Annotated in this window: 46 protein-coding genes and 1 pseudogene; 7 read left to right on the forward strand and 40 right to left on the reverse strand. The window is 49.7% G+C overall.

Going from position 1 to position 45,314, the window contains the following annotated elements; all coding sequences use genetic code 11:
* Positions 1–873: pseudogene (istA, locus tag PG887_RS09425) on the forward strand (IS21-like element ISAs29 family transposase); the annotation flags it as partial.
* A gap of 14 nt (positions 874–887) precedes the next feature.
* A complete protein-coding gene (gene istB, locus PG887_RS09430; protein WP_000194037.1) occupies positions 888–1,643 on the forward strand; it encodes an IS21-like element ISAs29 family helper ATPase IstB in 756 nt (251 codons plus the stop codon).
* A gap of 37 nt (positions 1,644–1,680) precedes the next feature.
* Here the strand turns inward: istB and PG887_RS09435 are convergent, their stop codons facing one another.
* The 9 genes from PG887_RS09435 to PG887_RS09475 form a co-directional block, all read right to left on the reverse strand.
* A complete protein-coding gene (locus PG887_RS09435; RefSeq protein ID WP_270821565.1) occupies positions 1,681–4,203 on the reverse strand; it encodes a phosphoadenosine phosphosulfate reductase in 2,523 nt (840 codons plus the stop codon).
* Positions 4,204–4,312: 109 nt separating this feature from the next.
* Positions 4,313–4,846: a hypothetical protein gene (locus PG887_RS09440; protein WP_210537750.1), complete on the reverse strand. Its 534-nt coding sequence runs from the start codon at positions 4,844–4,846 to the stop codon at positions 4,313–4,315.
* A gap of 295 nt (positions 4,847–5,141) precedes the next feature.
* Complete coding sequence (locus PG887_RS09445) at positions 5,142–5,828, reverse strand: zinc-finger-containing protein (RefSeq protein ID WP_210537752.1); 687 nt, start codon at positions 5,826–5,828, stop codon at positions 5,142–5,144.
* 492 nt (positions 5,829–6,320) lie between these two features.
* The gene (locus PG887_RS09450) at positions 6,321–6,677 is read right to left on the reverse strand and encodes an H-NS family histone-like protein (protein ID WP_216945364.1); all 357 of its coding nucleotides are present in this window, start codon (positions 6,675–6,677) and stop codon (positions 6,321–6,323) included.
* Between the two features lie 125 nt (positions 6,678–6,802).
* Complete coding sequence (locus PG887_RS09455; protein WP_210537756.1) at positions 6,803–7,354, reverse strand: hypothetical protein; 552 nt, start codon at positions 7,352–7,354, stop codon at positions 6,803–6,805.
* A gap of 391 nt (positions 7,355–7,745) precedes the next feature.
* Positions 7,746–8,387 (reverse strand): hypothetical protein, encoded by a 642-nt coding sequence (locus PG887_RS09460; RefSeq protein ID WP_210537758.1) that lies wholly within the window; start codon positions 8,385–8,387, stop codon positions 7,746–7,748.
* Between the two features lie 252 nt (positions 8,388–8,639).
* A complete protein-coding gene (locus PG887_RS09465) occupies positions 8,640–9,626 on the reverse strand; it encodes a hypothetical protein (RefSeq protein WP_270682314.1) in 987 nt (328 codons plus the stop codon).
* 67 nt (positions 9,627–9,693) lie between these two features.
* The gene (locus PG887_RS09470; RefSeq protein WP_210537760.1) at positions 9,694–10,233 is read right to left on the reverse strand and encodes a single-stranded DNA-binding protein; all 540 of its coding nucleotides are present in this window, start codon (positions 10,231–10,233) and stop codon (positions 9,694–9,696) included.
* Between the two features lie 169 nt (positions 10,234–10,402).
* On the reverse strand, positions 10,403–10,861 hold the full coding sequence (locus tag PG887_RS09475) for a hypothetical protein (RefSeq protein ID WP_210537762.1): 459 nt from the start codon (positions 10,859–10,861) through the stop codon (positions 10,403–10,405).
* Between the two features lie 762 nt (positions 10,862–11,623).
* Between PG887_RS09475 and PG887_RS09480 the strand changes: the two genes are divergently transcribed.
* From PG887_RS09480 to PG887_RS09490, 3 genes are read left to right on the forward strand one after another with little or no spacing between them, the layout of a single operon-like run.
* Positions 11,624–12,043: a CFI-box-CTERM domain-containing protein gene (locus tag PG887_RS09480; RefSeq protein ID WP_210537770.1), complete on the forward strand. Its 420-nt coding sequence runs from the start codon at positions 11,624–11,626 to the stop codon at positions 12,041–12,043.
* A 2-nt stretch (positions 12,044–12,045) separates the two neighbouring features.
* Complete coding sequence (locus PG887_RS09485) at positions 12,046–12,540, forward strand: CRISPR-associated protein Cas4 (RefSeq protein ID WP_210537776.1); 495 nt, start codon at positions 12,046–12,048, stop codon at positions 12,538–12,540.
* Positions 12,541–12,549: 9 nt separating this feature from the next.
* Positions 12,550–13,155, forward strand: a complete 606-nt coding sequence (locus tag PG887_RS09490) for a hypothetical protein (RefSeq protein ID WP_210537778.1) — start codon at positions 12,550–12,552, stop codon at positions 13,153–13,155.
* Positions 13,156–13,230: 75 nt separating this feature from the next.
* Here PG887_RS09490 and PG887_RS09495 read toward each other — a convergent pair whose 3' ends face one another.
* Genes PG887_RS09495 through PG887_RS09510 form a run of 4 tightly spaced genes read right to left on the reverse strand, consistent with a single transcriptional unit; the run spans position 13,231 to position 17,908 of the window.
* Positions 13,231–14,700 (reverse strand): conjugal transfer protein TraG N-terminal domain-containing protein, encoded by a 1,470-nt coding sequence (locus tag PG887_RS09495; protein ID WP_210537780.1) that lies wholly within the window; start codon positions 14,698–14,700, stop codon positions 13,231–13,233.
* The gene (locus PG887_RS09500; protein ID WP_210537782.1) at positions 14,697–16,220 is read right to left on the reverse strand and encodes a conjugal transfer protein TraG N-terminal domain-containing protein; all 1,524 of its coding nucleotides are present in this window, start codon (positions 16,218–16,220) and stop codon (positions 14,697–14,699) included. Before PG887_RS09500 ends, PG887_RS09495 begins: the two co-directional genes overlap by 4 nt.
* Entirely contained in the window at positions 16,220–16,507 is a 288-nt protein-coding gene (locus PG887_RS09505; RefSeq protein ID WP_210537784.1) for a hypothetical protein, read from the reverse strand. The genes PG887_RS09500 and PG887_RS09505 overlap by 1 nt, the downstream gene beginning before the upstream one ends.
* A 60-nt stretch (positions 16,508–16,567) precedes the next feature.
* Entirely contained in the window at positions 16,568–17,908 is a 1,341-nt protein-coding gene (locus PG887_RS09510; RefSeq protein WP_210537786.1) for a hypothetical protein, read from the reverse strand.
* Between the two features lie 146 nt (positions 17,909–18,054).
* Between PG887_RS09510 and PG887_RS09515 the strand changes: the two genes are divergently transcribed.
* Together PG887_RS09515 and PG887_RS09520 are read left to right on the forward strand one after the other, a co-directional pair.
* The gene (locus PG887_RS09515; RefSeq protein ID WP_210537788.1) at positions 18,055–18,372 is read left to right on the forward strand and encodes a hypothetical protein; all 318 of its coding nucleotides are present in this window, start codon (positions 18,055–18,057) and stop codon (positions 18,370–18,372) included.
* Positions 18,369–18,653, forward strand: a complete 285-nt coding sequence (locus PG887_RS09520; protein ID WP_216945321.1) for a hypothetical protein — start codon at positions 18,369–18,371, stop codon at positions 18,651–18,653. The genes PG887_RS09515 and PG887_RS09520 overlap by 4 nt, the downstream gene beginning before the upstream one ends.
* A 28-nt stretch (positions 18,654–18,681) precedes the next feature.
* Here the strand turns inward: PG887_RS09520 and PG887_RS09525 are convergent, their stop codons facing one another.
* The 27 genes from PG887_RS09525 to PG887_RS09650 form a co-directional block, all read right to left on the reverse strand.
* Positions 18,682–19,686, reverse strand: coding sequence for a TraU family protein (locus PG887_RS09525; protein ID WP_210537792.1), 1,005 nt, complete (start codon positions 19,684–19,686; stop codon positions 18,682–18,684).
* Between the two features lie 64 nt (positions 19,687–19,750).
* On the reverse strand, positions 19,751–20,404 hold the full coding sequence (locus PG887_RS09530) for a DUF1525 domain-containing protein (protein WP_210537794.1): 654 nt from the start codon (positions 20,402–20,404) through the stop codon (positions 19,751–19,753).
* Positions 20,404–23,373: a conjugative transfer ATPase gene (locus PG887_RS09535; RefSeq protein ID WP_210537796.1), complete on the reverse strand. Its 2,970-nt coding sequence runs from the start codon at positions 23,371–23,373 to the stop codon at positions 20,404–20,406. The genes PG887_RS09530 and PG887_RS09535 overlap by 1 nt, the downstream gene beginning before the upstream one ends.
* Before the next feature lie 9 nt (positions 23,374–23,382).
* Positions 23,383–23,829, reverse strand: a complete 447-nt coding sequence (locus PG887_RS09540) for a hypothetical protein (protein WP_210537804.1) — start codon at positions 23,827–23,829, stop codon at positions 23,383–23,385.
* Entirely contained in the window at positions 23,783–25,303 is a 1,521-nt protein-coding gene (locus PG887_RS09545) for a TIGR03752 family integrating conjugative element protein (RefSeq protein WP_210537806.1), read from the reverse strand. The genes PG887_RS09540 and PG887_RS09545 overlap by 47 nt, the downstream gene beginning before the upstream one ends.
* Positions 25,300–26,232: a TIGR03749 family integrating conjugative element protein gene (locus PG887_RS09550; protein ID WP_210537808.1), complete on the reverse strand. Its 933-nt coding sequence runs from the start codon at positions 26,230–26,232 to the stop codon at positions 25,300–25,302. The genes PG887_RS09545 and PG887_RS09550 overlap by 4 nt, the downstream gene beginning before the upstream one ends.
* Positions 26,232–26,885 carry a DUF2895 family protein gene (locus PG887_RS09555; protein ID WP_210537810.1) on the reverse strand — a complete coding sequence of 218 codons (654 nt, stop codon included), beginning with the start codon at positions 26,883–26,885 and terminating at the stop codon, positions 26,232–26,234. The genes PG887_RS09550 and PG887_RS09555 overlap by 1 nt, the downstream gene beginning before the upstream one ends.
* A gap of 2 nt (positions 26,886–26,887) precedes the next feature.
* Complete coding sequence (locus PG887_RS22720; RefSeq protein WP_210537813.1) at positions 26,888–27,286, reverse strand: DUF3487 family protein; 399 nt, start codon at positions 27,284–27,286, stop codon at positions 26,888–26,890.
* Positions 27,287–27,296: 10 nt separating this feature from the next.
* The gene (locus PG887_RS09560) at positions 27,297–27,638 is read right to left on the reverse strand and encodes a DUF2976 domain-containing protein (RefSeq protein ID WP_216945323.1); all 342 of its coding nucleotides are present in this window, start codon (positions 27,636–27,638) and stop codon (positions 27,297–27,299) included.
* 54 nt (positions 27,639–27,692) lie between these two features.
* On the reverse strand, positions 27,693–28,067 hold the full coding sequence (locus PG887_RS09565; protein WP_210538633.1) for a DUF2976 domain-containing protein: 375 nt from the start codon (positions 28,065–28,067) through the stop codon (positions 27,693–27,695).
* 281 nt (positions 28,068–28,348) lie between these two features.
* The gene (locus PG887_RS09570; RefSeq protein ID WP_210538634.1) at positions 28,349–28,726 is read right to left on the reverse strand and encodes an RAQPRD family integrative conjugative element protein; all 378 of its coding nucleotides are present in this window, start codon (positions 28,724–28,726) and stop codon (positions 28,349–28,351) included.
* Positions 28,727–28,993: 267 nt separating this feature from the next.
* A complete protein-coding gene (locus tag PG887_RS09575) occupies positions 28,994–30,013 on the reverse strand; it encodes a trypsin-like serine protease (RefSeq protein WP_210538635.1) in 1,020 nt (339 codons plus the stop codon).
* Between the two features lies 1 nt (position 30,014).
* Positions 30,015–30,269: a hypothetical protein gene (locus PG887_RS09580; RefSeq protein ID WP_210538636.1), complete on the reverse strand. Its 255-nt coding sequence runs from the start codon at positions 30,267–30,269 to the stop codon at positions 30,015–30,017.
* A gap of 1,560 nt (positions 30,270–31,829) precedes the next feature.
* Complete coding sequence (locus PG887_RS09585) at positions 31,830–32,318, reverse strand: hypothetical protein (RefSeq protein ID WP_210538352.1); 489 nt, start codon at positions 32,316–32,318, stop codon at positions 31,830–31,832.
* A gap of 33 nt (positions 32,319–32,351) precedes the next feature.
* On the reverse strand, positions 32,352–33,272 hold the full coding sequence (locus PG887_RS09590) for a type II secretion system protein (protein ID WP_210538353.1): 921 nt from the start codon (positions 33,270–33,272) through the stop codon (positions 32,352–32,354).
* A complete protein-coding gene (locus tag PG887_RS09595; protein ID WP_210538354.1) occupies positions 33,272–33,778 on the reverse strand; it encodes a prepilin-type N-terminal cleavage/methylation domain-containing protein in 507 nt (168 codons plus the stop codon). Before PG887_RS09595 ends, PG887_RS09590 begins: the two co-directional genes overlap by 1 nt.
* 63 nt (positions 33,779–33,841) lie before the next feature.
* Positions 33,842–34,357, reverse strand: a complete 516-nt coding sequence (locus PG887_RS09600; RefSeq protein WP_210538355.1) for a prepilin-type N-terminal cleavage/methylation domain-containing protein — start codon at positions 34,355–34,357, stop codon at positions 33,842–33,844.
* A gap of 17 nt (positions 34,358–34,374) precedes the next feature.
* On the reverse strand, positions 34,375–35,412 hold the full coding sequence (locus PG887_RS09605; RefSeq protein ID WP_210538356.1) for a type II secretion system F family protein: 1,038 nt from the start codon (positions 35,410–35,412) through the stop codon (positions 34,375–34,377).
* Positions 35,409–37,007 (reverse strand): GspE/PulE family protein, encoded by a 1,599-nt coding sequence (locus tag PG887_RS09610; RefSeq protein ID WP_210538357.1) that lies wholly within the window; start codon positions 37,005–37,007, stop codon positions 35,409–35,411. The genes PG887_RS09605 and PG887_RS09610 overlap by 4 nt, the downstream gene beginning before the upstream one ends.
* The gene (locus PG887_RS09615; protein ID WP_210538358.1) at positions 36,946–37,674 is read right to left on the reverse strand and encodes a hypothetical protein; all 729 of its coding nucleotides are present in this window, start codon (positions 37,672–37,674) and stop codon (positions 36,946–36,948) included. The genes PG887_RS09610 and PG887_RS09615 overlap by 62 nt, the downstream gene beginning before the upstream one ends.
* Positions 37,671–38,795, reverse strand: coding sequence for a hypothetical protein (locus PG887_RS09620; protein ID WP_210538359.1), 1,125 nt, complete (start codon positions 38,793–38,795; stop codon positions 37,671–37,673). The genes PG887_RS09615 and PG887_RS09620 overlap by 4 nt, the downstream gene beginning before the upstream one ends.
* Positions 38,796–38,799: 4 nt before the next feature.
* Positions 38,800–40,305: a hypothetical protein gene (locus tag PG887_RS09625; RefSeq protein ID WP_210538360.1), complete on the reverse strand. Its 1,506-nt coding sequence runs from the start codon at positions 40,303–40,305 to the stop codon at positions 38,800–38,802.
* 2 nt (positions 40,306–40,307) lie between these two features.
* Positions 40,308–41,213, reverse strand: a complete 906-nt coding sequence (locus PG887_RS09630; RefSeq protein ID WP_210538361.1) for a hypothetical protein — start codon at positions 41,211–41,213, stop codon at positions 40,308–40,310.
* Positions 41,204–41,773, reverse strand: a complete 570-nt coding sequence (locus PG887_RS09635; RefSeq protein WP_210538362.1) for a hypothetical protein — start codon at positions 41,771–41,773, stop codon at positions 41,204–41,206. Before PG887_RS09635 ends, PG887_RS09630 begins: the two co-directional genes overlap by 10 nt.
* Before the next feature lie 145 nt (positions 41,774–41,918).
* Positions 41,919–42,245 (reverse strand): hypothetical protein, encoded by a 327-nt coding sequence (locus PG887_RS09640; RefSeq protein ID WP_210538363.1) that lies wholly within the window; start codon positions 42,243–42,245, stop codon positions 41,919–41,921.
* Positions 42,246–42,558: 313 nt separating this feature from the next.
* Positions 42,559–42,828 (reverse strand): hypothetical protein, encoded by a 270-nt coding sequence (locus tag PG887_RS09645; protein ID WP_216945329.1) that lies wholly within the window; start codon positions 42,826–42,828, stop codon positions 42,559–42,561.
* Positions 42,829–43,181: 353 nt separating this feature from the next.
* Positions 43,182–43,583: an H-NS family histone-like protein gene (locus PG887_RS09650; RefSeq protein WP_210538364.1), complete on the reverse strand. Its 402-nt coding sequence runs from the start codon at positions 43,581–43,583 to the stop codon at positions 43,182–43,184.
* Positions 43,584–45,314: the final 1,731 nt, after the last annotated feature.

Raw genomic sequence — 45,314 nt, forward strand, 5'->3', positions numbered from 1 at the left:
TGCCGATACGATCCCGAGCTCAACCCCAGCTACCAGCAGTTGGCCGAGCACTATCAGGTGGCGGTGATGCCAGCTCGCCCTTACAAGCCTAAGGACAAAGCCAAGGCCGAGGTGGGTGTGCAGATCGTCGAGCGCTGGATCCTGGCTCGTCTACGCCATCAGACCTTCTTCTCGCTTGCCGAGCTAAACCAGTGCATCCGGGCTTTGTTGAATGAGCTCAACGAGCGCCCGTTCAAGCAGCTGCCCGGTAACCGACGCGAGGCGTTTGAGCAGTTGGACCGCCCGGCACTGGGGTCACTACCGGTGCATCCCTATCGCTATGTCGCCATCAAAACGGTCAAGGTCAACATCGACTATCACGTCAGTTATGAGCAGCACCATTACTCGGTGCCGCACCAGTATGTGGGTCAGCAACTGGAGCTCCATGCGGGCGATACCCTGCTTCAGGTCTATCACCAGCAACAGCTGGTCGCGAGCCATCCGCGTAAAACCATCCCGGGGATGAGCACACTCCCTGAGCACATGCCGGAACGTCACAGCAAGCAGCAACGCTGGACGCCAGGGCGTCTTAAGCAGTGGGCTGCCGACATCGGACCGGGCACCTTGTGCTGGGTTAGCGAACGGCTGGCAGAGAAAGCCCATGCCGAGCAGGCATACCGACTCTGCCTGGGACTGCTGAGTCTTAGCCGGGAGTATCCGCCATCACGAGTCGAAGGCTGTTGCCAGCTGGCCAACCGGGAAGGACTGGTGCGGCTCAAGCAGCTCAAGTCGGTGCTGACCAGTGGCCGCGACCAACTGCCCGCAAGTCCGCTCAGTTATCCAGAACTGCCGCAAGAGCACGAGAACATCCGCGGCCCCCAGAGCTTCCACTAACGAGGAAAAAACCCATGACCCAACAAACGCTGACCCGCTTGAGACACCTGAAACTGACTGGCATGGCGGATGCCGTGCAACAACAACTGGAACAGGCAAGTACCTACGAAGGGCTGCCCTTCATCGAGCGGCTAAGCCTGCTGGTCGAACACGAACAACTGAGCCGGGAGCAGCGTAAACAAGCTCGGCTGGTCAAGCAGGCGAGGCTCAAACTCCAGGCCACGGTGCAAGAGGTGGACTACCAGTCTGCACGCAACCTGGAGCGGTCACAGGTGGCAAACCTGGCCCAAGGAGAGTGGCTGCGCCGGGGCCAGAACCTGCTCATTACCGGCCCCTGTGGCTGCGGAAAAACCTACCTAGCCTGTGCGCTGGGCTACCAAGCCTGTCAGCAGGGGCACAGCACTCGTTACTACCGGCTGCCGCGTCTGCTACTTGAGCTGAGCCAGGCCAAGGTAGATGGCAGTTACGCCAGACTGCTGGGTCAACTGGCAAGGATAGAGCTGCTGATCCTGGATGACTGGGGACTGGAAGCGGTGAATGCCGAGCAGCGCAACGCCCTGCTGGAGATCATGGATGATCGGTACGGGAAATACTCGACGGTCGTGGTCAGTCAGCTGCCAACGGAAGAGTGGTACGCGAGCTTGGGGGACAACACTCTGGCAGATGCGATCCTGGACCGGCTGATGCACAACGCTCACCGGCTGTCACTGAAGGGAGAATCGATGAGAAAGAGGAGAAGTGAGTTGACCCAATCTGAACACTCGAGTTAGAAACGGGGTGACGTGAGCGCGTTAAGGATCAGGGTGTTCACGTTGGCCGGAATGGCTGTTCAACTTCGCCGGAATACGCAACTAATCGCCGCCCTGTTTTGACCATCCGAACGAAGCTGAGATAAGTCACGTTAGGGTAGGCTACGTCACTAAAAACTGATGAGGGAGAAACCCCCTCCCCTGTCTCCAACTGACGTTGCAACCGGACTAGCTCGGTATCAAGATGCTTGCGCACCAATGAACCGACTTTGCCGCGGAGTTGCGATAAGCTGGCTGCAATCTGCCTTTTCCATCGCTTTTCCAGTTGCAGCGATGCTGCGTTGATCCCGCCGTTTGTTAACCGAGCGACCCTCACAGCAATCACAGAGGAAATCCTGCACTCCAGATCGAACCCTATACGTTTGGCTTGCTCTTGTGCCTCAACCTCCTGCTCAGCAAACAGAACATGCTCAACATCGGCCCAGAAGGCGGTGTTGTTCTGACGATGGTAGTCCAGCGTGAAGCTGATCCAACATAGCCTGCGCATTTGTCTCGCCCTGGCCAGATGTTTGATCTCGTGACGACGGTATTCCGCCTGGACGATTTGCCGGTACTCAGGGGTACTCAGAATTTCCAAGTCACTTCGGCAGTAGATGCCCATTAACGACTGGTCACCAGATAACCCCATTTGCCGCATACGTTGGCCACGTTGGGCCATCATATGCATATCTGCAACCTTGCTTGGTGTGATCTGCACCACACCAAAGCGCAGCAGATATAGAACTGCAGCAGTGTTCGTCATCTCACCAGCCTGGGCGGATTCTCTCATCCGGTCATACTCTTCCCAGATGATCCAGCTAGCAACATCACCATCAATGGTCAGTTGCTTTGCTGTCTCTACCGGCCCGATTGTGCGATTTCCATCATGAGTGCGAACCTTGGTGGCAGCCCTCCGATCGTCTTGGCCATCAAAGTAGGTGGCCGACAACATCGGATCGGACAGCCCATCGGTCAGCTCATCAGACCCCCATTTAAGATTTGGGATCTTCAGCCAAAACTCTTGCGGAATCTTGGTCGCCGGTACCGCTGTTGTTAACTCAACTTCTGTGAGCAGCTCTATGTTTCCATCCTCCCAGACACTGCGATAAATCTCTATCGCTTGGAATGGCGTTGAATGAAAGCAGTGGAAATCCCACAGCCAACTCACGTGTAACAACTGCTCAGGTGACACAATCCGGAACTGGGGTTTAGACATGCGCTGGTTATAGTCGTTGTCCTCAATTTCACCAAGGAGTAGTTTCATCTCCAGCTCCTCTGCCCTTTGCTGCTCCACATAGTCTGCAGAACAGCATAAACGCAGCAGTCGAGCTAAGAAACTAGGCGAAAACACGTCAGGCTGTACCTTAATGAATCCACCAGCGTAGATTGTCCTTCCAACAGGATGACGATCTTCCCAAGACCATTGCTTGACACCTAAAAGCCGTTGGATGTTGTTAAGGTTCACCATGTAGGCGTAACGGTCAACCAGGGTTTTAACCCCATTGACCTCATGATAAAGCATGTTTTCCATGCTTTTATCTGTACCACCTCGAAGGCAAGTCCAGCATCCAGTTCTAGCGCCGCAGGCATCAGAGACCTTCCTTTCGCTTGCACTCCAGATACATTCACCTGTTGCATCACGGTACAGCTCAGCCAGTTCTCTGTTATTGGCTTGGTAGCTTGGTAATGGCAAATGCGCTGATGCGTCGTTACCGCAGCTCATTAGCAGTTCCCACACATCCCCTTGCGACCAGTGCCGAATGGGGTATAGCTCCCACCCTGCACTTGTTTTGACCGGCGCTGTGGCGTGTCCTCCGCGCTTGGCGATATTACCAGCTCGGGTAGCGCCCTCTGCATCACGAGAACCCAGCACTAGACAAACCTTCTCACGCATATCTTTCGGCATGCGCTTGATCATCTGTGCCTTCACTCTGTTGCCTGTTGTTACCTTCAGGTCAATGCTGCATTGTGGCGAGGAGCTAGTGACATACGTGGGAAGGCCTCGGCCAGTCAAAACACGCCCTGTCCAAGACGATGCAAGACTTGGCTTGCCAACTACGATAGCCAGTGGCAATCGCTCCTTGTCGATGAGCTCCTGTATCGCGGCAAGCTGCCGGTCAGCGAGATTGCGCACTTCAGGATTCTCGACCTGTGTATCAGTGTGACTGATCCAGTGGTAGGCAGAGATCTCGTTGCCGCGGCCCTCACGAACTAGCCCTATCATCGCGAACAGCAGCAGATGTAGAGTACCCGTCGAATCCTTCCCCCCACTGAGCGCAAGAGAGATGGTAAACCCATCGAGTAAGGTGGCTCGGATGGCAAGTACAGCTTCAGTGATCATGCTGGACAGTGGCTGCCCGGTCGTATCACTGATCGCAGCCATCAGTTCCTCGTTGTTCAGCAAAGTTTCCCTCAGCTGATCCCACTTGTCGCCACGGTAAATTGTGGCCTGAGGCTGCGCCAAGGAGGGCTCCGCAATGCTGATTGCACAAGCTTGCTCATCAAGAAAATCGATGTGTTCGAAGAGATCGAAGTTGTCCATGTGTTGTCCTTAATTGGTTGCCCGGGTAGGGCGGGTTGGGGTTGGTCACTGGTGGCGCGTTACAGACCAAGCGCCATGAATGACCCGAGCGCAAAGCCCGGGGATTAGTTCAACTATCGAGATAGTCAGGGTGGTCTAGCAAAAACTGGTACGGATTCCCGTGGTATCGCAATAGCAGCGAAGCCCATTTCACACCACGCCTCCACGAACGAAGGTCAGTTAATTGATCAAGTCGCCCAGGAGCGTGATTGCGATATCCGAGTTTGATGGCATGAAGTACGCATTCATTAACAGAACTGAACAGTTCATGCGTGATGGGGCCATTGACATCGTAGAAGCTCACACGATACCCCCCCCGAGCAGAAGGCTCGGGGAAGACTACGGCTAGAGCCCCTTTCTCATCACTTAGCTCCAGAGAGAGCCCAGAGCCGCCGTTGGCTTCAATCAAGCTCAGACCGATCTGCACCCTAATCGAGTGCAAATAGTCTTGCATGACCTCCATGAGCCGGCCGAAGCAGATCTCTTGATCTTCAGGCTCACTGAATTTCGCCAGAAACTCGATCATCGAGGCGCTGGGTTCTTGACCTAACAGATCGTCATTAAAATGCGGACACTTCCGCACATGTGCTTTGGTTAAGAGCATCGGTTGTTCCTTAGAATTGCCTAGAGGCGGATTGGTATTGGTCGCGAGTGGCACGTTGCAGACCGAGTGCCATAGAGACAGCCAGGGCTGTTTCTGCATGTGCGCTGACGCCGGAGATATGCCGGTGAACGGACATGCAGAATCAACCTCGAGGGCTTGGGTGAAAGATCACGGGTAGGGCTCAGGGGGATGATGTGTGCCTGGCCAGCAGTCAATCGGACGATAGCCTGAACACGAAAAACCCCCAGCTTGGCCAGGGGTTTGTCTTGAGAGTATTGCTCCCGGGTTGATCGAATCACGGTACCAGGGACAGCTGTTGGGATACCCCGCCAACTCCTTGCCCCTCTCTTTGAATACGGTCAATTTCCTCAAGCATGATGTTGCGGATTTCCATTGCTCGATTGACCTCGACCACCAAACTGAAATGGCACTGGTGCAGAGGAACGCCCAACAACGCAGCAAGCTTCACATAGCCGCGTTTATTGTCTATGCGCCATTGTTCACACAGTTGGTCATAAGCTTGATGCAATATGCCACGCCAGCGGCGAGCGTCGCGGTCGGCCATCAAACCCAATGGCCATCCATCACCTTTGTGATAGCCACAGCTGCGGCCACAGGTGCAACGGTACATTGGGTAGCGATGGGCTTCCTGCCCTTTCCGGCTCACCTGCCGACCACAATCACAGGTGATCGTGAAAATAGGGCAATGCGCAGACTTGCGGCCGGCATGGTAGTCACAGATGAGCCTGGCAATGTAAGTTGCCTTCACTCGCTGGTCCTCTTTAAAGCCCGACTCTGCCGCAAGCCATGTCACGGCCTCTTCGGGCAGGCTCCAATCATCAGTCGATCCGTACCGGCGGCAAAGCCACTCACCGATCACTGCATACAGAAGCACATCAACACCATCGATGCCGCTTTGCTGGCATTGTTCTGCCAGTAGGCGGCGCAGTGCTTTGGGGGGGAGATAGTTCACATTGGACATATCAAGTTCCTTAATGGGGATTGCCTAGTTGGGCGGGTTGGGGTTGGTCGCGAGTGGCACATTGCAGACCGAGTACCATGAGACAGCCTTGGGCTGTTTCTGCATGTAAGCTGGCGCCGGAGAAATACCGGCGAACGGACATGCAGAATCAGCCTGCGAGGGCTTGGGTGATAGATCACGGGTGAGGAAGTCGGCAGAAGACCGGAGGATTGGAAGTTGGTGCCGAGCCAAGCGGCTCGTCCACTAATAGGCACCGAGGACTCAGACAGATTAACCTACGGGCCCGGTAATTGGCAACTAAGTGACCGTCCGGTTAGTTCAAAAAATGCCAGTCATGTCGGCGGGGTTGAAAAGTAACGATTTTATTTCTTGCATGAGCAGCTGCTATTCAGCGGGCTGGAGTAACACTTAATGCCAGTGGATAAGCTGCACAGTGGCAGTTTATCCACTTGGCCATCACATCAGGAGCCAGTAGCCGCTCCGGGTGAATCATCAGCTACCGGGGGTATCGGTGGTTGAGGTTTGAGGAGTTTGAGCCGGTTGCTCTGGTTCTTGCTGCTTCTGCCGTTTCTTATAAGGCCGGCGCTTGCCTGTGCTTGGTCGCCCTTGCGATGCCGCGACTAGATCCTGAATATCAATCCCGGAATCTGCCATTCTCTCGAATAGTTCGGTGATTTTGGCGGCCTTTTGATTTTGCTCCTCTTCCAGTCTCAGCAGCTCAAGCTCTTCATTCTCGATGTAGGTAGTCAGCAAGGCCTGCAGTTCTTTACGCTGCTCAAGCGTTCCAAGCTTCTTGGCTAGTGTCATAATGTTGCGCGGGGTATAGTCACGCTTGTTTTCTTGTTGCATCAGGCGTCCTTTAAGAAACCGTTATCCATTCCTCAGCCCAGAGGTGACTTCCGGGCCAGCAATCAAAACGCCTACATAATAGATGGACTGACCGCGGTATGCTAGCCAGCCAGCCCTGCACCTAATTAGGTGATTGACCCCAGGCGCACTTCTATCATCTCGAGATGCTTTCCTGAGGGGGCCAGCAAGTCTCGATTAAAACGAAATCTGTGTTTGACTGCCATGACAAGGTTTTTCTCACTCCCCCCCAATGCCGTACCGGTGCGATCAACGACCAACACAGTCTGACTCTCGCGATCAACCAAGCACAGCCATGGAGCTGGAGGCGGATTCATGATGTCCGATATGCTGAAATGAATCTCCTCTACGAAATTTAATTTCTGCATAATGCGGAGACGAACTTCTGTTGCCATAATGCGCAACCATGCATCATTGAACTCCCTTACATTTTCGGCGCAAAAATAAGGGAAATCCGGTGATAATATGGTCCCATACTTTCTGAAGTCCGGGGTCCAGCTTGGCGCCTGCATTGTGCCAAGTAATGTTTGCGCATATGCCGCATGGGTTTCCGACGCGAACAATGAAACGCGGTTCTCTAGCCAAGTTTCAACATCTTCTGGTTGAACCTCTTGGACCATAAATAAATCATTGTTAAATGACTTTTGAAGAAGGTACATATCTCATCTCTTAGCTCAGATGCCGTTACACAGGTCTAATTACAACGAAGACCTAGCCTTACGCGCATTGGCCATCACAGGTGCAGTAAAGCCACCGGGCTTGTGCGCGGCATAAAAATATTCCTGAGACAGGCTGATATAGCTGCAATCCTTATAATTAAAAATCAAATATCAGCATTCCTCTGCACACAGTTTAAGGCTGCAGCGGATAATGCAACCCGACCTTCCTGAGCCATAGGAAATGGCTCAGGAAGGGCTGGTTTGCCCTCTGACGAAAGAAAATAATATTTTATCTCCCCGGGATGTAGCTGACCGGAAGTATTTATACGTGAATGTTCTTGGTGTGTTCAGTGAAATAAGGGGGCCGTAAGCCCCCTAGTTTACAGGTTAATTAATATAGGTAATTGTCTGGCCGGTTAAGTTGCCGCTCATAATGGGCGTAGGTGGCTGTTGGGTTGAAATCCCAACCGTCATCTTCGTCCGTCATGGCCATCGAGATAACCTCATCCAGCCAGCCCTGCATTTCAAGCCACAGGAGCAGTTCATGTTCCTTGTGGCTCAGTTTTGAGCACCGTCGTAGATAGTTCCGCCTAGTGACTACCTGCCGGAAAATCCCAGCAAGCATGCGTTCGGGGTTGACATCTAACATGATGCAGCAATGCCTAAAGCTGAAGGGTGCAAGCTCTTGTTTGAACAACCATTCGATCCCCAACTCCCTCGATTCAGTGCCGCACTTTGGTGAAATCAGGCCATAAATGGCATCATTCAGTACAACACCGCATAGAGTTGCTATACCGTCATCGGACCAAACAAGCGAGCCCTCTTCAGGCCTGTCTTGCAGATCCGGTTGGTCTTCCTGGAACAGTTCCGGGAACAGCAACGGTAATGGCATTGCACTGTTATTGGTCAGTGAAACAGGCTCACTGACAACAGCCTTAGATTTCGTTGAGCCTTTTGGCTTTATTGCCCGTTCTGAGGGGATGAATAGCACATCCTTATCAGAATCAAACATGTCTCGTTGCCAAAGTATCATGGTGCCCTCCATAGAGAAGGAGGGCGGCCCGTAGGGCAGCCTCTCCCCTACGGTTCTTGGTTATGGGCTTTCGCCCGGGTTGGTGTTGGCCGCTAGCGCGATTTGCAGGCCTATTCGCGTGATCACCCGAGAGTAATTCGTCGTTTTCATCTATCTACGAATAACTCTTTCGAGAATGAGAAAGAGGACCAAAGGCCCTCATTCTGTTGTTACAAAGGTCTTAAACCGCGGCGAACCACGAGATCTTCATCCTTACCCATGAGTGACAGCCTCCATCTGGTCGAGAGCGGCTAGCACCCATGCGCGATCATCATCGCTCATTCTGGTTGACTTGAAGTACCCACGAAGAGCACCCCATTGCTTTGTCTGAACTGTCCGGCCAAAACCGATCCGGACATCCCCACGCAACCGATCTGAAGGTAAGTAACCACCCCATGGGAATTTGATAATTTCCTCTAGTGTGGTTGGTTTTGCATCGTCATGAGCCACCGGCGTTTCCGCTGGCTTCGCTTCGACCTGGGCGGCCGGCGTTTCTGCTGGCTTCGCTTCGACCTGGGCGGCCGGCGTTTCTGCTGGCTTCGCTTCGACCTGGGCGGCCGGCGCTTCTGCTGGCTTCGCTTCGACCTGGGCGGCCGGCGCTTCTGCTGGCTTCGCTTCGACCTGGGCGGCCGGTCCACTATCTACGAGGACAGTAAGCCCCCCATCTTTAGGACTGATACTCGCTTGGCTTTCATCTGCTGCGTAAACGCCAGTTAATAACCGGATCGTTTGAGCAGTCGATTTGTGGCCCAACGACCTATTGGGCATATGGCACCAGGCTTCTGTATTGAAGAAGTTCTCAGCCAGATACTCCCGGTGCACAAACCGCCCGCCATCAGCAGCTACCAATGTAGTCTCAATCCACTCATGCCCACGAACATCTTTAGCCATCTCAGCGAAGGTAAGGATGTTTTCGGAGTAGGTATGGATGATCTCTCTGACGCCAGCCTGTTTTGCAAGCTGCAGCCATCCATCTACACGCAGCCCGATCTCAATCCCCAGGTTGGTGCGACGAGCAAACAACGTCCCATCGAAAGGGTTGAGCTGGGTGCGCTCGATGAACCGAATGGTCTTCTTGAAATCCAACGTAGTCGGACTGTAGCCAGCGCAGATCACTTCTAAGAACAACAGGTCTCGAAGCGTGTCATTAACTTCGTCGATCTGGACACCAAGAATTTTATCTACGGTTTGAATAGCCATGTTTTTCTCCAAAAAAAAAGCCTCGTCAATGCGAGGCTGGTTGGTGTTGCCATTTCAGGCTGATTGGTTAGGCGCGGCGACGGTGGTCATATTCCTGTTGCCGGGGTCCCTGCTGTTGCTGGGGGCTGGCCTGGTGTTGCTGGGGATGCCCCCAGTTTTGCTGAGGTTGTTGCGAGCGTGAGGCTTGTTGAGGTCTTTGAGACTGCTGACTCTGCTGACTCTGCTGACTCTGCTGAGGCCGCCCTTGCGAGTTTTTGGCAAAGCCGGACTGCTTCAAACAAGCTATTGCCTCGACCGGAATGTGTACGTTGATACACGCCACCTTAACCTTTAGCCCAGAACGGGTTACCCCACCCTGTTCCCAAGATTCAAAGGCGAGCCGCCCAGAAATTTCAAGATAGTCACCCTTCTTGATGGCTGGGGTTTTTTCCCCAGAAAGCTCCACCCGAATGAACTGGGTACGATCTACCCACTGTCCTGATTTGGGGTCCCGATAACCATCATCGATTGCGATGGTTGCCGGGCCATACGGTCCATATTGACCCATCCGGATGTCGGCATGGCTCACGTAACCGCCAAGCCTCACCTCGTTTGTCTTGTTGCTCATTCTCATAGTCGTAATCCTATGTGGTTGATGTTGGGTGGCTGTACGCCTGCGACTTAAAACCCCTATCGCTCTTTGCCACTTGGCAAATCATCTCAGGAAAAAGCGTGCTTTCCTGAGCCGATTCACATAACTGCATGCGATAAGAGGCTGCCCTGGGGCAGCCTCTTTGTCACATTGGACGTGCTTGAGGGAAATCTTGTTCCCGTGAGTATTCAGCAGGCTGGTACGCCTGCTGTTCGACTTCATTTTCATCTGAGCTTTGGGGATGAAGGTTCATCCCTGCAGCCTGGGCGCGCCAACTAGCCTCTGCCTGAGCAGGTCTAGCAGGTCTAGCGGGCCTCGCGGCCGCGGGATTGACGGTAGCGCCGACGACCCCTGCTGCACGAAGACGTTCCTCAACAGCGCTCTCTACTGCTGCTTTAAAACGTACCTCCGACAACTCATTACTAAACTCTTGTTTGATGATGTCTGCAGCCATTGTGGCGGCTTCTGCCATCATGGCTTTTTTGCGATGGCCATCCAGTTCGCGCTGGTCAGCCTCAGTGCTTTTGAGCAGTTGTTCCCTCATTCCGCCGGCAAAGGCAAAAACGAGAATAGCGAAGAACCCCAAGACTATGATGGTTTCCATATTGCCTACCTTAAAATCTGGCGTGAGCCTAGTTAAGAGTTAACCTGTTGGTTGGGTTTGATGTGCGTGGTGCCGAATGGCTGCTAGATGGTTACACGGACTAGCTATTCAGGCATGTTGCCCGAAATTCATCATGCCGATACAACCAAGTATGGGTATGTAGAATCAAGGGAAACTGCATGATGCTGACGTATGATGGAATTGAGTGTGCAAGCCCCTGAAAAGGGGACTTGCAAATCACCAGGAACGAAATTTGGCTTTCGTGGGGTGGGATAAAGTGAGGGATCGCCATACGGCAATCACAGGTTTTGAAATCTGCCACCCGGCGATGCAGCAGGCAGAGAAAACGGCGAGTTCACCAGCGAAGGTTATGTCCATGAAATTTCCTATCGTGTCGTGGGTACATCAAACCACTCAGAAAGCAGTTTGATGTACCCACGACAAGGAAATTGGACGCTGGGATCTGTCAACAGACAGGGCGACTTGCTTAACCCCTTGGTCGCCTACTACTGCATAGCAGTAATTACTTTATAATCTCGCACGTTGATGGAAAATTTACAACCCCCAGCTTGCTCACTACTAGCCACGGGAGTCTTCGGCATGCGATCCAGGTGTTGTTCGCTGTAACCCTGCCCAGTGAAGCTCCCCCCCCCGCCGACCATCAATCTCTCAACAATCGCTCACCTCGTGCTTGCACCCTGTCAGGTTGCGATAATATGGAGCGGTAAGTCCTTCCGCTGAAATGAGACGAGGGTAGCCGGAATGAACGACAGGAAACTGGTGAGTGCCAGCAAAATCGGCAAGATGGCATGGTGTCCGCATGGCAGCAGCCTACAAGAACAAGGGGTGATTGCGAGTGCTCAGAGCCAGGCAAAGGCTGACTATGGCACAGCAAGTCATGAGAGCGTGACCGCGGCGGTGTTCGAACAACAAACACAGGACCAGCGCTGCTTCGTAGCGAGTTATGCACTAGGGTCGAACCATCCAGCAACACAGCGACTACGGGATTGGCGAGATAGCTATCTGAGCCATCATTACCTTGGCCGCATATTGATCAAGGCTTACTATGCATTGTCCCCCTTCGCCATCAAGTTGCTATCTCCCCTCCCGGGTGCACAGACTGCAGTTGCCTCACTGGTCCTGGCTTTCGCCCGGATGGTGGCAGGAAATAAGGATGCATAATTATGGCATTTCTCATTGCCTTCGTGGTTTTTGTCGCACTGTTGTACCTGGCTCGGCGCAGGTCACATCGGCCTGGCTCACCTTTAGGGATTGAGGGCAAGATAGTTTATGCCGACCAAGGGCGAAAATCGAAGCTGTTCATCAACAAAAAGTACGGAATAACAGCGAAACCTGACTTCATCATTGCCACCCAGAACGGTCAAAACGTGATGGTTGAATACAAGAGCCGTGCGGGCCGAGTGTACCAATCTGACATTGTTCAACTGTTGGCATCCGTCCTCGCTGCACGTTCAGAAATGCCGATCCATCGAGCAGTAGTCGTAACCAAGGGGACCCGGCGTGAGGTGGTGCTGGGGAGCGACGAGCAGATATTCAAGGAAATATCAAAATTTGTTTTGTTGGCTCGACGAGCTCAAGAGGGAGAAATTATCAAGATATTCTCATCTCATCCAGGAGTGTGCCGAAGCTGCTCGGTTGCACACAGCTGCCAACGTTGATAGGGGGTGATGAAAGTGATCAATCAGATATGCACCAATGCCTTGATTTGGGTTGAAAGAAAATCAGGAAATCTGATGCCTGTAAATGGACCTCTTGCATTTTCATATGTGGTCTACCAACTTACAAAGTCCACAGAAGCTGACTATGCAATCAATCAAATTCAATTAGTCTCAGGGTTGTTCACAGTAAAGGCTCATCATGGTGGATTGTCATTCAGTATCTTGGCTGGATGCATAATGCTACTTAGTGTCGTGGCTATTGCAAAAATTTGCCATAGGTTACGTTGGCCAATGCTCGGTGGTAGGGTGTCCATAGCTGCAGTTCTCCTGCCTGCTCTGGTTGCCTGGTGGATGTACTCCTTGTTCTATTGGCAAACAACTAGCGGGGATCTGTTCCTGCTGTACCCTGCCATGTTTGGCATCTGTTTTACGGTTCTGTTTTTGGCATTCAAGGTGCCATTCATTACGATTGTGGTTGGAATTTTCTCGGCCATTTACTTGAGAAACTCAAGCGCATTCTCCGCTGACCATGATTCGGGTAGGTCTGAATCTGACAGGGCAGAGGCTGAACTTGAAAACCAATACGATTGGCATCGTAATGGGGTTGATGACTGAACCACTATCCATCAGAATCGAAAGTGGGGCCAAAGGCCCCATTTTCATATCGTGAACATTTGTGGTCTATCAACGTCATTTCATGAATGAGGCTCCCATTTTTGTGGCTAGTCCGGCCCCCCCCTTGGCCATTGAGAGCAGTTTCCCGACGTTCCCAGATGAACCACCAAAGTCGGCGCCATGCGACCCAATTCCCGGCATGACAACCTGTATGCCGACCAGCCCCAGGATGAAGAACCAGACCCATGGCAAATAGGTGTAGAGCTGAAGAGCTGCGGCACGAGCATATGTTCCATTCGTGGAAACGGTAGCAAATATAACATCAACCAAACTTCCTACCCAGGTTGCCAACGCCACGATCGCAGCAGTGAACTCAACCCCGAAATAGAGACCCGCAAGCAGCAGGGTAACTTTGATGTCGAAGCCTCTAAATACCAAGATGATGGGTATAACCAACAGAAGAATCATTTGCGCAACAGCCATCTGAATCGGGATAGACTGGCGGAACACAATTGCGTCTGGAGCGTTGACAGCATTCGCAACCGATGTTGTGAATGCGGCGATCATCTGAGCAATTTCACTATCCTCATTGTTGGATCTGGTACCCACACTATCTTCAACGACTATCTTACCGCCTGGTAATTGGAAGGCATCACCAATAGCTCTTTTGGTACTACCAATCATCTCACCAGCAAGCCGATACGCGATCTCTTGCTCTGAGAGATTATGTTTTTCGGCCATCTGCTTCAGCATGACAGGAAAGCCATCGGTTTGATTTAGGCGCTGCAAGCTACTATCCATCAAATGAACAAAGGCTTGATTGCACCCCAGTATTGTTTGTCCGCCAGAACTATCACCGGTCATACCCAGGCCGGCGGCAACCTCACTATTAACGAGAACAACACTCCCTTCCTTCTTGTACTGAGCGATGAAATCAGGATGGCCTATCCACCAGGCACCATCAAACTTCGAACCCTGGGACACTTTGCCGGAAGCGGGTGCGAGACAACTCTTGCCCCATTGTTGGGCTAGTTCTCGATCTTGTGGGTTAGTGAAATTTGCGGTATTTACGTTTGAATTTATTGCTGCGATGTCCTCAGCGCATGGTGTTGTCGAGATAACCACGTTTGTGGTGATACTTGAGAAGTCATGCACGGCAGCCCAAAACAATGGCGCCTTGGTACTCGAGCTATTGAAATTTCCGACCATACTGATAACAGAGTTTGTTGGATTTGGTGCACCAGGATCAACACACGAATTTGCAGGCCGTGTTGTGATATTGCTTGTCACATCCACCACAGGAATAAAGGCCAGAATAAATACAGTAAATATGCCGAGTAAGCGCTTCCTCAGGAATTTAACGGCTAGCTCTCCGGCATTCCCTTCATCATCCCCCTGGGTCATGGCCTCAACTATAGACTGAACTATAGCCACAAAGAATGGAGCATAGACTAGGCCGCTTACACACAATGCTTCAACTACAACATCCATCATGTGTACCCCCATCAAGAGGGTGTACGGATCAATCCAATGGTTCGCGATCATGATGATTTTCCGCCCGACTTCATGAATGACTTGCCGGCGGAGTTCGCCATGCTTCCCGCTTGTTGCTGGATGCGAGCGCCTGTATTGAGCCCAGAGCTTACGTTCTGCTCCACTCCTTGAGAGGCACTTCCTATCATCTGGCTACCACCCTTAATGCCGACATATGCCATAAGGGCCATCCACAACTTTGGTAGCAAGTCATATGAGGTGTAACCAACTCTGGTCAAGATGCTTTCTTGCAGCCCAGACACGAATGTTGCAGAGCCCGCCCCAACCCCACCGTTTATACTTGAGTAGAAGAATAGATTGAGGGTGTTATCCATCCAGGTGGCCAGATTTACAAAGACCAACGTGAATTCAAGCCCAAAGTATGTAGCACTGATAGCAAGAGCGGTTTTTATATTGAAACCAGAGAATACCAGCAAAATTGGCGTGGCCATAATAAGAGCCATCTGCATAACACAGATTTGGATCGGTGTTGTATTCTTCAACACAATCGTGCCCGGCGCCTTTAGCAAATTTCCCACCGCAGTTCCTAGCCACCCAATCATCTCCTTCATGTAACCAGAAGCGCTGTCTGGTGCAACAGTGTGGTCTGTTTCGCCTGCGAATAGATTAGTGAGTTGGGCGCTTGCTTGTGGTTGCACTTTGGCTACCTTCGACATCGCCAACTTCTTCTCTGTCTCTGAGTCTTGTGAAGCGTTTATCAATATTTCCAGTGACCCTTGCGACTGGCTTCTTGCAGCCGAAACTGCTGCAGCCTCTATATGCTGGTATGCGACATCGCAATTTAGCCTCACCTCACCGCCTTCAGATAGCCCAACCGGCAAGCCAGCTGCGATAGCGGACTCCCTGCTTATTAAAACCGTATTTTGTTCCTTCTTATAAAATTCACGCAGTGACTGGGAGCCAGCCCAGGTAGAGTCGTCAAGACTTCCTCTACGGGTTGCATCACCAACTGCCGGACTGAGGCATGCTCGTTGCCAACTATCAGCGATCGTCTGGTCATAGCTATTTTCGAGATTTGCTGCCTGAATATTCACAGAAGCCATCTGCAAGTCAGCTGCACAAGGTGTATTGGCAATAACTGTGTTTGTAAATGTCGAAGAATAGTCATGAACCGCGAGCCACCAAACCGGCACTTTGGTGTAACCCCCTTGAAAATTCCCCATCATCATTTGCTGGTTAGTTGTTGGAGGTGCCTGGATTCGCTGATCTCCATCACAAGAATAGTTGCTAATGTTGACATCAAATCTCATCTGGCTGTTCGCCATTGGAACGAAGGCTAGAATAAACACTGGAAAAATGATCAATAGCTCTTTGCGAAGAAATTTCACCGCTAATTCACCGGCATTACCCTCATCCACGCCCTGAGTCATTGCCTCAACAATTGATTTAACGATCGCAACAAAAAATGGTGCATAAACCAATCCACTGGAGCAAAGAATTTCTGTGATCACACCCATTGAGTGCACACCCATCATAAGCGTGTACGGTTCAATCCACTCATTTACAATCATCAGAGTGCCCCATGCATTATTTCAACCGCAGTGAATGCCACAGCCATAAGGATTTGGCTTTGCCACAATAATTTCCTCCCATCTTTGGTTAATTCCTTTTTTGTTGCACGCTCTATTATTTTCGGGAGTGCAATTATTAGAATTGGCACAATGATCCATTTTGCCACTGTGGCACAACGGGCAAATTGCTGCCAAGCCTCACTATCAGTGTCGACAAGAAGTATCAACAATATCGAACAAAATAACACCGCAAGTATATAAATAACAAAAAGGAGGTATTTTCTCATTTCAGCTCCAGGGGTTTATAGAGAAAGCAATGGATAACCATTGCTTTCTACTGAAAGATATTAATTTGCAGTGCCAACAGGTAATTCATTAGTTGGTGTTCTGAACGAGCCCGGTTTGTTCTCCAGATTTGCTCTGCGCAAAATGTCTATCTGTGCGCTGCCGGCGAGCTCCTTCTTGAAGCGAAGTTCACGCTCAAGTAGGTCCATCTCCTGGATGAGCAGGGCTCTTTTGTGGAGTGCTTCAGACCGAACCGCTTCGTTGTTAGTCACGCTTTCATCCCTCAAACCAGCATCCATGATCCGTACAGAGTGAAGAAGTTTTTCGTAAGTGTTGGCCATTGAGATATCGGTCGCCAGTGCCGATACATAGGCCGCCTGTTCTGTTGGATGAATTTGCTTAATCGCAAGCAACAGGTCCCGGGTCACCTTAATACTCGATGTCGATGCGCTCTCGAGATCCTTGGTGGTGATGTTAGAACTAGGTCGCCTTGCAAGATCGAGAAGCTTGGCATTGGTTGCTTCAAACTCCTTGGCATATGCCGCTTTCGCACCTATGCCTCTATCCTCTTCACGAGGGGAAGCGTCACTGTCGGTATACATCCTGGTTTCACCCACAACATCCGAGATGAAGCTGTTGGCCTCCCGGGGTGACTTGAATACGGCCCCCATCCCCATAGCGTTAGTGGCTGATGTAGGTAAGGGTGAGCTATCGGTCGCAGCACGGCCTGCTAACGCATTGAACCCAGCATATGACGTGTGTTCGGTTACCTTGATAGGTTTACCAATCATTCCTCTCTTCTCAACACCGAACTCAACGCCTTTCTTGCCATCGTCATAACTCCGCCCGGCCGAACCATCCTTAAAGACGAGATCCTTTAACTGATAGTTTCCGTTCGCGTGCTTCTTGATGGCCTCCGCATATTCCTCACTCACTGTTAGATTCTTGAGAGCCCCAGCCGGCAATGCATCGAAAACCCCCTGCTGCATCTCCTGGCAGGTCATTACGTTGGTATTGAAAGCATCTGTAGCCGTCATACTCCCTGACATCAAACTGTCATAGAGATCAGGATTCGCTCTCTGAATTGCCATCCCGATGAGGCTAGTGGGATTCACTGCAGCCATCAGTTGACCAACCAGTGATGATTGCAGCTGTTTGAAGGAGCCGGAGTTAAAGCTGCCAAGCAATTCACTGTTCAAGCTCATAGCAGAACACGATAGATCTGCATTCCAACCGGCGGATGCTTTGCTGAATGGTTCGGTCGATGATGGTGCATCGATGGGTCGGCCACCACCAATCCGCTGATTTATTACAGCTCGCTCATCAAACTGAGCAGCCCAAGTTGCCCCACTAACCAAGGCTAGTAGACAAGCCACTGATAAAATTCGTTTTTGCATCGTCATCCCCAAGTTCATGAAACAGCCTACTTTAACTTGCTTGACTCAGAGAAATGGGGTGCATAAATGGACGTGGATTATCCTTCTTGCCAGAAGTTGCATTGCTTCAAGACCGTGATAACGTGGCCCCTGGTAATTGAAGGAGTTGTTTTATGGGTCAAGTCAAGCTTCCAAAGCCTGTCTACTACGATGATCTGAAGCATGCAGACACCGGGCACGAAATGTTCAGCTACCTTGTATTGGCGGCAGATCATTACCAAGTGCCGATGAATTGGGACATGAGCTACCCAGAGATGGCGAAAGCGATTCAAGGGCAATTGCAGGCACTAGATCTTGATTCAGCCGAAGCATCTGCACAGGTTGAAGGGTTGTATTGCATGATGGAGCTGATCGCGCTCATCAATCAAAAGCAACCAGGGGATAACCAGGCTAAGCAGCGGCATGTTCAGAGAGGTGCATTCAAAAAGTGAAAAAACCTGAACCCAGATTGGATCGTGAGGCTGTCATCTCCACAATTGGTACATATATCAAGTTACGAGAGAGCAACGAGGTGCTTGCATCGAGTAATCTTGAAATGATTGTTGCTCGTGTTACCCCCTTTATTGATGAACCAGATGCCGTTGCCCTGATCGAAAAATTCATGTCGGCTCGGCACACTTCATCTACGCGCATGCTGACCGATATTTACGATCTTTTGTCTACAACAGGTTGGCAAGTATCGATAGGCCCCTTGATATCAGGTTCCCGATAATATAAGGGCCCATTATGGGCCCTCTTCATTAAATACGATATAGGAAAGTTCCTCTCCTGGCACAGCACTCATACCGTCGCCAAAGTGTGTAGAGGTAATTATGGGTTGGAGAAAAGTCATCCTCGCTGTACTTGTACTCCTCGCTCGAATCTGCAGGGAATGCCTTACATCCAGTCTTACCGCGTGGATAGTTTCTTTGCCATTTGGCCGTTTCATCATCTCCTTCACGGGGAGGGACTGGAGCCCATACTTTGGCAGAACCAGCAGTGTCTGGTAATTTCTGATATATGTGTGCATTCAATGATGTGACAATATCAGCGGCCCGCTGGGCAATTACTGTTGAACCGGTATATCTGTTCGGATTAACGATGGAACCAATTCTGGGGAATATGTGCCCGAAGCGTTCACTCGACTGAACTATGTCGCCATACCCGCCGAGTGCGCTTCCTACAGCCCCGCTAAGTGCATCTCCGCTCTTTGCAAAGATCTTGCGATTGAAGTTGGATGGAAGTACCAATAATGGGGCTTCCAGAAGTCCCATCCGCCACTCCGGATCAAGAGTCGAAACGAAGTAAGGGTTGAACGGCATGACATCACTATTACAAAATCCAGACAAACTCAACATGCTTCCCACGAGATCCCTGAAACCGAGTAAGGCAGGGTTTCCATAGACATTCGTATCGAAGAAGTTCTTATTCGTTGCAGTACCAGTAGGCGATCCGCGGACGCCAGTCCCGACATCGAACCCATGATTCAGACCCCTTGCTAGTGGATCTGTTACTTGTGACATTGGTTTCGTCAACCAGGTGAGTGGGTAGGCCTCCCTATTTGATACTGTCTCGACTATGACATCTGGGTTGTAATGACTGACCACACTAGATGTTCTGACCCTACAATATGGGCCGGCACAGTGAAGCCAGAAGCATACTCCTTTGATTTTGTAGTCGACACATGAAAGGTCCATTGTGTCCGTTATTAGATCGAATATTTCGACCTTCTTATCACCATGAGGAAGAGTGTTATTGGCGTCCATGGCCATCGCCTTTCCACTTATGACCATGAGGCACAAAATTGCAATCCGCGCGCCTAGAGATAGTTTATTCACCATTCCCCCTTGTCGAGCCGTTCAACTCTCCACGGCTTCGCATCATTTCAAAGACCGAGTAGGCCTGTAGCGGATCGAGGCCATACACAATCCATTTTTTATTAAACACAACTGCAGGTACCTTCTCAACATTTAGAGACCGAGCCATCGTCAATGACTCTGCTGTAGTAGCATATTTATCAAGGACACTCTTTTTACTCAGCTTTGCGAACCGTTTGGTGGCGATTGCTGCAGCCTCCGCTTCAGAGGCGGGAAGTCCGGCACTCAATTCCATCTCAAGCTTGTAGATTTCATCTATCTGCCGGATGTGCACTGGTACGATCAACTTTTTAGCTAGTTGAGCACCTTCCACGTCATATCGAAGGCCATCCACGGTAAACACATCTACTTGAGTAACCTGCACTTCAGTAGCTTTAACTTGCGAGCTCAAGAGCGGGATCAGGATGACGAAAACCGTCAAGCTATGTCTAATCATCTGCCGTTCAACCATGCCATTCCGGCCATCCCCGAACAGGACCATTGCGTTAAGCTCAAGTGCTGCAGGCTGCTGATATGGGATATCAGTATCAGGCCCTCGGTTCAGAGTGTTTGTGCGCTTCATCCAGGCTTTCTTCCATGCGGTCCAGGGCCATCTTGCCAGCATCATCAGGAAGCCTCCTGTAGGCGTTGAGAGCGGCTCACGGCGTCCGAGCTGCGAGCCCTGATCTTTAGCCCCCGCTTGCGGTTCAGTTCTTGAGCCATCATCTCTGCGGCTTGGTACTGGGAAGACAACCCATACTGTTCCATCAGGGCACGCCGTTCGCTCTTTTCGTTCGGGTCTGTCATGGCGAGAGTCAAGAATATTGATGGTGGCACCTGACGAACCAACATTTCGCCAACAGTCTTGGGGTTACCCATCACAACTCCCTCTGTGTAGGCCCGTTGCTGCTTAGAGCAGCTCAAGATCATGACTTTCTGTTCAGGGGTCAAATTTCGGTACTTGCTAAGATCCTCCACCTCCTTGAATTCCATATTCAGCAAGAACCACCACTCGAATAGACCAAGCACCTTCTTGATGTCGTCACCTTTGGAGAAGTCTTCTACGTTCTGAGTGGCCAACAACATCCAAAGGCCTATCTTACGGGCAACTTTTACAGCAAATGCTATTTGGTACCCAAGAAGGGGGTTACCGGTGTAGAGGTGAGCTTCATCCACAATATTCACGACATCACGACGTTGGTTCTGTGTTTCTTCCGCCTTGTTAATTACTCTCTGCATGTAGCCAATGTAAGCAAGAGCAAGCTGAGCTGGATATCGGTCCGAACCGTAGACGCCAACATCAAGCACTGTTACATCCGCATCAGGCCAGGGTTCACCAACAGTATTGAACATTCGAGCATCCAGCTCGCCAGTGCAGTACATTTCGAGCGAGGCCGCTAGCTCTTTTAACCGGGTACGCTGGTCAGGTTCCAGCTTGGCCTCCCGTTCCGCGATCTCGAGCATTGCTTCTCGAACATCCTGGGTCAGTGTTTTCTTTCCATCACGGTAACTCTTAATCCCTGCAGCTAAAATGGCTGCACGCATAAGTGCTTTATCCAGCTGAGTGATCCGGGCGTATGCTTCCATATTGCCGCCTGTCACCATGATATAGAGGGACTGCTCCATTTCACCCAAGGGATCCCGTGGTGCATCATCTTCATCTTCATCTTCATCCTCATCATCAGCCGGCGTCTCATGCTGTGCTGTCATGGCTGCCGCCTTAGCTTTCGCCTTGGCTTCTTCGATTTGCTTCACAACTTCGCCGGCATCGAGGAATGGGCATAGCGAAAACTTGGCAGACTTGTTGATCCGCATGTAGTTAACCGTCAGGCCATGCTGGGCGAAATATTCACTCAACAGCTCAAACGACCCACCTTTATCCAGGATGAAAAGCCGTGGCCTATGCACAGCCATCACCGAGGCGGCCATATAGTTCAACGAGGCTGACTTACCTGAGCCTTGGGGTCCGATAACCACCCCATGAGCAGCCCGAACCCGGTCTTTGCCAAACATGTCAAACGTAAGGGGCTCACCCCCTCGATTCCATACCACAAGCCCTGGATTCCCTGTTCCCTGTTCGCGACCAAAGATCGGACACATGTTGGCCAAATGCTGGGAGTAGTAGAGCTGCATGTACTGGCGCTTCGTATCCAACTCTGGCTGGAAACAACCAGGTAGGTGCAGCGGGTAAGATTCAGTGATCAAGGGGTCTGTGGATGCGTCGAGCGCCATGACTCCGTTAGAGAGGAGGTTGTTTTTGAGTGACTTGCACCGGTCCTGCAGATCAACCAAATTTTCGCCGCGCACGTATACGCCCTGCGAAGCATAGAAAACGTCCTGATCATTCTGACGTTGGAGTTCAACTTCATTGAGTGCCTGCTGGGCCCGCTGCGCCTCCTGGGTCTCCCCCTTTTGGGCCGAACTCAAGCTCATGAGGTGCGAATCAATTTTCGTTGGGCTGACAAAAATAATAGTCTGAACAAGCATTGCACCGGCTGGTACAGAATCCATGAGGCAACTCGATCGTTGATTTTTCCCTGTACCTTTAGAAACCTCACCAGTCAATTGCCCCATATCCGGAGCCTGAGTTAATCCCTTAAAACGCATGAATGTATGTGGCATATCATCAAACCACCAACATCCATTGTCAGGGTCAGATATAGGCTCGGAAAACAAAACACTCTCAGCCAGATTAAATCCAAAAGGCTTATCCTTTTTCCGCTTAGGGTAGCCTACCAGTCGATAAAGTGCCTCACGATCACCATTAGTAATCGGTGGGTTGGGATTAAACCAATCCGTTAACCACCGAAATACAGTCTCGCCATCTAAGCGGCGAATCTTTACGCCAGAAGATGACAATAGATGAGAAAAACGATCCGCAACCTCATTAATATCATTTATCGGGTCAAAACTTGCCGACTCCATTTCTATCTTCGTGCAGCGCCTGTAGATTACACAATAAGTTCTCCGCATTTGGCCACGCCATTGTTTGCCAGTGACCTGAACATCCTTAAAAATACCTTCGGCCTGGTTAATGCCACGAAAATGATCCTCAAGAACATCAAGGAACTGTTCTGTGAATTCAGTATCACGAACTTCCTCATGAATAGATGCATATATATCATCAACATATCTATAAAGGTCATCATCCTTCCATGAATATATCTGAAGAACCCAATCAGATCCTCCATGAGCTATTCCGAATGCTTGCTTAAATGCAGCTTGAAGAGTATTCCTAAGTTCAGCAATTTGGTCTTTGGAGCGCCCCTCTGTTGCGATTGGAGATGCAGCGAACACTACTGCTTGAGAATAACAGTCCTCAAGCATAAAGGTTTTACTTTCTTCTAGGTATTCGGTGATTGAAAGCCTATCGGCAAAGCTATTAGGGTTGCGTCGATAATGTGACTGGACCAGTTTTTGTGTAACCGGCCCAAGCTTTCTTGCAAATGATGGCTTACGGGACTCATCAACATAAGATACTTCTTTGGTTTCATGATCCACTTCTGTTTGTACACTGCAGTGTTTCAGGTTTTGCTGAGCAGATGATTTTTTTGCTTGCGGAATAAATATATCTTTAATTTCCTGAAATAAGCTCACGAGTTCACCTTAGTCTTGATATTGCTGATTATCTGCCGCAACTTTACTCTGATCATACCGAGCATCCATTAACGGATAGAGTTCACCAGGAAGAGCATACTCGTCACGTTCAAACATTTTTGTTTCAGTGATGTACGCCGGGATCGGGGATCGCCCCTTTCCCGTGAGATGTGCAGGTACAAAAATATAAAGCGTTGGATTCGGGAGCACCTGATAACGTGGTTTTGGTGAGTTATGCAACTCATACACATCAATGTCAGGTTGGACGCCAACCATTTGAGGGGTTGTCATAATGCGATAATCACGCGCACTTGCGCCACCCCCCATGGTCTGATCAAAAACCATTTCAGCGGTGATGTCAGATTTTGGAATTACATCGTCCTTACTAGCACAACCAGCAAGGACGGCGTTAATCAAAACCACGATTGTTGCTGTAGTGATTCGTTTGTTGAACATGGGATACCTTGCGTCCTTTTTTATCATAATCAATGTCTATTTGGCTGGTAAGGTGAATTTCTACTCTGGTTCCAGGAGGTACGTAAACAGCGTCATATGCCCCTTGCTGACGTTCAGCAAGTGCTTCAGACCCTGATTGGACCCCCTTTCCAATTCCTTTCCCAAGCATGTAATTTATGCTGTTACTTTCGCCGACTATTGACGAACTTGAACTACCATCAGTATTCTTTGTAATCTCCGCTTGCCCATTCGCAAATGCTTCAGCCGCCCCGGCGAATGTATTAATGCCCATTGTCTGAGCTAGATAGGAGGGTAAGTTAGTAATGTACTTACCAGATATGCAAGGTACACCTTGGTAATCAGCTAAATATCCTATCCCTCCTTCTTCCTTACCTTTGCTAGAAACAGTGCGAATGGTCCCATCAGTAAAGGTGTAGGTGACGCTGTTAATCTGTCCATATAAACACTTTAAGGTATAGTCTCCTCTTGCTAAGCCGGATACTACCATCCCTTGAAGGTTTGGGATTTTGATACCGTTGGTAGCCAGGTTTTTTTGGCCTACTACAACTTTGAATGGGAATGGATCAGTTACTTGATTATTAAGTGGAACTCGACCTATCAATGCTGTAGCGCCTACAGAACCGAGAAAACTGGAGTTTTCTGGAATTGTATAAATTGGTATCAAGCTATCCTTTTTCTCATCATCAGAGAGTGTCATAAGGTTTGAGTTGGTACCCTTTGATGTGTGCAGATTCCGATAACCGGAGCCTTTGAACTTAGGGTATTTGAGTACGTCTTTCCCAGTCTGTTCATCAACGACTCGCTGAGCATCTGATGGTACAATCCACTCCAAACTCTCGTCTCCATCAGCAGGCAGTGATATAGGGCCAACAGATTGTGATCCGCTCCCATTTGGGTTAAATAGGTTTGGCACCGTAGGCAAGTCAATGGTTTTTCTTCCATTACCTGCAGGCGTTTCATCTTGTTCCAACCCGAAATCTTTCCCTGGTTGGGTTCGCTCTGGATAAGGGTCCACGACCGTTTCAGTCGCCGCCGGCTGCTGTGGTTCTGAATTCTCTTTGGTCGACAGCTTCATCTCCAGCTCTTCGATCTTTTGCTTCAGCGCTAAAACAGTCGGGCTATCGGCCTCCATGGGCGGTGCAACTGGAGGCGGTGAATTCCTTGAAGTATTCTTCCCTTCTTCAACCTGTACTAAGCGAGAGCTCAAGTCTGTTACTGCTTTAGCTAGTGCTTCAACAGATGTTTCTGGCGTATCCGCGTCAGCACCAAGGCGTGTGTGCCTGCGGTCAATGGTAACCTTTCCCTCCCCCTCCCCCTGCTCCGCTTTAATAGTGTCAGCATGGTTATTCTCTGGAGCGGTGAAGGCCGCGTATCCAGCTACGATGGCGCCCACTAACACCGCTCCAGCGCCAATCTTGAGCATTGGGTTTTCCCCTACCATTACACCACTCATTTATTGCTCCCCTGGCGGTGATACTGATTCACAGCTGGTTGTGATGACGCCACAGGAGCCCATGGAGCAGGGCTTTCATACCGGGAGTCACTAAAGGGGCGGTCGGAGATTACATAAAGCATGGTAGTGTCTCCAGGTACGTTATTCTGATTCAGCTGGATATGTTGTGCGGCAGCATAGGAATATTGCATATTCAAATGAAAGGGATTTACTTTGACCGGGGACGATTTACGGTTAACCAATTTTATAGCAGTCAAATACTGACCGGAAGTGCTTTGCCAAGCTGCTATTGGAGTTGCATCGAAAATACCATATGAGGTATCGATAAATAGATCTCTCATATCTTCCGCACTATTAAGTGCTGTTCGATTTAATCTTTGGTCGTTGGTTCGTAAACGAGGTGGGGCATAAAACTCCCTAGCTGCAAACTGGATCATTTCCTCTGGAGAAATTGCGGCATCTCCAGATGTGTCGAATGGTGTACCTGCAAGGGGATTGTCATCAACAGGTGCCGACTTCTGAGAGCCGGTACCTGTCCCCGAGATGGCCTCCGCAGCCGCACCGGTACCGGCCTCGGACCCTGGCACGGAGATCAGCACTTCATCGAGCGGAGCACCAGCCTTTGGCACTGCAACGAGCTCGAGCAATACAATGTCTCCTGAGTCATTCAACTTCACCTTCACCTGGGTCGGAGCAAACTCATCCTGGGCTGTTAAGTAGAGGGTTCCCTGCATACTGTCCGCATCGAGTTTGTCTGCTAGCGATCGAGGTCGTCCAAATACAACGTGGTCCGGGAAATGTATGAGGCGTTGTTCTCCAACTTGCAGTGGGATCTTGATCGGCTTGCTACGCCATTCAATTGGCTCTACTGCAAATACGGAGCAGGACATAACTAGCGCTAAGCTTGACGCAAGGATACTTATTTTCATCACTGCGCTCCCCCCTCAAACTCAATTCGAAGAGGTTGATTAATGGCAGTGATTCGCATGTTGAATGGGTTGCACACAGATCCAGAGTTGTCAGCAGCAACACGGACACGGTAACGAAGAGCGTGATCCTTTACTGGGGTTCCCTCTAACGATTCGATCAGACGCAAGTCCAAATCAACATCCCAAATTCCCGCGCCAACAAAAGACACTGATCCTTCAACATCCTTTAGATCTGTAATTTCGCTTAATCGTCGAGTTCTATTTGCAGACTGACCATCGCTAACACGGAGAGCGTGCAAAGCGAGTTGTTCGCTTTTCACGCTCTCAGAAATATAGCAAGCATAACGGTTCAGATTCTCTGGCATTTCCTTGTCGCCATTTTTTTTCCAATAGTTTATAGACCTCACAACTTCACTTGCGAAAAGGTATACATTGGGCTTGGGGATGGTGTTGCTATCAAACTGTGCGCCGGCCGATAAATCAGGGGGAATGTGCACAGTAATATCATTCTGGCGGAGTGCACTTAAGACTATCTGAGCTATCAGGATCAATAGTAAAACTCCTGATATGAGCTGCCAGTCCTTAACCCTAGCATCGCTTCTATCCAATGCATTTCTCGCCCTACCTTTATTACGACCAAACACATTGTTCATTATTACTTCCTTACCGGGCCAATGTAGTTAATATTTTTACTCTTTGACAGACGAGTGTCCCACTTGATTTTATCTGTCATCATCCCGTCAAATTTCATCCAGCCACGTTTTTGGGTGTATCGTTTTAACTTGAGCCACATCAAGGGACCATGCCTCTTTTTGGCTGATTCTATCTTCCCTGCTACAAGGGGGATTACGCCAAGGCTTACAATCATCCCAATAACAAATCCTATTAGCCCTTCGCTAATTAACAGTGAAAAAACAATTGCACTTGTACTACAACAGATCACAATTGCTGTGCATGTAACAATTAGCAACTCATCTATTGTTAACCCTTTCCATAGAGCTGGCTTTTTATCAAGCCGCTCTAAGGTAGTCTGTATAGTGTGCTCTCGCCCCATTTTCACAGCCCTATAATATATTAAGTGCCATCACGCCCAGTGATATCCCGAGCGCAACCAAAAGTGCACCAGCCACGATATTGCTTACCAGATCACGCCATGTAACCTTGCTACCTTGCTCGCCGATCTGGTGATACTTTTGCCATGCGTTCTTCGCAACAGTTAACAGAAGAGCTACGATGAGCAGCATGACTAAAAGGTTCACACCCAACAAGACAAGACTGATAACAAGATTATGTGGATTTTCACCGGCGCCATTTCCATTAGGAGGAGTTATTGTTGGTATACCCACAGCACCAGCAGGGAAGGAAATCACTGCAAGGCTACAAGCCTGCGTACAAAGCCTTTTCATTCACTTATCCCCATTTAATAGGCAGGTAATACCTGCCTATTATATATTTTCGAATTAGCTAATAGCACTCGCGCCGAACACACCAACCGCATAATTGGCCATTGCAACACCAAGACAGATCAGCAACGCCCCGGCAACCAGGTTGCTCGCCAAGTCACGCCAAGTCACCTTACTGTTCTCCTCCCCCAGTTGGTGGTATTTTTGCCAACCGTTTTTTACGACGGTAATAAACATGAGCGCTACCAGTAGAAAAGCAATGACTGTAAGCCCCCACTTAAAGAGGTTTACTATCAATGTGAATGGATCATTACTAGCTGAGCCTCCTGGGGCATTTATCGTGGGTAGGCCAACCGCATTAGCCTCGCTGGCCATGAGAGCAACCATAAGACACGCCCCCCTCAGTCTATTACTAACCTTTTTCATTGGCATCCCTATACTCCTCACTTAAATTTATTAATGCACAATTGCTTGAACAACCAGCAATATCAATGCGCTCAAAACTACGGCGGTAATAACAGCCTTGAACATTCCATAATATGTTACCTTGTCAGTCCCCAATCCTTGATAACAGGCATAGGCTACGAACAGAATAAATATGAATGCAGCCGCGTACATACTACCTTGAAGCAAAATTGATGTTTGGCTGAATGTGGAATTAGCTCCGACAGCAGCCATGCATTGAGATACATTTCCACCTGAACAAGATGCGCTCATTTCTTATACCCCATTGGTAATGCGCGTTCGCGAGACAAATTTGCGTCCGGCCGGGGTAACGCATGCGCTCTTTGGTAATCCGTGTAGCCACCATCCAGGGGGACTATGGCTGCCGGATCCATGGGTGCAGACAGGTATTGCAAGATCCCGTCTTCGACGGTGCTTAGGTCGGCACGAATGCTTCCATACTCCATACGTAGCCGACTTTGGTTATTCATGCCCGCGTTCTCAGCTTCGTCGAGCAACTTGTTTACCCGAATCAACTGCTCTCGGACACGGCTCAGGATCTCACGCTCTTGCCAGGCATCAGCTACCGATGCTGTGGAAAAAAGGGCTAACACCCCAACGCTGATCACCGTCTTCAACAATCTCACTCAACACTCTCCATTTGCTTGGATCCGTGACACCGTAAAGTGCTAGGTCCCAGTGGTGCGGTCTTTGAGGCGTGGCATGTTTGTCAGTCAACTATCCACAATGGGATTCTAACTCGGGGCCTTGGGATAAAATGAGCGCTTAAAAATGAGGGGGTTTTCTGGCTGGGGTGGCAAGAGCCTTCGATGCTTCGCATCTTAAAGATCTATCAATAAAAAAGGGAGGCCTTAGCCTCCCTCATTGCAAATTGCCATTTTTACCAGTAGGTATCAACTACTTGCGGCTTGCTTAGCTATGAAACGACGTGCCATTGCTACCAGTGCCAGCCCTATCAGGCCAACTGGGCCGGTTGAACCACCACCACCACCACCATTTTCTGTAGGCTCCGGAGTCGGAGTGACAGGCGTTGTCTTTTTATTCACCTCAACCGGATCGTTACCTGTAATGAACAACTTGCCGCTTCCCTTCACAACAACTGTGCACTCCTCAAGAGGGGCGGCCGTCCCGCTTTTGCAGGTATTCGATTCGATTGCGAGATCCCCTTCGGTATAAGGGGCGAAAACTTCCGGGTCCTTGTGGAAGGACTGCACCTTGATCGTAACACTCCCCTCGCCCTTCACCTCGACCGGATAAGACCATGCAGCGATTGTTTCAAGCATCCATGCAGTGGTTTCTGCTTTATAGAACGCTTGGCACGATTGAATGAAAGTTCCATCACCTTGACCAGCAGAACCTTGAATTACCCCCCAAACCCCAGCTTCGTTATAGCAAGGACCGCCGGAGTCACCGGGCTGCGAGGTGCCAGTACCAATCCCGTTTACGGTGTCATATTTCAGTTCGTAAGCATCTGGTGACCATCTTGCGTCTGCTTTACCTACAGTCACATTTGAAGCACCTTTCAGTTTTCCACCAGAGAGGCTAGACCAGCCAGCAATTAACTGGGTAGAGCCGACCGCTGGTTCTGTGTTAATAACTTTTGCTGTTGCCGGCATTTTTTTATCCAGCTCCAGCAATGAAACATCATATACACGCGGCACGCTGCCATCATGCATAGGATGAATTACTGTGCGCTTAATATTCGCCACACTTACATCGATGTTACTGACAGTCTGGCCTGTCAGATCACCACAGTGGGCCGCTGTTACAACCCATTTCCCAGCGATTACGGTCCCAGAGCAAGTCCCACCCACCCGCACAAACTCAGGTGAGTTAATTTCTGCGCCATTGAAAATGGCGTGAGCAGGCGTAATTGCAGACATAAGCAGCGCGGCAACAACAGTCTTTTTCATATCATCCCTTATTTTGTTCAAATTTATCTTTCATTGCCAGTGACGTTCTAATTAGATTATCCAGTTTTATTACACTTCCTTTTAGCCTTGACACTTGTGATTGAGAGGAAAGGCCGTATTTCTTAGCTGTTTGCTCTTGTGCAAGACCATAAAGTAAATGATCTACCAGCGCATCAGCAACCGCTGGGTTTGTACTCTTAGTGTTTTCAATCAACAAACGAATATATTTTTCATCCATTAGCAGTAGCTTTTTCACTTTGCCCCACTCCTAGATTTTGATCCGCAGAAATAGAATATGACTATCATCATACATAGTCAACATTTAATTTCAGTTTTTGGCTTCATTTGCTCCCTCTGAATTACTGATGAACCCTGACTGCCAAGATGCCCATAGGCTATTCGCCGATTGCCCATGGTGTGGCTTCCTCGGCAGTCTATAAGCACCCTGCCACTCGGTGTCTGGTGAGATCCGCGCTAGTGGCCTCTACCAGCTGCTCGGCACAAAGGTCCTTTACGCCGCCGGAGAACACAAGGCCTATCTCAAGCTTCCGGGTGGCCACCGTCCAGAACATGGGGCATCACCGCGGCCGGCGAGCCCAAGGCCTATCCCTGCCGCCCGGGTGGCCACCGGCCGGCACCAGGGGCCCTACCGCGGCCATCGAGCCCAAGGCCTATTCCTGCCGTCCGGGTGACCACCGGCCAGAACAGAGGCATCACCGCGGCCGGCGAGCCCAAGGCCTATCCCTGCCGCCCGGGTGGCCACCGGCCGGCACCAGGGGCCCTACCGCGGCCATCGAGCCCAAGGCCTATTCCTGCCGTCCGGGTGACCACCGGCCAGAACAGAGGCAGCAGGGCGGCACCAGGGGCCCTACCGCGGCCATCGAGCCCAAGGCCTATTCCTGCCGTCCGGGTGACCACCGGCCAGAACAGAGGCAGCACCGCAGCCGGCGGGCACAAGTCCTATCCAGGGCTCCAACCGACCAGCGACAGGCACCGATGAGCCAAAGCTTATATGTCCTTCCCTTAGCCATGCGCCCGTTCATGTGCCCTATGCTCGTTTGCTCCCATCATCCTGGTCACTGACATTAGCTGGTTGAATTGTTGGCAATCAAACCAGGGTTGACTCCACCCCCTAGTTTCAGGATCCGCTTTGCAACAGTGTCATGTAGAAAAATGAGTAGCGCGATAATGACCCTTCTCGCTACACAAGCAACATGTTAACAGTAGCGTTGCTGGCTTGTTACGGTGGGGCCGTGACAGCAAGCGTGGATGATATTTGGGCCACCTCGCCGGCGACCCAGGACATTTTGTGGGCGCAGCAGTATGCCAAGCCTGTTAATCCTGCGAATAGCATGTCCCTGATTACCTTCAGTACAACTGACGATTCTTCGATAAATAGTGGTGTTTCATACACCAACACGACTGGCAAACCGATGTTGATGACGGTCCGAGGTTCTATCGGAAAGGATATTCCTTGGGCAATTGATCTCTATGTGAACGGTGTACGTGGAGCGTCGTTCGGAAGGGGGGATGGTGCTGGCGGAAATTGGGTCTCGAGTGGCACGGTAATGATTCCGCCTGGAGCAAGTTATAGGATCAATAAGACTCCTTCTGAGGTAATCCACTCAACGATACGCTGGTATTAGATGCCCGCTATCGATAACTATCGGTCATTATGAACCACACTACCTCTCCAACCAGTGTGGTTCTCGTCCCATCAAATACGACTTGGGGCTCCTAGGTTGGCTACATGATTGCCAAGCTGCTCGCCCCCTGGTGATGAAAATGGGCTTGTGGGGGCCAGCTACAAGCCCTGCTATAGACTGTATCCTACAACACGTTTTATTACTGGAGCGCCAGTCCAAACGCCTTGCCCCTGCAGCGTCACCCCCACACCAGACCGGCTCACTTTGATGAGAGCGTCATAGGGCCTATCAGCGTTTTCACCTCCCCGGTTGTAGATTCGCACATCCCCTCTAGTGACGGCTTCTTGAAGGTCGAACATCAACTGAGTGATTCCCCGACCATCTAAGTCAAAACTGACATAGAGCACATTGACGGTGGAAGGCACAGTGATACTCACTGCCGTGGAGGATCCGCTATAGAGGTCAACTCGACCGCCCGTTCCAGAAAACGAGGGATTGACTGCGGCAGCATAGGCTTGAGCCCACTGGGTATCATAAGTTGCCGGCGAGGCCGCCCAAACTTCATCGACGCCAGAGTACGCTTTGCCACAAAATAACAACGTTATCGCAATAATTGCCAAGCTATATCGAGAAGGGTCATTATCGTTACGAAGCTTCATTCAGATCTCCTTTATTGGTGTATTTATAGCCAGTTATTTGCTGCATTGTTGTTGGACCAAGACGGATGCATTTGCAGGAGCAGGAATAAACCATGCCTGAGTTCCATTCTGGTCAGTCTCCCATATTCGGACATATGCCCTGGTCCCATCAAACCGCCCTTCCACAGCCCCCATGTTGTTAAACGGGAAACCGTTTTTGCTATATGACAGAGGGATCACATTTACTTTTCGAGTTCCACGATTTGCTGGACAAGAGACAAGTGAAACAACTTGGTTGTTTTGTTGAACATTCCCCCATGCCAGCCCGGAAAGTACGGTACGGTTTGTTAGACCTGTGATTGAAAGATCCTTTACGTTCTCGATAGCATAACCAGCTGCATTCATGTCCCCTTTTAGCGCCCTTGATCCATCCAGCATATAAAAGTTATCGTGAGAAACTTCGGTGCCTGGCCGACCAATTTCGGCAACAATATTTGTGCCAGATACTGTAGCAAAAGGCAGAGATGACAGTAATCCAGCGGCAACATCATTTCGGTGGTCAGCTGGGACCTTTGCGAGTGGAATGGTCAATTCGAACCGTGGAATTGTTGGATTCCCAGCAACCCCATAAGTTCTAACAGATATAGCATCCCCCCAAAGAGTCTCTGTCATTGGCCGGCAGTTACCCGCACTCGCGTCACTTGCAGTACAGTTCCTAATGTACCCTTCATTAATTAGTACCTGGATAGAGGATGGAAAGTTGGTCGGCGTGACAGTGTTATTACTTTTTGCCAAGACCTGATACCTTTCAGCCGCTTTTGAAAACAGCTCAGTAATGCGATTGCCTTGCTGCACAGCAGCAGATTCAATTCTTTGTTGTCTCAGCTCATTGAAAATGATCATGCCGACAAAAATTAAAACTGGAAGAACTATTGAAAGTTCAATGAGCGTAAATCCACTCTGGCTCCTACGCATTATTTATCTCCAATGCCATGTGCCCAGCAATTTGTTGAACTCCTATACATCTCTCCAAACGAAGATAGTCTCGGAGACTTAATAGGAAACTGATATGATAATGTGCTAGCTGAAATATAGTCAGCACCTGAGTCAGTATATAGCTCACCGGCAAGAGCAGCATTTCTTACATCTATTGAAACGATAACAGAAACAGGTTCACCCCCACGATATCCAAAAGCGAAACTTGTCACCCATGGCGCAGGATATACAGACGTTTGTGGCACACCTGTTGTAATTAAATCAGTATGGGAAATGCTAATGCTAGTCAGGCAACCACTTGACACCTTAAGTCGCAGGGTAGTGTTAATTCCCGAATTCACATCAGAGGCAATACCATGAACCTTTATAGATTGCTCAACGATGTCAGCGTTATACCTAATAGCAGCCACGCCAAATGAGATAGTGACAAAAACAGCTATAGCCACCGAAAACTCAATCAACGTGAAACCACTATATTTTTTCATAAATTGACCTGTCATGTTCAAAAAACATGGAGGCGGCAATGCCACCTCCATAGCAAAGATAATTTACATCGTTCCCTTAACACTACTACCAGTGACGGTAATGGTTGTGCAGCCTGTAGCCGTCTGACAACGCCCAGTAGTCATAGGGGCCAAGGTGTCTGCAAGATCGGTAATGTAATCTGCCGGCAGGCCCGCCATAGTGATATCAACCAGACTGGGGTTAGTGGTATTAGCTACAACCGTGATATCACCACCAAAAGCATTTGCCGCCTTACCATCTTTGGCTGTACCACAGACGCTGGCATCAAGCAGTTTAGAGCCAGTCGCACATAGGACGCTCATGCTCACACCGTTTTTATTCGGTCTTCCTTTTTTCCAACGTTCCGTTGCTGTTGTAATTTGCTGCATCTGCTTTATGAGAGACTCTTGCTTAGTTTGATATTTGACACCTTCAGCAACTTGAAGAACGACCACCAAGAGGACGGCCGCAATAGCTACCACAATGGAAAACTCGATCAATGTGAAGCCGCCTTGTTTTTTTGAAACCATTTTTTTATTGTTCTGACTTACGTAGTTCATCATTCAACCCTTATATATTAATAAGTAACTCTAGCGGACTGCGCCACTACGAGATATATACCACCGGCCAATACAGCCATACCGCAACCTGCAGCCATCATAGTCAGCAAGTTTGCCAACTTTCCCAAACTAATAATCTGTTTTTTAAGCCTCCTTCGCTGTCTCATCGAGCTTTGCATTAGCACCGATGGAATGTCTTCACTATTACTTAAAATCTTAATCCTTTGAATTTCAGCTTGACCAAGCAATCCCACATCAAAAACATCACCATAGTTTTTCTTCCCTGATGCAATCTTCAACTTTATCTTCTGAATTTTTGCTCGCAGCCAACGACTTGAGCCATGCCCAATAATGCTCAAGCAATCATTAATGCCGACCCCGGCCCTCATAAGACTGGACACGCTAGCTAATACAGCTATCGCATTCAGATCCCTATACTGCTTAAATACAATGGAGTTATCAAGTGACTCTCTGTTAGAAACATTAGGTAACATCCACATCAATCCTATGAGGCCTGTGATGCTCATACATAACATCGAGAACATCCAGTTGTGACTGAATTCAGCAAGGCCCCATGCCACTTGTGATATACCACCCCATTTGTAGAGCGGTAGTCTATTTTGCATGTCCAGCATATATTCATAGGACGGACCACCCGCCACTATCAACAGCCCGACAATCATTAATGCTGGATACTTTACTGCATTTAAAATATCTAAAGTTAATCCAGATGCATCTCTGATGGTGTTGATTCCAACATCAAGCCCCATGTCTATGTCACCGGTTTCTTGACCGGCTGAAATTGTAGATATTATTATTGGAGAGAACCACCCTTGCATTCCAGATGTAACCGGCCGACCATTTCTGATAGCCATCAGCATGTCACCTGCGAGCGCCTTGGCTGATGCAGAACCGAACTCAACCAAGTTGATGCATATATCCTTTTCATCAATGCCAGAGTTTATTAGCTCCCTAAAATCCTCGAGGAATTCAATTTGGTTGGTTTTAAAAAAAACCAACTGGAGCCACTTCTTTGAAATAGTGTCAAAATTCACAGCAGCTCCTTAACTTGCTCGGCAGCAGAATGAATATCGCAAATACCATCCCTTACTTTCTTAAGAGCATAGTGCCGGATGTTTTTCCACCCGTTTTGTATTAAATGAATCTTCCATGCCAACGCATCACCTTTAGCTATAAATTGGCGGTCATCATCAGTTAATACAATGACCTCCATTACCAATGTTCTTCCCTTTTCACCTGAGACACATTTGCCGCAGCCACTGCTATTTTTCACTCTAGCGTGGCCCAGGTCATCGCCTAGTGCTTTGCGTAAGGTGGTCTGCTGCTCCTCAGTTGCCTTTTCATGTGGTATTGAGCAATGCGGGCAAAGAACTCTTATTAACCGCTGATGCGAGAAAACTGAAAATACATCAGGGCTACTTGCAATAACTGATGGAACACGTAAGTGCTCTACCAGTTTTGTTGCAATACCGGTCGCACTTGACGTATGTGTTGTTCCGATTAACAAGTGCCCGGATTCAGAAAGGTGAGTAAATTCCGCAGCACTTTTCTGGTCACGCACCTCGCCAAAGTAAATCACATCAGGATCTTGCCTGAGCATAACCTTCCCGTAATACGCAAAGTCTCGTTCTTTACCTTTCTTCGTAAGACCATAATCGATTCGCGTTTGAGATACCCCGTCAAGAGTCCATTCGGGAGGGTCTTCAAGGGTATTAATGTTTCGGCCATCCTCAATTGTTGATAATCCAGCCATAGCAACAGTGGTTTTACCTGAACCGGTAGGCCCAGAAAATAGAATGGCCCCTTGAGGCTGTTTAAATGCAAGCTCGATGATTTTGACATGATCATCATCCATCCCCATATCTGCGAACGAAGGAATATCATCTCGAATGGGAGTCAACAATCTCAGTACGGTTTTGGTACAATCTTTGTCATCGCTACTGCTGCTAACTGGTAGCATTGATGTCCGCCAGTCCCATGCCTTCTGAACATTATTCACAGCTATGATCTTGCTAAAGCTTCCTGCATTTGGGATTAATGCTGAATAGCTTTCCTCTGAGCCACTGTGACCATTGAACACATAAGCCGTCAGTTCTGCACCATATTCCTTTGTCTGTGGCGCAGATATGTCAACTAGGCGCCCATCAATACGGCACTTTATTAGTGTTTTCTGTCCTTTCACTAAAATGTGTATATCAGAGCCACCCATTTTGATGCATCTAGCCAGCAATCCCATCAAGCGGTCTTCAACTTGGGTTGGTGCAACATCAGTGGCGTGCTTAGTGCTCTGGTGGGTGGACTCGACACTTAGAGTTGAGCCAACCTGTAAGGCATTCAATACTACTTCGCTGTCGGCCAGATTAATCTTAGGTTCCTTGCCATGCAGCAGAACCTTAACCTTAGCAATTATTGTATTTAAGTTGTCGCTCTTTGGATCTGAGGTGTAAACGACCCAGTTCTCATCAACAAAGCAACTTTTGTCCTCCCGGCAAAGAGCTAGGATTTCATCATCATCAATTAAAGACACTGTGCTTTTAATTGCCATATTCATATAAATACCCCAACCGTCAATAGGCCATATTAATGCAGCGAGCCAATTTTCCTTGGCTTGCACATAACTGCCTGTCATTCAGGGAAGTAATCTTGATCCCGTCGATTGTCTTACCTATCTGAGCAGGGGTCATTCTTCCAGACTCACCAATTGATACATACGCGGTCAATATCCCATCTACGCGGGCCGCATATCGCAGAGTGAGTCTGTCAAGTTTGCTACCGGGGGAATCCATCACCTTGGGCTCATTAAATGCGATCCCCGTTCCAACAGGCATTGGAGCACTTGGTGACACGGTTGCGCCTACAGGCAATTCGTCCTGTAGCAAGAAGGCCCCAGGAGGGGGGGAGCTTTTGGCAGGCTTCTCGGATGCAATTTTTTTCTTGGCGGCGTTACTCTCAACCAACTCTTCCACCGTGCTTGTTGCCAGTAAAGCCTCAGCCTTAGCCCTTCTTTCACCGAGGCGCATCAGCTCCTGGATGTTTTCCGGTAAATTCGGCAGCCTTACTGCTGACGGGGGTTCAATCACGTTTTGGCTTGAGACATTGCTCCCTGAATCAACCGGAGTTGATGCCTGGGAACGCTGCTCTGACTGTGCGATAAGCGCATTAAGTCGCTCATTTCGTTTAGCCTGTCTATTTTCTTGAGCCTGATATAAATAAACCGCACTTGCACATGCTACAGAAAGCAGCCCTAAATAGGTCACCAATTTTTTAGTGCTAATTTTTTTATTTTGTTCGTTCATTGTGCGCCACCTCCAAACTGAATTACCGCATTATTTAGGGTGCATTCCCCTTCCTTGCTAATGCTAAATGTCGCTGATTCTAACTTAATTGGCATTCCTTTCAGGGCATTACCAAGCTCGTTAATGAACCAAGGATTTGCTTTCGCGATGGTCAGACTGGCCTTTCTGCTTGCCCATACTCCATTAGTTTCAATGGGTTCATAGCTAGCTTTCAAAGCCGAAATTAGTGAAAGCTTTGAAAATATCTCAAAAACTTTGTCATCAAGCGCCTTGAAACTGGTGTGATGTGAACTCCAATAGGAACTCAGAGGGACAGGCACGCGAATAAATGGTGATGACCCACTGAAAGACATAGCTAGGATATTTTTTTCCGCCCATGCATTTAACACATTTCTATCGATCACAACGTCAGGCAATACCATATTAATGCTGCCTGGCTCGATTGTCCCCACAGGTAAATCCGTGACTACAGGGATAGTTCCAAATTTCGCGCACGTCACACCTAACTCACTAACCACATCTCCAGCAAGCTGCACATCTGTCCATGCTGCGCGATAGGCATACCAGGGATCCATCACTTCCGGCGGAGGCGGCGGCGGCGGTTCAGGCCATAGAAACCATGTAGCTGCCGCAATACCTGCTAAACAGACAAGAGATGGCTTAACCATTCTTGACAATGCAGACCCACGAAACTCTATGAGTTCAAAGTCATCAGGCTTTAGATTTAAAGCCTCAATTATCGTTGTCTCTACACCCCGAACAGGCAATTCAGTTGTAGAAAATATGCGCTCAGATGGATGTACCTGTAACCATTCAGACAGTTCCGTTGCATCGACAACTTCATCACGGCGAATTTCCCCGGCCTCCCAGAGCACGCAGCGATAGGCACGGTCAGAAGCAATTATGCACACCCACTTCCTAGGGGTGTCTTTCACTTCTTCAATGAGAGCCTCGGCAATACACTCGCCCCAAGCTATATCAGCTTCATCGGAAGCGACCCGCGTGATCAGGTCCCCATTCTCGAATATCCGCTCAAACTTAGCCGGGTACTCGACTCGCCACCGCTTCAGGACTTCCTTTGGCTTGCTGCCATGCGGCAGCGTTGTTCTGATAGTTCCCATAACTTTATATCCGCTTAGGGGTGATCAGAACAATAGTTTCTGTCATGCTGCTTGCGCCTGAATTCCCGCCCAAGAACGGATTCTTGAGTACAGATGTCTCATCTGATTTATTCGACTTCTGCTTGTATCCATTGAGCACGAGAGTCTCACCATATTTAAGACCAACATCTTGATCGAATTTTATTTCTTGCACCTGTGGTGCACGAATAGTGACGCCACTCACTTCTGTATCTTCCCAATTGATAACCTTGGATAGAACTCCAGAAATTTGAAGGTTTACCATGTCATCTGAAATATTTGGCATAACTGACATGGTGAGGCCATCACTAACTACAGCATCTTCTACTTCAACGCTTGCATCAGCATTTTCATTCGGCGTAACTGTCACTCTCGCAATATATGTCAGCTTTTCAGAGTTATCGATGGATGCAACTCTGTTATTTCTTGCAACAGTTCTCGGCTCATATTCGACACCAACATGCCCTTGAGTTTGTAGCGACTTCATCAGAACGGTCGTACCATCCCATTTTGGATTTGTCGAAGTAAATGAAAATCCATAATTCCCTGTATCGCCCAGGGTTGGCAGTGACGGACCAGCAAACTGCAGCTTTCCTTCTGAAACATTGCGAATAACATTCCAGTCAATGCCAAATTCAGATCCTTTACTCCCTTTGAATTGAAGCACCTTGACTTCAATCATTACCTGCCGTGCTATTGCCTGTTTTCTTGATGAAATATAGCTCTCAACCAAACTCATCCGATGCGGAGTTGTTCTAACCAGAATTGAAGCAGTCGAGGATGTTACAATTACATTCCCTTCCAATGGGTTCTTATCGTCCTTACTTACACCGTCACGACTCAGAATTGACTTTATAGCCGCCAAATAGTCATCAAAGGGATTTATGTCTACCACTTCGGTGGTTGCGTAAGTATCCGAATTACCAAGGGAGCTTGTAACAGTTCGGTTTGCCAATCCCTCACCGCTATTATTAACTGAGTTGGCTTTTCGTCCAAATAGGAATGAACTTTTACCCAAAAGTGAATTTAACTCGAATACTTTGGTTACATATCGTTCAAAATTTATTTTGTTCCCATGAACACTTACTGAGATATCAGCCTTTGCTGCTATCTCGTTCAGTGCCCCATTGATATCTCCCTGATAGTCTACTGAAATAATTTTGTCCTGGACCACATCAGGTCCATAGTTTACTGCAATTTTCTGATTTGCCGATTGCAGCAGGTTCCTTACTGCAAAGCTAAGCGGTATATCTTGCCCTTGAATTGCGGCGGGCTTTCTGACCCACCAAGGAGCCCCCTCCCCAATTGTCGGGTTCAAGTCCAAAGGGGGCTTATCGATGTAGATGCTTTTAGAGGATTCTTGTTTACCCTCATATGCCTTGATTTGGCCAAGTGTATCGTTAGCAGCATCTTTCTGCTCCAAATGGTCCATAGCACCACACCCTGAAAGAGCGATGATGACAGCCATTGCTATAGCGCTACGCGTTTTCATAATCAGTTCCCCTGCACAAAATAAACGTGTTGTGTTGACTTCAGTAGCTGTGGTTGCACTGGGTATGATTCGATCAACGCATTAAGTGCTGATGCTATATCCCCTCGTTCCGTGACGATTGGCCAGCTTGACGGAACGTAGTAATCATCCTGAGGGCGCCAGTCTTGTGCTGTCGTATTCCATCCATAGGACTCTGTTAGTCGAATTGCATTTGCTTTTAGGCTGCCGGCAGCGACATTAAATGTCTGCACCAACACCCCCGGAACATGAATTACTGCACTTTTATTCATAGCGTCATAACTAACAATGAACTTTCCATTTGTTTCATTGCCAAACGAAATCTGTGCTGCGGATATTGCCCCTTGGAAATCATTCGCGGAGAAATGCGTTTTCTTTGGAATGGATGTAAAACCAGTAGGCACTCCACCGGGAAAATAATAGAGAACTGTTTGATAACCGTTATCTCTGAACCATCTCGAGAATGCACGCTCCCAAGTTTCACCGGCTCGAACAATCAATGACGTTTTTTCTACTGTGACGACAATCGGTTTTGTTTTATTAATGGGAACGAATACCTTCCCACTCGTCACAATAGGTGCCTGGGATTTCATCAACACTGTGGGCGTGTTTACTATGGGGTTCGTTGCTGATTCAAGCATCGGCTTCATGGTACTACTTGCAGTCGCAACAGAAGCCCATTCGTGCCTAGTTGTTGCTTTCTCAACCTTTTGTTGAACAGCAGCAGCCAAGTCATTTTGCCCAGCTCCAACAGGGTTTTGTGCGACGGTGTTGGTTTGGTTGCGTGTCGACACGATCTGTGGGGCGCTGTGATCTTTATACACGTTGCTCGGGCTGCACCCTCCCACCAAGGCTGCGGCTACCGCCACCGACAGGAGCTTCAGTCGCACTTGATGATCTCCGTCGCTGTGATTGTCGCAGATCGATCCCTTTCATGAATCTGTGGCAGAAGCGGCAGTCCAGCCAGGAACGCTTCAAGAGCCTTTATCGGCTCTCTTTTATCGACCTCGAATCCGGCATCAAACTGCCAGTCGCAGTGAGCCGGGACGGTCTTAGACCAACGGATTGCCTGCAACCCCAACGCAAAGCGGAGGCTCTCCAACTGCCCACGTAGCGATCCCGGATGCACGCTGAAGTAACGTTGTTCGCGGTCCCGACGAATAAAATTGATCGCCTGCTGACGGTCATTGATGATGTGTCGTAGACGAGTGATCTGGCCGGTGATCCGAGCGTTATGCTTGGCATACTCATCACGCAAAAGGGCCAGGTCGTTCTGTAACAGTTCGATTTCAGTGTTGAGCTCTATGAGCGTCTTGTCGCCATAAGTATCTCGTGCCATCTCCGTCATTGGCAGAGTTCTTCTCTCAGGTCGAGAGTCGCCTGGCGAAGCCTGCACCTGCGGTATCCCCAGCAGGGCAACGACACTGAATGCCAAAATACTTTTTCTCATAGACGCCACCGTATAGAAAATCCTAGGTGGCGTTATACCGCACTCAAGCGGGAATAATTGCACAGCAAAAATGGGGGGGGTTTTCTGAGCGGTCTAGAGATCCGAGTGAAAAAAAACCCGCCAATTACTTAGGCGGGTTCTGGGTTTATGTGTTTTCCATCTGGCGTTGTCGCTGATGGATTCGGCTTGGCGTGAACTGACCCGACCATACTAGTCCTGTGTCTATCGTGACCTCTTGCCGTATCCTGACCTTCATGCTCTCACCACTCATGTCTTGGATCGTCGCAAGTAATCGACTCTCAACAGAGTACAGGAACTCGAGATCCTTCATAGCAAGTTTGAGTAAGGCTTTCTGTCGTTCTTCTTGCATTTTCGCCTTGCGATTTCGCATCTCAAAAATGCAAGGGATCGCGACAGCGATTACTGCGAAGAACCCGGAAATCAAGGCCACCGTGATACTTACGCTTTCCATGGTGTCCTCCCTTAGTATTCATCACTCAAGATGATTGTTGTATTCCGACGATCACCCTCCGTGATTACCCATATGAAACATTGGCTTTGCCCTGCTGGCAGGCTTGATAGGACTCGCTCCCCAGTCCTGATTGCATCAAGGTTTTGCAGTCCCTGTGTATGGTTCCACAGTAACCCCTCTCTATGTGAATCCAGCAAATCAGATGATGCTATCCCTAGCCGTTTCAAGGCTTCCAAAGCGGGTAGAGTTGCAGTACACATTCCTAACTTGAACATATTGAGCTCCTGATTCTGTGCCCTTGTGGCTTGAATTGTTAAGCCACCTTCTCTGCTAGCGCGTTGGCAAGCAGCAAGGGCCATGTAGGATCAACACCGTTCAGTGCATTTATGACTTGATCAGCATCTAACACGCTAGATGTGAAAGTTGAATTAAGTAGGTCTATGTCTGCGGCCGGCGTCCTTACAACAGTTTTTATGAAATTGCTTCCTTCACCTGGGCTCACACTTGCATAGAGGTTAGAGTTCCCCAGCCTTACAAGCTGGCCATTAGATATGAGTTTTCCAGTATTTGTTACTTCGAACATGATTTAGCCTCGTTGAGTTGGGGATTTGCGCCCGAGTTGGTGTTGGTCACGAGTGGCACATTGCAGACCGAGTGCCATAGAGACAGCCTTGGGCTGTTTCTGCATGTGCGCTGACGCCGGCGAAATACCGGTGAACGGACATGCAGAATCAGCCAACGAGGGCCTGGGTGATAGATCACGGGTGGGAATGCCGGCGCAGGGCTGGGGGATTGATGTTGGTACCTGGCCGAGGATGGCCTGTCCCCACGAGGGCACCGAGGACTAATACAGAGTAACCTAGAGGGCCAATATCTGGCAATCAGGTACAGATTCAAAAGTTGATGGCCATGCCAATTTTGGCATGGCCATCACCTTCAGATGAGGAAGTCGTCCAGTGATCGCCCTTTAGCAATCTCTTCGGCCAGGTACTTCGGGGTGCGCCCCTGCCCTGTCCAAGTTTGTTCGATTCCATCGACGACATAGCGATACTTGGGTGGTCTCGGAGTGCGCTTTTTCTTGGAGCTAGTATCCACACCTGCAGTATCCCCAAGAAGCTCTTTGGGATCGATGCCGGCCTGGGCAAGCAACTCCTGGAACTCGGCCAACTTGCTCTTTCGTTCTGATTGAGCAGCTATTTCTTTGTCTGCCTGAGTCTTACGTTCCAAGTACACCAACTCGAATTTCTCGTGGGCCTCTTGTACTTGTTCAAACGGCAGGTCACGAAGAGCAGCCCGGAGGCTTCGAATATTCAACAGAGTTTTAAAAAATTCTTGCATGCAACAGTCCTACTCAAAAGAACTAACTGGAAATTGCCAGCTATTAGTTCATGGTTTCGATCGTTCTCTGTAAACCCAATAAAGCCGAAGCCCTGAAGATGAGCTTTTCGCTTCAGTTTTCAATCATATCGTTATCACCGTTAAAATAAACGCGATATTTCTAACATGGCGGAGGGGCATCTCAACACTTCGTCAGTCTCACAGATCACCCCAATATTCCTCCGGGTCAGGGACTCTGGGTGCGTGTGTGGCGTGTCTCTGCTCCTCAACCCCATCGTCATAGCTCTCTTGCCACACCCTATATGGTTCACCCCCGAGCAATTCTGGATGAAATGGTCCTTCTCTTTGTTCTCCAAGACGCCGACCATTTGAATCGTTCCATCCCTGCCTGCGCCCTTCTGTTCGGCAATACCGGGAAATCTGCTCGATTTGCTCGCAGGAAAGTTGATTCACTTGAGCTCCACTCCAGCTCTCATCACCGAATGCATTTGAGGAAATCCGCGGCAACACCATTGGATCGCCGGAATTGATAATCAGTATTCCCATGTATCCCTCACACTATGAAATCTGGGTCGACAATCCAAGTCACACCTTTGCTCACAACCGCTATTGGTTTTACACGCAATACATATAAGGCATTCCGGATTGTTAATCTCCCAGTCACGAGATACCTAATTACTCTCAGAAAATATCTCATCTTTCCTTCCGGTGAGAATAAAATGTTGTCCTTCAGTCAGTGGACATAGCTACACAACATCTAGCCAGACCACCGACTTGATTATCCTCCATCCGTTACCCCATTTCATCCTCTTCCTTTTTGTCCATGGTCTGCTGCTAAATCACCACCTCGCCGCCGCTGGCCACCCTGGGTGCCGAGCTCATCGGCGACCCGGGGCACCAGGTCCCGACACCGGCCAGGGGGCCACCTGCAGCACCGGTTCACCCGCCCGGCCGCCGGCAATGGCCATCCTGGGCGCCGAGTACGCGGCGGCCCGGGGGCCACCTGCAGCACCGGTTCACCCGCCTGGCCGCCGGCAGTGGCCACCCTAGGCGCCGAACCCGCGGCGGCCTCGGGGGCTCACTGCGTACCGGATCCCGGCACCGGTCCGGGGGCCCACTGCGCACCAGATCACCCAACCTCCGCCGGTGGCCACCCTGGGCGCCGAGCTCATCGGCGACCCGGGATCCCGTACTCAGCATGCACACCGACAAAACCCCACCACCACCCAGGCCCCTCCGCTCCCCGGCGCCGGCCGGGGGCCCACCGTGCACCAGATCACCCACCCGCTGCCGGTGGCCACCCTGGGCGCCGAGCTCATCGGCGACCCGAGGCACCAGATCCCGACACCAGCCCGGGGCCCACCGCGCACCAGATCACCCACCCGCCGCCGCTGGCCACCCTGGGCGCCGAGCTCATCGGCGACCCGAGGCACCGGATCCCGGCACCGGTCCGGGGGCCCACTGCGCACCAGATCACCCAACCGCCGCCGGTGGCCACCCTGGGCGCCGAGCTCATCGGCGACCCGAGGCACCAGATCCCGACACCAGCCCGGGGCCCACCGCGCACCAGATCACCCACCCGCCGCCGCTGGCCACCCTGGGCGCCGAGCTCATCGGCGACCCGAGGCACCGGATCCCGGCACCGGTCCGGGGGCCCACTGCGCACCAGATCACCCAACCGCCGCCGGTGGCCACCCTGGGCGCCGAGCTCATCGGCGACCCGAGGCACCA

The sequence above is a fragment of the Aeromonas sp. QDB14 genome (assembly GCF_027707845.1).
In the GTDB taxonomy this organism is placed as follows: domain Bacteria; phylum Pseudomonadota; class Gammaproteobacteria; order Enterobacterales; family Aeromonadaceae; genus Aeromonas; species Aeromonas caviae.

Excerpts from the sequence above, each read along its gene's own strand:
- istB (WP_000194037.1), top strand. The coding sequence starts at position 888 with ATGACCCAACAAACGCTGACCCGCTTGAGACACCTGAAACTGACTGGC.
- PG887_RS09435 (WP_270821565.1), bottom strand. The coding sequence starts at position 4,203 with ATGGACAACTTCGATCTCTTCGAACACATCGATTTTCTTGATGAGCAA.
- PG887_RS09440 (WP_210537750.1), bottom strand. The coding sequence starts at position 4,846 with ATGCTCTTAACCAAAGCACATGTGCGGAAGTGTCCGCATTTTAATGAC.
- PG887_RS09445 (WP_210537752.1), bottom strand. The coding sequence starts at position 5,828 with ATGTCCAATGTGAACTATCTCCCCCCCAAAGCACTGCGCCGCCTACTG.
- PG887_RS09450 (WP_216945364.1), bottom strand. The coding sequence starts at position 6,677 with ATGCAACAAGAAAACAAGCGTGACTATACCCCGCGCAACATTATGACA.
- PG887_RS09455 (WP_210537756.1), bottom strand. The coding sequence starts at position 7,354 with ATGTACCTTCTTCAAAAGTCATTTAACAATGATTTATTTATGGTCCAA.
- PG887_RS09460 (WP_210537758.1), bottom strand. The coding sequence starts at position 8,387 with ATGATACTTTGGCAACGAGACATGTTTGATTCTGATAAGGATGTGCTA.
- PG887_RS09465 (WP_270682314.1), bottom strand. The coding sequence starts at position 9,626 with ATGGCTATTCAAACCGTAGATAAAATTCTTGGTGTCCAGATCGACGAA.
- PG887_RS09470 (WP_210537760.1), bottom strand. The coding sequence starts at position 10,233 with ATGAGCAACAAGACAAACGAGGTGAGGCTTGGCGGTTACGTGAGCCAT.
- PG887_RS09475 (WP_210537762.1), bottom strand. The coding sequence starts at position 10,861 with ATGGAAACCATCATAGTCTTGGGGTTCTTCGCTATTCTCGTTTTTGCC.
- PG887_RS09480 (WP_210537770.1), top strand. The coding sequence starts at position 11,624 with ATGAACGACAGGAAACTGGTGAGTGCCAGCAAAATCGGCAAGATGGCA.
- PG887_RS09485 (WP_210537776.1), top strand. The coding sequence starts at position 12,046 with ATGGCATTTCTCATTGCCTTCGTGGTTTTTGTCGCACTGTTGTACCTG.
- PG887_RS09490 (WP_210537778.1), top strand. The coding sequence starts at position 12,550 with ATGAAAGTGATCAATCAGATATGCACCAATGCCTTGATTTGGGTTGAA.
- PG887_RS09495 (WP_210537780.1), bottom strand. The coding sequence starts at position 14,700 with ATGATCGCGAACCATTGGATTGATCCGTACACCCTCTTGATGGGGGTA.
- PG887_RS09500 (WP_210537782.1), bottom strand. The coding sequence starts at position 16,220 with ATGATTGTAAATGAGTGGATTGAACCGTACACGCTTATGATGGGTGTG.
- PG887_RS09505 (WP_210537784.1), bottom strand. The coding sequence starts at position 16,507 with ATGAGAAAATACCTCCTTTTTGTTATTTATATACTTGCGGTGTTATTT.
- PG887_RS09510 (WP_210537786.1), bottom strand. The coding sequence starts at position 17,908 with ATGACGATGCAAAAACGAATTTTATCAGTGGCTTGTCTACTAGCCTTG.
- PG887_RS09515 (WP_210537788.1), top strand. The coding sequence starts at position 18,055 with ATGGGTCAAGTCAAGCTTCCAAAGCCTGTCTACTACGATGATCTGAAG.
- PG887_RS09525 (WP_210537792.1), bottom strand. The coding sequence starts at position 19,686 with ATGGACGCCAATAACACTCTTCCTCATGGTGATAAGAAGGTCGAAATA.
- PG887_RS09530 (WP_210537794.1), bottom strand. The coding sequence starts at position 20,404 with ATGATGCTGGCAAGATGGCCCTGGACCGCATGGAAGAAAGCCTGGATG.
- PG887_RS09540 (WP_210537804.1), bottom strand. The coding sequence starts at position 23,829 with ATGTTCAACAAACGAATCACTACAGCAACAATCGTGGTTTTGATTAAC.
- PG887_RS09545 (WP_210537806.1), bottom strand. The coding sequence starts at position 25,303 with ATGAGTGGTGTAATGGTAGGGGAAAACCCAATGCTCAAGATTGGCGCT.
- PG887_RS09550 (WP_210537808.1), bottom strand. The coding sequence starts at position 26,232 with ATGAAAATAAGTATCCTTGCGTCAAGCTTAGCGCTAGTTATGTCCTGC.
- PG887_RS09555 (WP_210537810.1), bottom strand. The coding sequence starts at position 26,885 with ATGAACAATGTGTTTGGTCGTAATAAAGGTAGGGCGAGAAATGCATTG.
- PG887_RS22720 (WP_210537813.1), bottom strand. The coding sequence starts at position 27,286 with ATGGGGCGAGAGCACACTATACAGACTACCTTAGAGCGGCTTGATAAA.
- PG887_RS09560 (WP_216945323.1), bottom strand. The coding sequence starts at position 27,638 with ATGAAAAGGCTTTGTACGCAGGCTTGTAGCCTTGCAGTGATTTCCTTC.
- PG887_RS09565 (WP_210538633.1), bottom strand. The coding sequence starts at position 28,067 with ATGCCAATGAAAAAGGTTAGTAATAGACTGAGGGGGGCGTGTCTTATG.
- PG887_RS09575 (WP_210538635.1), bottom strand. The coding sequence starts at position 30,013 with ATGAAAAAGACTGTTGTTGCCGCGCTGCTTATGTCTGCAATTACGCCT.
- PG887_RS09585 (WP_210538352.1), bottom strand. The coding sequence starts at position 32,318 with ATGAAGCTTCGTAACGATAATGACCCTTCTCGATATAGCTTGGCAATT.
- PG887_RS09590 (WP_210538353.1), bottom strand. The coding sequence starts at position 33,272 with ATGCGTAGGAGCCAGAGTGGATTTACGCTCATTGAACTTTCAATAGTT.
- PG887_RS09595 (WP_210538354.1), bottom strand. The coding sequence starts at position 33,778 with ATGAAAAAATATAGTGGTTTCACGTTGATTGAGTTTTCGGTGGCTATA.
- PG887_RS09600 (WP_210538355.1), bottom strand. The coding sequence starts at position 34,357 with ATGAACTACGTAAGTCAGAACAATAAAAAAATGGTTTCAAAAAAACAA.
- PG887_RS09610 (WP_210538357.1), bottom strand. The coding sequence starts at position 37,007 with ATGACAGGCAGTTATGTGCAAGCCAAGGAAAATTGGCTCGCTGCATTA.
- PG887_RS09615 (WP_210538358.1), bottom strand. The coding sequence starts at position 37,674 with ATGAACGAACAAAATAAAAAAATTAGCACTAAAAAATTGGTGACCTAT.
- PG887_RS09620 (WP_210538359.1), bottom strand. The coding sequence starts at position 38,795 with ATGGGAACTATCAGAACAACGCTGCCGCATGGCAGCAAGCCAAAGGAA.
- PG887_RS09625 (WP_210538360.1), bottom strand. The coding sequence starts at position 40,305 with ATGAAAACGCGTAGCGCTATAGCAATGGCTGTCATCATCGCTCTTTCA.
- PG887_RS09635 (WP_210538362.1), bottom strand. The coding sequence starts at position 41,773 with ATGAGAAAAAGTATTTTGGCATTCAGTGTCGTTGCCCTGCTGGGGATA.
- PG887_RS09640 (WP_210538363.1), bottom strand. The coding sequence starts at position 42,245 with ATGGAAAGCGTAAGTATCACGGTGGCCTTGATTTCCGGGTTCTTCGCA.
- PG887_RS09645 (WP_216945329.1), bottom strand. The coding sequence starts at position 42,828 with ATGTTCGAAGTAACAAATACTGGAAAACTCATATCTAATGGCCAGCTT.
- PG887_RS09650 (WP_210538364.1), bottom strand. The coding sequence starts at position 43,583 with ATGCAAGAATTTTTTAAAACTCTGTTGAATATTCGAAGCCTCCGGGCT.